General features: G+C 35.0%; 60 protein-coding genes, 1 riboswitch and 1 other annotated feature (2 of these 62 only partly in view). Of the genes, 14 read left to right on the forward strand and 46 right to left on the reverse strand.

Translation table 11 applies throughout. The features are described 5' to 3' along the window. From ACFVT8_RS06940 to ACFVT8_RS06955, 4 genes are all read left to right on the forward strand, one after another. Window positions 1-132: the final stretch of a TetR/AcrR family transcriptional regulator gene (locus tag ACFVT8_RS06940; protein ID WP_387082850.1), read on the forward strand. 462 nt of this gene lie to the left of the window's left edge; only the last 132 of its 594 coding nucleotides appear in the window; its start codon lies beyond the left edge, outside the window; the stop codon is at window positions 130-132. A 35-nt stretch (window positions 133-167) separates the two neighbouring features. Further along, window positions 168-398 carry a hypothetical protein gene (locus ACFVT8_RS06945; protein WP_387082851.1) on the forward strand — a complete coding sequence of 77 codons (231 nt, stop codon included), beginning with the start codon at window positions 168-170 and terminating at the stop codon, window positions 396-398. A 23-nt stretch (window positions 399-421) separates the two neighbouring features. Then, complete coding sequence (locus tag ACFVT8_RS06950) at window positions 422-673, forward strand: hypothetical protein (protein ID WP_387082853.1); 252 nt, start codon at window positions 422-424, stop codon at window positions 671-673. Window positions 674-1,017: 344 nt separating this feature from the next. Further along, complete coding sequence (locus ACFVT8_RS06955) at window positions 1,018-1,656, forward strand: class I SAM-dependent methyltransferase (protein ID WP_387082854.1); 639 nt, start codon at window positions 1,018-1,020, stop codon at window positions 1,654-1,656. A gap of 184 nt (window positions 1,657-1,840) precedes the next feature. On the opposite strand, the gene ACFVT8_RS06960 is transcribed toward ACFVT8_RS06955, so the two are convergent. Beyond that, window positions 1,841-2,422 carry a histidine phosphatase family protein gene (locus ACFVT8_RS06960; RefSeq protein WP_387082855.1) on the reverse strand — a complete coding sequence of 194 codons (582 nt, stop codon included), beginning with the start codon at window positions 2,420-2,422 and terminating at the stop codon, window positions 1,841-1,843. A 369-nt stretch (window positions 2,423-2,791) separates the two neighbouring features. Between ACFVT8_RS06960 and ACFVT8_RS06965 the strand changes: the two genes are divergently transcribed. Both ACFVT8_RS06965 and ACFVT8_RS06970 read left to right on the forward strand, forming a co-directional pair. Then, window positions 2,792-3,742 (forward strand): LysR family transcriptional regulator, encoded by a 951-nt coding sequence (locus tag ACFVT8_RS06965; protein ID WP_387082856.1) that lies wholly within the window; start codon window positions 2,792-2,794, stop codon window positions 3,740-3,742. A gap of 262 nt (window positions 3,743-4,004) precedes the next feature. Beyond that, entirely contained in the window at window positions 4,005-4,709 is a 705-nt protein-coding gene (locus tag ACFVT8_RS06970) for an alpha/beta hydrolase (protein WP_387082857.1), read from the forward strand. A 266-nt stretch (window positions 4,710-4,975) separates the two neighbouring features. Here ACFVT8_RS06970 and scpC read toward each other — a convergent pair whose 3' ends face one another. Then, on the reverse strand, window positions 4,976-6,481 hold the full coding sequence (scpC, locus tag ACFVT8_RS06975; RefSeq protein ID WP_387082858.1) for a succinyl-CoA:acetate CoA-transferase ScpC: 1,506 nt from the start codon (window positions 6,479-6,481) through the stop codon (window positions 4,976-4,978). A 32-nt stretch (window positions 6,482-6,513) separates the two neighbouring features. Then, on the reverse strand, window positions 6,514-7,149 hold the full coding sequence (locus tag ACFVT8_RS06980) for an HD domain-containing protein (protein ID WP_387082859.1): 636 nt from the start codon (window positions 7,147-7,149) through the stop codon (window positions 6,514-6,516). A gap of 682 nt (window positions 7,150-7,831) precedes the next feature. Here ACFVT8_RS06980 and ACFVT8_RS06985 point away from each other — a divergent pair. Beyond that, window positions 7,832-8,746 (forward strand): C40 family peptidase, encoded by a 915-nt coding sequence (locus ACFVT8_RS06985; RefSeq protein WP_387082860.1) that lies wholly within the window; start codon window positions 7,832-7,834, stop codon window positions 8,744-8,746. A 91-nt stretch (window positions 8,747-8,837) separates the two neighbouring features. Here the strand turns inward: ACFVT8_RS06985 and ACFVT8_RS06990 are convergent, their stop codons facing one another. After that, window positions 8,838-9,827 carry a hypothetical protein gene (locus ACFVT8_RS06990; RefSeq protein ID WP_387082861.1) on the reverse strand — a complete coding sequence of 330 codons (990 nt, stop codon included), beginning with the start codon at window positions 9,825-9,827 and terminating at the stop codon, window positions 8,838-8,840. A gap of 204 nt (window positions 9,828-10,031) precedes the next feature. Continuing rightward, complete coding sequence (locus tag ACFVT8_RS06995) at window positions 10,032-10,448, reverse strand: VOC family protein (RefSeq protein ID WP_387082862.1); 417 nt, start codon at window positions 10,446-10,448, stop codon at window positions 10,032-10,034. A gap of 185 nt (window positions 10,449-10,633) precedes the next feature. Between ACFVT8_RS06995 and ACFVT8_RS07000 the strand changes: the two genes are divergently transcribed. From ACFVT8_RS07000 to ACFVT8_RS07010, 3 genes are all read left to right on the forward strand, one after another. Continuing rightward, complete coding sequence (locus ACFVT8_RS07000; protein WP_387082863.1) at window positions 10,634-11,026, forward strand: hypothetical protein; 393 nt, start codon at window positions 10,634-10,636, stop codon at window positions 11,024-11,026. Then, entirely contained in the window at window positions 11,023-11,247 is a 225-nt protein-coding gene (locus ACFVT8_RS07005; protein WP_387082864.1) for a hypothetical protein, read from the forward strand. Before ACFVT8_RS07000 ends, ACFVT8_RS07005 begins: the two co-directional genes overlap by 4 nt. A 249-nt stretch (window positions 11,248-11,496) precedes the next feature. Further along, the gene (locus ACFVT8_RS07010) at window positions 11,497-11,613 is read left to right on the forward strand and encodes a YjcZ family sporulation protein (protein ID WP_370076291.1); all 117 of its coding nucleotides are present in this window, start codon (window positions 11,497-11,499) and stop codon (window positions 11,611-11,613) included. 328 nt (window positions 11,614-11,941) lie between these two features. Here ACFVT8_RS07010 and ACFVT8_RS07015 read toward each other — a convergent pair whose 3' ends face one another. From ACFVT8_RS07015 to ACFVT8_RS07125, 23 genes are all read right to left on the reverse strand, one after another. Beyond that, window positions 11,942-12,643, reverse strand: a complete 702-nt coding sequence (locus tag ACFVT8_RS07015) for a Dph6-related ATP pyrophosphatase (RefSeq protein ID WP_387082866.1) — start codon at window positions 12,641-12,643, stop codon at window positions 11,942-11,944. A gap of 125 nt (window positions 12,644-12,768) precedes the next feature. Further along, the gene (locus ACFVT8_RS07020; RefSeq protein WP_387082867.1) at window positions 12,769-15,939 is read right to left on the reverse strand and encodes an ATP-binding cassette domain-containing protein; all 3,171 of its coding nucleotides are present in this window, start codon (window positions 15,937-15,939) and stop codon (window positions 12,769-12,771) included. Between the two features lie 346 nt (window positions 15,940-16,285). Beyond that, the gene (locus ACFVT8_RS07025) at window positions 16,286-16,702 is read right to left on the reverse strand and encodes an SRPBCC family protein (protein WP_387082868.1); all 417 of its coding nucleotides are present in this window, start codon (window positions 16,700-16,702) and stop codon (window positions 16,286-16,288) included. After that, window positions 16,699-17,025, reverse strand: coding sequence for an ArsR/SmtB family transcription factor (locus ACFVT8_RS07030; RefSeq protein WP_387082869.1), 327 nt, complete (start codon window positions 17,023-17,025; stop codon window positions 16,699-16,701). Before ACFVT8_RS07030 ends, ACFVT8_RS07025 begins: the two co-directional genes overlap by 4 nt. 735 nt (window positions 17,026-17,760) lie before the next feature. Beyond that, a complete protein-coding gene (locus tag ACFVT8_RS07035) occupies window positions 17,761-18,252 on the reverse strand; it encodes a DinB family protein (RefSeq protein ID WP_387082870.1) in 492 nt (163 codons plus the stop codon). A gap of 121 nt (window positions 18,253-18,373) precedes the next feature. Further along, window positions 18,374-18,598 carry a hypothetical protein gene (locus tag ACFVT8_RS07040; RefSeq protein WP_387082871.1) on the reverse strand — a complete coding sequence of 75 codons (225 nt, stop codon included), beginning with the start codon at window positions 18,596-18,598 and terminating at the stop codon, window positions 18,374-18,376. A 15-nt stretch (window positions 18,599-18,613) separates the two neighbouring features. Then, a complete protein-coding gene (locus tag ACFVT8_RS07045; RefSeq protein WP_387082873.1) occupies window positions 18,614-19,399 on the reverse strand; it encodes a hypothetical protein in 786 nt (261 codons plus the stop codon). 19 nt (window positions 19,400-19,418) lie between these two features. Next, complete coding sequence (locus ACFVT8_RS07050; protein WP_387082874.1) at window positions 19,419-19,829, reverse strand: hypothetical protein; 411 nt, start codon at window positions 19,827-19,829, stop codon at window positions 19,419-19,421. Window positions 19,830-19,938: 109 nt separating this feature from the next. Next, the gene (locus ACFVT8_RS07055; protein WP_387082876.1) at window positions 19,939-20,253 is read right to left on the reverse strand and encodes a DUF5713 family protein; all 315 of its coding nucleotides are present in this window, start codon (window positions 20,251-20,253) and stop codon (window positions 19,939-19,941) included. Between the two features lie 70 nt (window positions 20,254-20,323). Beyond that, entirely contained in the window at window positions 20,324-21,988 is a 1,665-nt protein-coding gene (locus ACFVT8_RS07060) for an Imm51 family immunity protein (RefSeq protein ID WP_387082878.1), read from the reverse strand. A gap of 194 nt (window positions 21,989-22,182) precedes the next feature. Further along, window positions 22,183-23,424, reverse strand: a complete 1,242-nt coding sequence (locus ACFVT8_RS07065) for a DUF6138 family protein (protein ID WP_387082879.1) — start codon at window positions 23,422-23,424, stop codon at window positions 22,183-22,185. Window positions 23,425-23,486: 62 nt separating this feature from the next. Then, entirely contained in the window at window positions 23,487-24,323 is an 837-nt protein-coding gene (locus ACFVT8_RS07070) for a CbrC family protein (RefSeq protein WP_387082880.1), read from the reverse strand. A 34-nt stretch (window positions 24,324-24,357) separates the two neighbouring features. Further along, complete coding sequence (locus tag ACFVT8_RS07075) at window positions 24,358-24,720, reverse strand: hypothetical protein (RefSeq protein ID WP_387082881.1); 363 nt, start codon at window positions 24,718-24,720, stop codon at window positions 24,358-24,360. A gap of 334 nt (window positions 24,721-25,054) precedes the next feature. Further along, a complete protein-coding gene (gene proS / locus ACFVT8_RS07080) occupies window positions 25,055-26,491 on the reverse strand; it encodes a proline--tRNA ligase (protein WP_387082883.1) in 1,437 nt (478 codons plus the stop codon). 63 nt (window positions 26,492-26,554) lie between these two features. Further along, window positions 26,555-26,773, reverse strand: a binding site (T-box leader). Between the two features lie 190 nt (window positions 26,774-26,963). Then, the gene (locus tag ACFVT8_RS07085) at window positions 26,964-27,098 is read right to left on the reverse strand and encodes a hypothetical protein (protein WP_387082885.1); all 135 of its coding nucleotides are present in this window, start codon (window positions 27,096-27,098) and stop codon (window positions 26,964-26,966) included. Window positions 27,099-27,257: 159 nt separating this feature from the next. After that, window positions 27,258-28,961: a putative bifunctional diguanylate cyclase/phosphodiesterase gene (locus ACFVT8_RS07090; protein ID WP_387082887.1), complete on the reverse strand. Its 1,704-nt coding sequence runs from the start codon at window positions 28,959-28,961 to the stop codon at window positions 27,258-27,260. A 338-nt stretch (window positions 28,962-29,299) separates the two neighbouring features. Further along, window positions 29,300-29,470: a transcriptional regulator gene (locus ACFVT8_RS07095; protein WP_387082889.1), complete on the reverse strand. Its 171-nt coding sequence runs from the start codon at window positions 29,468-29,470 to the stop codon at window positions 29,300-29,302. A 260-nt stretch (window positions 29,471-29,730) separates the two neighbouring features. Further along, window positions 29,731-29,880, reverse strand: coding sequence for a transcriptional regulator (locus tag ACFVT8_RS07100; RefSeq protein WP_370044033.1), 150 nt, complete (start codon window positions 29,878-29,880; stop codon window positions 29,731-29,733). 213 nt (window positions 29,881-30,093) lie between these two features. Then, window positions 30,094-31,518 (reverse strand): DUF4367 domain-containing protein, encoded by a 1,425-nt coding sequence (locus ACFVT8_RS07105; RefSeq protein ID WP_387082890.1) that lies wholly within the window; start codon window positions 31,516-31,518, stop codon window positions 30,094-30,096. Then, a complete protein-coding gene (locus tag ACFVT8_RS07110; protein WP_387082891.1) occupies window positions 31,484-32,041 on the reverse strand; it encodes an RNA polymerase sigma factor in 558 nt (185 codons plus the stop codon). The genes ACFVT8_RS07105 and ACFVT8_RS07110 overlap by 35 nt, the downstream gene beginning before the upstream one ends. Before the next feature lie 216 nt (window positions 32,042-32,257). Beyond that, the gene (locus ACFVT8_RS07115; RefSeq protein ID WP_387082892.1) at window positions 32,258-32,740 is read right to left on the reverse strand and encodes a hypothetical protein; all 483 of its coding nucleotides are present in this window, start codon (window positions 32,738-32,740) and stop codon (window positions 32,258-32,260) included. Window positions 32,741-33,056: 316 nt separating this feature from the next. Continuing rightward, on the reverse strand, window positions 33,057-33,569 hold the full coding sequence (locus ACFVT8_RS07120; protein ID WP_387082893.1) for a DinB family protein: 513 nt from the start codon (window positions 33,567-33,569) through the stop codon (window positions 33,057-33,059). A 46-nt stretch (window positions 33,570-33,615) separates the two neighbouring features. Beyond that, complete coding sequence (locus ACFVT8_RS07125) at window positions 33,616-34,725, reverse strand: Gfo/Idh/MocA family protein (protein ID WP_387082895.1); 1,110 nt, start codon at window positions 34,723-34,725, stop codon at window positions 33,616-33,618. A gap of 122 nt (window positions 34,726-34,847) precedes the next feature. On the opposite strand from ACFVT8_RS07125, the gene ACFVT8_RS07130 reads away from it, so the two are divergent. Beyond that, a complete protein-coding gene (locus tag ACFVT8_RS07130) occupies window positions 34,848-35,717 on the forward strand; it encodes a LysR family transcriptional regulator (protein ID WP_387082896.1) in 870 nt (289 codons plus the stop codon). A gap of 57 nt (window positions 35,718-35,774) precedes the next feature. Here ACFVT8_RS07130 and ACFVT8_RS07135 read toward each other — a convergent pair whose 3' ends face one another. Together ACFVT8_RS07135 and ACFVT8_RS07140 are read right to left on the reverse strand one after the other, a co-directional pair. Beyond that, window positions 35,775-36,752, reverse strand: coding sequence for a tyrosine recombinase XerC (locus ACFVT8_RS07135; RefSeq protein WP_387082897.1), 978 nt, complete (start codon window positions 36,750-36,752; stop codon window positions 35,775-35,777). Between the two features lie 348 nt (window positions 36,753-37,100). Next, window positions 37,101-37,562: a hypothetical protein gene (locus ACFVT8_RS07140; RefSeq protein ID WP_387082899.1), complete on the reverse strand. Its 462-nt coding sequence runs from the start codon at window positions 37,560-37,562 to the stop codon at window positions 37,101-37,103. A 172-nt stretch (window positions 37,563-37,734) separates the two neighbouring features. On the opposite strand from ACFVT8_RS07140, the gene ACFVT8_RS07145 reads away from it, so the two are divergent. The 3 genes from ACFVT8_RS07145 to ACFVT8_RS07155 all read left to right on the forward strand — a co-directional run bounded on the left by ACFVT8_RS07145 (window position 37,735) and on the right by ACFVT8_RS07155 (window position 41,063). After that, complete coding sequence (locus tag ACFVT8_RS07145; RefSeq protein WP_387082900.1) at window positions 37,735-39,228, forward strand: circularly permuted type 2 ATP-grasp protein; 1,494 nt, start codon at window positions 37,735-37,737, stop codon at window positions 39,226-39,228. After that, window positions 39,182-40,147: an alpha-E domain-containing protein gene (locus ACFVT8_RS07150; protein ID WP_387082902.1), complete on the forward strand. Its 966-nt coding sequence runs from the start codon at window positions 39,182-39,184 to the stop codon at window positions 40,145-40,147. Before ACFVT8_RS07145 ends, ACFVT8_RS07150 begins: the two co-directional genes overlap by 47 nt. A 61-nt stretch (window positions 40,148-40,208) precedes the next feature. Next, window positions 40,209-41,063, forward strand: a complete 855-nt coding sequence (locus tag ACFVT8_RS07155; protein ID WP_387082904.1) for a transglutaminase family protein — start codon at window positions 40,209-40,211, stop codon at window positions 41,061-41,063. 83 nt (window positions 41,064-41,146) lie between these two features. On the opposite strand, the gene bioF is transcribed toward ACFVT8_RS07155, so the two are convergent. The 16 genes from bioF to fdhA all read right to left on the reverse strand — a co-directional run. Further along, window positions 41,147-42,337 (reverse strand): 8-amino-7-oxononanoate synthase, encoded by a 1,191-nt coding sequence (gene bioF, locus ACFVT8_RS07160; protein ID WP_387082905.1) that lies wholly within the window; start codon window positions 42,335-42,337, stop codon window positions 41,147-41,149. Between the two features lie 3 nt (window positions 42,338-42,340). Next, window positions 42,341-43,072, reverse strand: a complete 732-nt coding sequence (bioW, locus tag ACFVT8_RS07165; protein ID WP_387082906.1) for a 6-carboxyhexanoate--CoA ligase — start codon at window positions 43,070-43,072, stop codon at window positions 42,341-42,343. Next, entirely contained in the window at window positions 43,053-43,556 is a 504-nt protein-coding gene (locus ACFVT8_RS07170; RefSeq protein ID WP_387082907.1) for a hypothetical protein, read from the reverse strand. Before ACFVT8_RS07170 ends, bioW begins: the two co-directional genes overlap by 20 nt. Window positions 43,557-44,007: 451 nt before the next feature. Continuing rightward, window positions 44,008-44,736, reverse strand: a complete 729-nt coding sequence (gene queE, locus ACFVT8_RS07175; protein ID WP_387082908.1) for a 7-carboxy-7-deazaguanine synthase QueE — start codon at window positions 44,734-44,736, stop codon at window positions 44,008-44,010. After that, window positions 44,729-45,202, reverse strand: coding sequence for a 6-carboxytetrahydropterin synthase QueD (gene queD, locus ACFVT8_RS07180; protein WP_387082909.1), 474 nt, complete (start codon window positions 45,200-45,202; stop codon window positions 44,729-44,731). The genes queE and queD overlap by 8 nt, the downstream gene beginning before the upstream one ends. Before the next feature lie 3 nt (window positions 45,203-45,205). Further along, the gene (gene queC / locus ACFVT8_RS07185; protein WP_387082910.1) at window positions 45,206-45,865 is read right to left on the reverse strand and encodes a 7-cyano-7-deazaguanine synthase QueC; all 660 of its coding nucleotides are present in this window, start codon (window positions 45,863-45,865) and stop codon (window positions 45,206-45,208) included. A gap of 274 nt (window positions 45,866-46,139) precedes the next feature. Then, window positions 46,140-46,186, reverse strand: a riboswitch (PreQ1 riboswitch). Between the two features lie 185 nt (window positions 46,187-46,371). Next, window positions 46,372-48,246, reverse strand: a complete 1,875-nt coding sequence (locus tag ACFVT8_RS07190; protein WP_387082911.1) for a leucine-rich repeat domain-containing protein — start codon at window positions 48,244-48,246, stop codon at window positions 46,372-46,374. 290 nt (window positions 48,247-48,536) lie between these two features. Next, complete coding sequence (gene speE, locus ACFVT8_RS07195) at window positions 48,537-49,388, reverse strand: polyamine aminopropyltransferase (RefSeq protein WP_387082912.1); 852 nt, start codon at window positions 49,386-49,388, stop codon at window positions 48,537-48,539. Further along, window positions 49,388-49,822, reverse strand: a complete 435-nt coding sequence (gene speD, locus ACFVT8_RS07200; protein ID WP_387082914.1) for an adenosylmethionine decarboxylase — start codon at window positions 49,820-49,822, stop codon at window positions 49,388-49,390. Before speD ends, speE begins: the two co-directional genes overlap by 1 nt. Beyond that, entirely contained in the window at window positions 49,819-51,315 is a 1,497-nt protein-coding gene (locus tag ACFVT8_RS07205; RefSeq protein WP_387082915.1) for an aminotransferase class I/II-fold pyridoxal phosphate-dependent enzyme, read from the reverse strand. Before ACFVT8_RS07205 ends, speD begins: the two co-directional genes overlap by 4 nt. Next, on the reverse strand, window positions 51,315-52,490 hold the full coding sequence (metK, locus tag ACFVT8_RS07210; RefSeq protein WP_387082916.1) for a methionine adenosyltransferase: 1,176 nt from the start codon (window positions 52,488-52,490) through the stop codon (window positions 51,315-51,317). The genes ACFVT8_RS07205 and metK overlap by 1 nt, the downstream gene beginning before the upstream one ends. 753 nt (window positions 52,491-53,243) lie before the next feature. Then, a complete protein-coding gene (locus ACFVT8_RS07215) occupies window positions 53,244-53,597 on the reverse strand; it encodes a class I SAM-dependent methyltransferase (RefSeq protein ID WP_387082918.1) in 354 nt (117 codons plus the stop codon). A 69-nt stretch (window positions 53,598-53,666) separates the two neighbouring features. After that, window positions 53,667-54,758, reverse strand: a complete 1,092-nt coding sequence (locus tag ACFVT8_RS07220) for a DUF4179 domain-containing protein (RefSeq protein WP_387082919.1) — start codon at window positions 54,756-54,758, stop codon at window positions 53,667-53,669. After that, complete coding sequence (locus ACFVT8_RS07225) at window positions 54,755-55,309, reverse strand: sigma-70 family RNA polymerase sigma factor (protein WP_387082920.1); 555 nt, start codon at window positions 55,307-55,309, stop codon at window positions 54,755-54,757. Before ACFVT8_RS07225 ends, ACFVT8_RS07220 begins: the two co-directional genes overlap by 4 nt. Window positions 55,310-55,699: 390 nt before the next feature. Next, the gene (locus tag ACFVT8_RS07230; RefSeq protein WP_387082921.1) at window positions 55,700-56,197 is read right to left on the reverse strand and encodes an LURP-one-related/scramblase family protein; all 498 of its coding nucleotides are present in this window, start codon (window positions 56,195-56,197) and stop codon (window positions 55,700-55,702) included. 927 nt (window positions 56,198-57,124) lie between these two features. Continuing rightward, on the reverse strand, window positions 57,125-57,671 hold the end of the coding sequence (gene fdhA / locus ACFVT8_RS07235) for a formaldehyde dehydrogenase, glutathione-independent (RefSeq protein WP_387082922.1). The gene runs 668 nt beyond the window's last position; only the last 547 of its 1,215 coding nucleotides appear in the window; the start codon falls outside the window, past its right edge; it ends in the stop codon at window positions 57,125-57,127.

Genomic DNA, 57,671 nt, shown 5'->3' on the forward strand with positions numbered 1-57,671 from the left:
AAATTAGCATTTTCGACTTTCACTGTACTTCTTTCAAGTATTGCAAGTAAAGATGGAATTTCAAAGAACTGTGATCATTTTGCTGCATTTCAATTTATGACTAAGCAGTTGGTAGCAAGTATTTTTGAGTAGTGGCTCTATTTCAAATATAAAATTGGAGGATAGCGATGACTTTATTTTGGAGTATTATAGACTTTCTTAAAGGAACAGCACCTATCTTTATCGTGTTTGATATCATTGTAGCAATCGTTCTACTAGTCATAGGGTTAATATTAATATCCAAAAAGAATAGAGAACAGAAAACGAAAAAGATTGCTGGTATGGTTTGTTTATCAATTGGATTATTAACTTTTTTAGGTGCTCTGTCCAATGCTGTATTTTCTTTCTTAGTATTTTAAAATTAAAATGAAAGAGGGATAAAATGATGTTAGACAAGCTACATACTATCATGGACGCGGCTTGTAATTGGGGAAATAAAAATTGGGGAACCTCTATTCGATTCCCTATACCAAGACAAAGATCCATGGTATTTAGTGCATTTTCAAGTGGAATTATTGGTAGTGCAATTTTGATATATGGGCTCTTTTTTAATAAAAAATGGATTTTATTAGTTGGTGGACTTGGAATAATTAGTAGTGTTTTTATATTTCGACAAGGTGTAAAAAAGGATTAGATTAGTTAGAGGCTTGGATAAAATTAGTCAAAACTTTAAAAAGTGCGAGGGATCAACTTTAGAAACATTGAATCCTCGCACTTTTCTAATGCGGAATTTCAAAAATTTTACTTTAATGATACACCCTGCCTGAAGGTCCTATTACATTACCCTTTCATGTAACAACAGAAGGAGTTTCTGTGTAGCGACAATTAAGGACTTAATTCATAATAAAGTCTTTTAATAAAAAATAAAGATATTTTAAAAATCACTATTGAGCTAACGAAACAGTTTTGTTGAATTGTAATATACAGAATTGTATCCTAAATAAGGACAAGCTTTTTAGTGTTCAGGCTTGTTTATTAATGTTGATTGGAGAGATTATAATAGGAAATACTGATAAGTTTGAAATGATAGCTAATAAATATGACACTCCTGAAAGAATTCAAATTGCAAAGGTATCATCAGAGGCCATCCATAATTTTTTAGGTGACGCTAAAAGTAAAAATGCTATTGATTTTGGGTGTGGAACTGGTCTTGTAGGAATGAACTTGTTAAATGAGTTTAATTCTATGCTTTTTCTAGATACGTCCCAGAACATGATTAATGAAATAAACCAAAAAATAACTGATTTTAATATTCAAAATGTAGATACATTATGCTTTGATATAGAAAAGGAAAGTTTATCGGATTTTCATGTACAAGCTGACTATATTTTTATGGCTCAGGTTCTACTTCACATTCATGATGTTGAATTAGTATTATCAAGATTATTTGATGTTCTAAATGAAGGAGGACATTTACTAATCGTAGATTTTAATAAAAATGAAAAAATAGTATCAGATATTGTTCATAACGGGTTTAACCCCGAAGAGCTAACCGACATAATGACTAAAATAGGGTATAAGGATATACAATTCGAAACTTTTTATAAAGGAAGTAAAATATTCATGGGACACGATTCGTCTATGTTTATTCTTGATTCAAAAAGGAGCCTTCGGTAAAAGATTCCTTAAACTTTACAGTTACAAACAACATAAAGAAGAACCGTTCCATGACGATATTAAATAACATTATTATCTTTTTAAACAACAAAATCCTTTTAAAGTAATTTAGTTTTAAAAGCAACAATCTTTTGGAAAACAGCCTTCTGAAAAGTATTTTTAGACAGATATCAAAATGTAATAGTTATAAGTCAACTTTCATTTGAAACCACCCTGTTTCATCAGGAAAGTCTTTTCTGGATAAGCTTCGTCCAGAAATCAATTGGCGATAAGCAGTGATCGTACCATCGTGAGAAACTATATATATTTTGTTCTTTTTTAACAACGTCAAATTTGTAATAAATTCGTGTGCAATTTTATTGAATTCACTATCAGGAATCGTATTAATACTACCAGACCACAAATCAGGAGGCACATTCACAGCCATTTCCAGATTCGGATAATCTTTTTGAATTGTTTCTAAATTAATTATTATATCACAAGGCAATGTTTTTCCATTTGGGTGGTTAGGAAATATTCGTGGGGATACTAATGGACTTATAATCTTACGACAATCAATATTCTCAGTCCAAATTAGTGCAGTTTCCAGCGTTCTTCTTAGAGGGCTAATAAATATAATATCTTCATCCGTAATGAGAAACTTTTTCCTTAACAACTTAGCTTGATTTATTCCTTTTGCTGTTAATGTAGGATTTTTTATGTGTAAGCTATTGGGTATATCTAGTGTGTGCTCTCCTTGGCCATGACGAATAAATATCAACTCCAAATTATCACCACTCTTTGTAACATTTTTTTAACCCTTTACCATTAAGTTTTTATTGGGACGTTTAATATTTTTGTGTAAATGATATTTCAACCTTTTCTTATATAAAAAAAGTATGAACTAGTAAGATAGCATATTACTAAGCATATCAATTCAATAGTGAATTTACATGAATACACAACAAATCATGCAGTAGCAAACCCCTCCCCTCGTAGGTTAATCAATGCTTATTTAGAGGTAGGTCTCCTGACTAATGATTGGTATATGACTCCTTTCCTATTAAATTTGGTATCAATTCTCCGATGAATTAAAGGTTTTCTATAGAAATAATGATATAATATAAGAAATAATTTTATTAAAGAAGGTACGTATATGGAAATACGACAGCTTGAATATTTTTTAGTACTGTGCAATGAACTTCATTTTACAAAGGCTGCCGAAAAATTGAATATTTCTCAACCGACGCTTAGCCATCAAATTAAAGTATTGGAAAATGAGCTAGGCATTCCGCTATTCGATCGTCTAGGGAAAAAAATAGCTATTACAGATGCTGGAAAGATATTGCATGAACAATGCACTCATATTTTTCGAGCAATAGATAATACAAGCAACCAGATAATTGAACTTAAAGAATTAAAAGCAGGGAAATTAGTGATCGGTACTTTACCTGGTGAATTATCAAATTTGGTGTCGGACTATTTGTTAGATTATCATCTTGAGTATCCAGATTTAGAAATTTGTATCAATAGCTCAGATGATTTATTAAAACAGTTTAAAGACAATAAAATAGATTTTGCTATTACTTATAAACAAGAGTATTTTGATTATGAGGATGAGCAGCTTCAAATAATTCCATTGTTTATTGAAGAATTACTCTTCGTTGCTCATAGCGAGCATCCACTATTAGCATCTGAAAAAATAGCATTTCAAGATGTATTAGAGCTTCCACTAATATTATTTCCAACGATCCATCAATGTAGAAAAGTAATTGATAGTGCAGCTCGCAAAGAAAAGCTTCATGTGAAACCTAAAATTGAGACAGCTAGTATTCAAGCTATTTTTAAACTAGTTGAACAAAATGTCGGGGCAACAATTATTTCGAAAACACTTTGCAACCAATATAAAACAAATGCTATTTGTGAGCGACCAATTTATAATCCACCATTAACTCGAGAAATTGTCCTTCTTTATAGAAAAGATAAATTCATTAATTTTGCTGCGAAAGCTTTTATTCGTTTAATGGTTGAGGGGCTTGAAGAAGCTGGCTTTTCAATTTCAGAAAAGAGTCGCCAATTGATTCAAACATTAATGAAATCTCAATAAACAATTAGAAATCCGCTTATCAAAGTAATACTTTGGTGTAACTTTAAAAAAAGATTGAACATTTATTATTAAAAATCCTGTATTTATATGCAGGATTTTTTTCTTGTTCCACAAACGGGCCATTTAATTTACAGATATAGAGAGATATTACAATTAATTTGTGGTAAGTTATGAATAGTTTGATTTATTTAAACTAAGTAGAAGAATATAAAATGAATGTGATTTTTTGCAAATCCCATACATCTTATTCTATGGAGGAAATATGTTTAAAAACAATTTTAAAATAAGTAATATTCCCGCAGTTTTATGGGGAGAAAAGAGTGAAAAAATTTTTATTGCAGTACATGGAAATATGTCAAATAAAGAAGATGCAGTGATTCAAATATTAGCTGAAGAAGCCAATCAAAAAGGTTATCAAGTATTAAGCTTTGATTTACCTGAGCATGGAGAAAGAAAAAATGATAATACTCCTTGTAAAGTACAGTTTTGTGTTAGTGAATTATCTATAATTATGGATTACGCAAAAGAACATTGGAAAGAAGTAAGCCTGTTTGCATGTAGTATGGGGGCTTATTTTAGCCTTTTAGCTTATCAAAACGATGTGTTAAAAAAGGCATTATTTTTATCACCTGTAATTAATATGGAACGAATTATCCAAAATATGATGAAATGGTTTAATGTAACACCAGAGCTTTTACAAAAGGAAATGACTATAGAAACACCTATTGGTCAAAAGTTATATTGGGATTATTTATGCTATGTAAAAGAACATCCTATTAATACATGGAATACAGATACATATATTATGTATGGAGCCAAGGACGAACTGTGCGAATTTGAAACTATTACCTATTTTACAAAAAAACATAGTTGTGAATTAGAAGTCATGGAAACAGGTGAACATTTCTTTCATACTGAAGAACAGTTGAAAGTATTTGAGCAGTGGTTACACAAGCACATCGATTAACAAATTACGATTTATCTAAGAGATTTAGTGAAGAACCTGTTGAAGAAGATTTGTGAAGGGCGCGATTGTTGAACAAAATAGGTAGGAAATGATCAAATTTTTTTATAAAAGAATAAGACAATAAAAAATATTAAGAGCGTGTTTTGATCAATCTTTTTTTCAAAACACGCTTTTTTCTATGGTTGTTTTCAAGGTTATTAGTATCGGCCGTGATTAGTGGGTTTTATTTTTCTAATAACTAATCACTATGCCTAGTCATTATTTCTTTATTTTTTCATAGTCTTAGCTTTCTCTAGATGAACATGCCAAGACAGTGCCTCTTCTAATAAATGAGGTGTGTGATGATTTCCAGTCTTCTCTACCGCAGCATTATAATATGCCCACAATTGTTGACGGTAATCTGGATGTGCACAATTATTAATTAATAGAGGAACCCGTTCTTTTGGCGCTAAACCTCGTAAATCGGCTACCCCAAACTCTGTAACAATGACGTCCACATCATGTTCTGTATGGTCCACGTGAGATACCATAGGGACAATACTTGAGATATTACCACCCTTCGCATAGGATTTTGTGACGAATATTCCTAACCGTGCATTACGGGCGAAATCACCAGATCCTCCAATGCCATTCATCATTTTAGAACCTGAAACATGTGTTGAATTTACATTTCCATAAATATCAACCTCAAGAGCCGTATTAACAGAAATTAATCCTAAACGACGAATGATTTCAGGATGATTGGATATTTCTTGAGGTCGTAAAATTAAACAATCTCTATAATTTTCTAGCTGCCCATAAACTTGCTCACCACGTTCTTCTGATAGTGTAATGGACGTACCGGAAGCATATTTAACTTTACCTGCATCTATTAATTCAAATACGGCGTCTTGTAACACTTCTGAATATATTTCTAAATTCTCAAACTCTGATTCTAAAAAACCATTTAAAACCGCATTTGCTACTGATCCTACGCCTGATTGTATAGGTGCTAATGTATTTGTTAAACGGCCAGCCTTAACTTCATCACGTAAAAAATTGAGTAAATGCTCTGCCATTTTAGCTGTTTCTTCATCTGGCTGTACAATTGTTGATGGAGCATCTGTTTTTTCAGATAACACTATGCCACGTACTTTACTAGTATCGAACGGGATACCAACTGTTCCAATTCGCTCCCCTGCACTATTTAAAGGAATAGGACTTCTCTTCCCTTGTACATCAGGAATATAAATATCATGGATTCCCTCTAGAGAATCAGGATGTGAAACATTAAGTTCAATAATAATTTCATTAGCCATTTGCATAATAATTGGAGAGTTTCCTACAGAGGTTGTAGGGATCAGCAAGCCGTCCTCGGTAATTGCAGTAGCTTCAATTATGGCAAAATCTATAGGCCCTACAATTCCTTGTCGAATTAATTCTGCATTATGTGAAACATGCGCATCTGTATACAGTACTTCACCGTTATTTATCATTCGACGAATTGCGGGATCACCTTGATAGGGTGCTCGCTTACGAATAATACCAGCTTCAGCCATCTGTTGATCTACCTCAGGACCAAGTGATGCACCTGTATAAACATCAACTTGAAACTTTTCTTCTTTTGCTTTTTCTACAAGCGCTAGTGGTACTATTTTTGCATCGCCTGCCCTTGTAAACCCACTCATTCCTAATAACATTCCATCTTTTATCCAAGATGCCGCTTCTTGAGCTGATACAACTTTATTTTGTAAGGCAACATGTCGAATTTTCTTATGTGCTAGTTTTACCATAATATATGACTCCCCTTATTTACTATCAATTTTTATTCAGACCAAGGTGAGTGCAAGACGCAGTCACAAAAGTTCTTAGATTTATAATTTGGAATGAACAATGCACAAACATCAGATTTAATATTGCCAAATGTTGTTTCGGGTTTATGCTTGAACCCTTCAAAAAATGCTGGCAAAATATTTTGTTTAAAATGGTTACGTGGGAAAGCATTGATAATTTCATTCCGTTCTTCATTCGTCAAATCATGATAACCGTCTCCCATTACATCAAGGCCTACCCCCGCATACAGCAATGCGACTTCATTTTCTTTATGCTCCGCTACGCCGATCGTAGTATGTAGTGCGATTGCATCCCAAACAAGTTGTATTGAAGCATTATCAATATGATGGAGTGCTAAAAATTGACGTGCTGCATTTGCTCCATCCACCTCGAAGCGTTTATCTGTGCTACTAAACTGTTTTGTTAAACCTAAATCATGAAACAAAGCACTTACATATAGTAGCTCTTCATCATATTTTCTCTGAGCTTTTTTACCTTGTAGTGCCCCAAACAAATAAACGCGATTTGAATGATTCCATAGCAATTCAGAACCATATTCTTTTAAAATATCCTGAGCTTCTAGTGCCAAACGACTGTCAGGAATTGTAATACCAGCAATATTTGTCATCAGTATACCCTCCCTTATTTAAAATAACTATTGCTTATAAAGAATTATAAGAATCGAATTTCTATATAGCAATTCTATAATTTCTATGATAACCATAGAATTTTTCTATGATTTTCCCTATGGTTTATACTCACTTAGACATTTTAAGTAAGCTAAACCGAAATGTGATAGGGTAATACGGAAAAATGAAAAAAATTCTTTTGATGTACACTTTCGGAATACCGAACGCCATCAAAAGAATCCTTTTATTTTATAAGTAAATTTTTAAGCTAATTTTCTTAGTATTGTAAGTGAGAAAATAAAGTTTTATCTTCAAAATATCAGTCAGTTGGTCGGTGGAAAACTATATCAATAATAGCGATAATTTTAAAGAGTGACAGCCAAAATACCGTGTTCACCTCAATCCTCAGTGAAATAACAAGGGAATCACATAAAATAAATACTGTTTTTTGTTAGATAAAACATCTAAATTAACACTTTAGCCCCTCCATATCCAATTACTTCAATTATTTTTAGTAAAAATACCCATGATTATTGCAGAAGTTTTACACAGTTAAAATTAAGGTTTCAATTTTGCTGTTTAAGGGGAATCGGTAATATTAATGAAAAATAACTCATGCTTGTTTCATGCTATCCTTATTTTATTCAAAGACGAAAGCTTTTTGAAAGGAGTAAGGTTAAATTGAAGAAAAAATGGTTACTACCCGTTTTCGCATCGTTTATGTTCTTTACAGGCATGGGTAATCATGATGCGAAAGCAGCAACGATAGCAGATATTACAAATACAGCAAAATCATATATAGGTGTTCCATATCAATATGGAGGAACAGATATTAAGACAGGTGTAGATTGCTCAGCTTATACACAAATAGTATTTTCTAAGTTAGGAATTTCACTACAGCGCACATCTACAGCTCAATATCAACAAGGTACTGCTATTGCTAAAAATCAGTTGAAGACTGGTGATCTAGTATTTTTTAATACTTCGGGGAGCGGTGTTTCCCATGTTGGCATATACATAGGTGACAGCAATTTTATTTCAGCGACTACAAGTTCTGGGGTTAAAATCGATAAAATCAATGATCCCTATTACTGGGGATCTCGTTACGTAGGGGCAAAACGCATTGCAAACTTCACTGAAAATGATTTGGGAGAAGTAAAAGGCACTGAAGTTGACTTTAGTGTTTATGCATCGCGTGGAGAGGTAGCTCTTAAACTGGCTAATCAATTACATTTAGATACTAGTAATACCAATTCAAGTTTTCCTGATGTAAGCCCAACGTCTAAATATGCAGGTGCTACGGAAGCACTTAAAAAACTCGGCGTTTTTACGGGTGATGTAAATGGAAAATTCAATGCAGGTTCTCCTATTACACGAGGTCAATTAGCGAAAGTTTTAGTAGAAGCATTCCATCTAAAACAACAAGGAACGGCAGTACAATTTGATGATGTTCCTAGTACGCATTGGGCTTACAATTATGTAGCCATTCTCTCTTCCAATAAAATTACGGTTGGTAAAGGTAACAATACTTACGGGGTGAACGATAATGTCACACTAGTACAATTAGATACCTTCCTCCAACGATTAACTCAATAACTGCAAGAAAAGGTGTTGCATCTAGGGATGAGATGCCTTTTTTTCTTTCTTTTGCTTCTAGGCAATATCATTTCGCTTTCTCCCCTACCAATCACGCCTTCTTCAATGAAAACAAAGTATAGATCGTATCAATTTCATGGGATTCTTCCAAAACCCACGAAGTTTGAGATAAAATTCGCTGCAACCCCTCCAGCCCTAGATATCGAATTTGCACGTCAATAAACTCTGTAAATCCAAGGTATCCCGGATTTACATGCGCCCGATCGAAAATTAATGAACCCGTTACTCGAGCGTCCTCAGGTGAATTGGCAAAGAAATGATTTAAATTTTCAATGATATCTAAATCTGAACCGTATTCAAAAAGACCGCCCTCCGATGAACAAAGCTGAATCCAATCGGATCGTTCCGAACTCATCTTTTGTAATGCATCTGGTTGGCTCCAGTCATAATGAATAATATTGAGGGTGATATCCAGGCCATGAAAGCGTTCCCCAGGTTGCTTCAAGACATCGATGCACCGTTTTGCGAAATTGGGACCGTAAGTATCGATATCTAAAATGTTGATCTCAACCTTCCGTCCCTTGAGTAATTCCGGGACAGATTTCTGTATTAGAATCAAGGTGTTGATACTGTCTGTAGCGGCACCACCAGCGATATTGAAAAAACAAAGATTTCGTTCTGGGTATTGCTTGAGTTGAGGTAGCAAAATTTTTGACTGGAGCCGGCAAAGATCCCTCAACCTAATCCGTAGCCCCATGAAAGAGGTTTGCTTCACCGCCCATTTGTCCCGGAAACCTAATTTTATCCCCCTGCTTAAGTCGGGACCCAGTTTATACAGCAAAGTACGCATGCCGCTAAGATAGGAGTTGTCGACATTCGACATTTTCACAAAGATGTTCCGGATAAAGCCAGGCATCTTCTTTAATGATTCAATGCTCCGTGCTGACTTGCGACAGTTCAAATGATACGCCTGTTCATCAATACTTGCGTTAAAAAGTGGATGAGTTATATCTAGGATAGGTAATTGAATTTCATTTTCGAAAACCGCATAGAGAATTCGCTCATTTTGATTTGCATACATGATTTCAACTCCCCCTTACTTAAACGATGATTTTTGATCTAACTAAAACCATTTAACTTAAACATCCAATAAAATATCACCCCATGCTTATGAGGTGATTTTTATAAATTATATGCTCCATTACTTAATATTAGCTTCTGTTTTATAAATCAACATTAATTTTAAACGTCCCTGTTAAAAATAACGGTTTCTTTTTGTTTATACCTAGTCCCATATAGACCAAGCAGCCTCAATATGATTACCTGATGGATCGGTAAAGACAAAGTATTTAGCATTTTCCCCTCGCATAACAATTTCGCTAACTTCTACACCACTATTTTTTAATGATGTATGTGTATATTCAAGGTCTGGACAATTTAACGTAAATGTTTGATATTGGCGACCGTCACGTAAAAAATCTGCTGTTGTAAGATCCTTTGTTTCTACAAGGAGTATCACAACATATCCTTCTGGCGGTGTTAATACTGCTACATAACCAATATCATCTTGAAACTTCGGTGTTTTCAGATGAAATCCAAGCTTATTTTGGTACCATTCAATAGCTTCATCAATATTGTTTGCTGGTAAATAGAGATAGCCAATTTTACTGAATAACGACTTTTGTTCTTGAGTAACTTCCAATTTCATCACCCCTGATCAAAAATTTTATAGGTTTGTTAATAGTATTCTATAAAATCCAGCATATCCCTTTTAACCATTGGAATAATTGTTCGACAAATAATAGCTTATTGATTTTATTGTTTTAATATCCACGCAGAATAAATGAACAAAGTTTGTAAACAATATCCCTAAAAAGGGGCAAGAAAATGAAAAAAATATTGTTTGTCGTCTTACTTTTGTTAATTTCAGTTGGTGCTGTTGCGAAAGTATCTGCTCGTACACTACAATCAACTGATGATCTATTAGAAGTCGCTAATCAACCAGAATTATCCATAAAGCAAGCGATTGAATTAGCCTCTACGCCTGCATTGAAATGGAATAAAAATGCTCAATTAATAAATGCAATAAATATTGATATAGATAAGCCTGGGAAGTCAATTGGAAGTAACGGCAAAAGAAAGCATTGGAATATTTTATTTGGAGTGCCAGACACTAATAAGGCTTTTTTAGTAACCATTCATGACGGAAAAATAGATGATACAAATGATTTAACGAGGGATGGTACTTCTCTTTACCAAAAAAAGAATTTATACAAATGAAAGATATTATATATGATTCACCTGAATTGCTTCAAAAAGCTCTAAAAATCGGCGGTATTTATCCAGGTAAAGATTGGGCTAAAGGGTATAATTTTATGCTTAGAAAAGATATAGAGAGAAATGTACCCCTTTTATTAGTAATAGGTTGGAATAGTGAGCAAACAAAAATGGAAGCAGCGGGCTTTAATGCTGCAACAGGAGAATATATTAAACCTAGTTAAAATTCCTTCATTATTAGCTAAGATGGGCATTTGTGAAATAAAGTAGATCAACATAATCAATCTTTTTTATATTATTCGTTGACTTTTTATAATTAGCTTTTTATCACTATATTTCAGGGTCACTTTTACACGAGTGATCTTTTTTATTTATAAAAAATTTTTAAAAATTTTATTCTAATAAGTAGATAAATATCGCAATTCCTTTTAACAACAACTCATATTATAGATTGTAGAAAGGAGGTAATTACTATGTCAGAATACTGCGGTAACGGCGGCGGTTATGGTACTGGTTCAGCATTTGCGCTAATCGTTGTTCTATTCATTCTATTGATTATTGTCGGCACTAGCTTCATCGGATTCTATTAATACCCAATACCGCCTCCAATGCTCATAACTAATAGGATAACATAAACTTATCCTTTCCCTTCAAATATAAACTAAGGGTCACTATCCTCCGGTGACCCTTTCATAATTTCCTATTATAGTAATTAGTTCCTTGAACACGAATATTTGTAATGTTTTGCATTAAAAAGTTCGTTAAGGATAATGAAATTCCTTTATCGATACTCATACATATAGACCTACTTTGCTGCAGGAAAAAAATAACATGAAACACACCTCAGATAGAAAGGCAATGTCCCACGTTATTCTCTGTGTTTAAAGGATAATACAGCCGTATTACAACTATACATCTCTAATAAGGGTTAGTTTGGTCTAGTTCCAAAGGCAAAAAAGCATATTCTCCGTTTTTAATAACCGCACCTTTACGAACTGGAATTGGGTTTTTAAAAATCGGCCCATTTAATACTGTCGTATGGAACTCTCCACCTTCTCCACATGGGTCAATACCTCGAGCTTCAAGCTCTTTTACGTATTCATGGGTTAACGTACGCCCTAAATCGTCCTCCCGCATTCCTAATGATAAATTAACAGTTACAATGATTGTAACAAACCCCAGGTTTATAAACTCTTCAACAGCTTCACGATGATTCATTTCCCATAAAGGCATGCCTAGCTTTAACCCAGCATTTTGTGTAACCTTGTCATGCCAGCAGCCGTGTTCAGGCATATCTAAGTCTCCCGTTACTAACACTTCTGCACCTTGATTTTTAGCTTTTTCTAAAAGTTGCATAAATACATTTTCGTAATCAGTCCAACTTGCTGCTGCAGTATAAACAGGTAAACCTATAGAGTTAGCTTGAGCACGTATGAGTTCTGGGGGCATACCGTGGGATCTGGAACGGTGCCCTTCCTCCTCTAGCATGACGATTAGTCCGACCGCCTCTCCAATATTCATTGCTTTATATAGCGCTAAGACACTATCTTTTCCGCCGCTAAATGAAGCTATAAATTTTTGCCCTTGAGCATTACTTTTCCAATCCAATAATTTTGCCATTCACATCTTTCCCCTTTTATTCTAATAACTTTTTACTAAGCTCTATCACAGAATATCATAAAAACTCATTTGCAATTTTATTATTGCAAATGAGTCTGTCAGAAGTAGCTTACCTATGGCTCGATTTAATTATTTTGCTCAAGGCATTGATAAATCGCCATCATATCTCGTTTATTCAACTCACGAATACGATTGAAAATTGGAATATCAGCGACTTCTTCCGTTAGTAAGCTTTCTGTCACAACGTCGCTTACTTTGCCAGTTAGCCATGTTTGAACGTTTACACCCTCAACAATTTCCTTACGTCCTTCTTCATTGATACCACTTTCATAGCAACTAACACATGGTACTGATAATTTATAGACGCCATCATGGAGATTATCTTCTGAAATGACTTTCTTCCCATTACAGAATGGACATTTATGACTTGCTTTAATTTTATTAATTTGAGTGACGATTTTTTTGTAGCCAAATGCTTCATAGACGTACGTTAGTTTTTTGTATTTCCCATTTGTGAAGTACTTATCAATGATAGTTTCTCTCGTTTCGTCAATGTTGGAAAAATCACAAATTGTTATGAGATTTTTGCTACTTATTGCTTCGATATTATCTTTAATTTCGTTCCAGAATGGTAAAACATCATTTAGTACTATTTCATAACCGGCAAGGCTTGCTAGATCTAATTCAAGCATTTTCAACGATACTTTAGTTTCTCTAGGAAGTAAGGAGACATCTTCCGTAAGAGTCATATTACCGCCTACAATTGCTTTTAGTTTTTCAAGCTTTGGTAAGTGCCCTACCGTTTTTATGACCTCATCAATCGGTTGATGAATAATTTCACGAATATCAGTGTCTCCAAACGTTAGTTTTTTCTTATGGTTTAGCACCGCTCCATGACATATTGGACAGGCGATCATTTCTTTTGATTCTTTCATTTGCTCTTTAATAATTGATTTCGAAATTACTATATAACGTCCAAGGATAAAATTAAATCCTTCCCATTTTTTTGAGGATTTACTTGCTTTATCATAAAATGATTTTTCCCAATAACCATATAAGAATGTATGTTTTTCTTCTTCTGTCATGTCATTGTAGCTTTTGCTAATATCTTGACCCAGTTCATTTTTGATCTCATCAAACAGGAATTGTAACTTCGGATATTGATAATATTTTAATACTTCCATCACGTCTGGATGTAATAAGCCATCCCAAAATGGCACTGTTTTGTCTTGTATAACTATATCGAAATCAAATTTTTCAATTTGCAGTCGGCCAGAACAGCTTGGACAATGATTTTCTTGACTAAAGAAATCGAAGCTTCTCGTATCTTTATTGGTCGGATGTGCAGCCACAATATGGTTAATCAGGCCACCAATTTCATATAAAAAACTATACTGACTATACAGGTGTCTTTCTAGATCAATGGCGACGACTGGTGCAATTGTTGCGGATTCGTACTCACCATAAATTAAACGGGCCATGGATGATAAGCTTTTTAAAATACCGCCTTTATAAATGTTTTCAGCATTTTTAAAATAGCTAATATGATTTTCTTCTAAGTATTGAATGCCTTTTTTTGAATCTAGTGTCGAAGATATATGCAAAGAAGCATCACTACTTGTGCTGTTATGTTGACTAACATAATCATCGTGACTGACAACATCAAGATGTCGAACAGGTTCCGACTGTCTTTTCCCAAAATCAACGATAAAATCAGAGCTATCTATCATATAGGCATTATGTTCAATCATCATTATAGAGACGGAATCATCTTGCAAAATGTCCCTAACACTATCAATGAATTGGTTTAAAATATTTTGTGATAAACCTTTTGAAGGCTCGTCAAAAATAAACAGCGTATGGGGGTTTCTTGCGTTCGAAAACAGCTCAGAAACTAAATGAACACATTGAAATTCACCTGTCGATAAAGATTGTGTTTTTCTTTCCAACGTCAAATAACCAAGCCCAAGTTTAATCAGTAAACTTAAACGTTTATGAACAATATCTTCTTTTGGAAGTTCCTCAATAATATCTTCAATAGAGCGTTGGAAAATATCGTCAATATCGTCACTGTATTTCGTCATTTTTCGTTTGATATCAAGAAACGTTGCAACCGTTGATCGGCTAGTAATCGATTGGTTTCGGTCTTGACCTACCATCACCAGTTTATCTTTTGGATATCGTTTTAGAAAATCCTTGGAGATACACTCATTGACAAGGGTCGATTTCCCACAGCCAGACTCACCTGTAACGGTTACTAGTCTATTTTTAGGAATCTGAATGTCAGCCATTTCAATATTACGGCAGTATAGATCATGAAATTGATAATAGTCTGTAGGCATTGTATGATTTCGTTCCCAATACACTGGTTCTGGACGTGGTGATTCTTCGACGATTTTCCCGCCGTATTTCCCACTGCCAGGACCAAAGAACAGTTGTTCATCCGCTGTATCGAGTACCGAATCGGAATGATCAATAAGCCAAATTTGATTTTTAAAGCCCAATTGTTTAATCTGTTCTAGAATTTTCAAAAGGGTTTCGTGATCAAGACCAACAGAAATTTCATCAATAATAATCACTGTATTTTCACTAGCTGCCATAAATTCTGCTAAGTAAAGTCGTGTTAATTCCCCGCCAGATAAAGTACCCATGATCCGATTTATTGTTAAGTAACCAATATTCATATTGATAATATTTTCAAGAATATGTTGTCTCTCTTCGCTAATATTTAATTCCTCTGAAAGGGAATAAATCGCTTCAATACTTAAATTATTAATATCGGAAATACTATGTGGCTGATTCCATAACTCTAACTTATATTGCTCAACTTCTGGACTGTAACGCTTACCCTCACACTTTTTACATTCAACATTTTTGGTTGTCCCACGCCCTTTACATGCAGGACACCAGCCTAATGCATTATTAAAGGAAAAAACCTCTGGCGAAAGATCAAACTGATCTGCAAGCCTTTCACGTATTTCTTTAAAAACGCCTGTATGAGTACCAACCGTGGAACGTGGATTAGTAGAAATTGACGATTTCCCGAGAAAAAGGACTAAAGGCATTTCTTCCATCTTGATGGCGCTGAAATTCGTCTCCATAATATTAGGGAATAAATACTGATATTCAGCCTTTGGTAATAAGGAAACGAGTCGCTTCTTAGATTCTTCACCAATAGTTTGACAAAATGTAGTTTTACCAGATCCAGACAAACCAGCAATTCCTAATGATTGATCTTCCGGCAAGTCGACATCTAAGCGGTTTATATTGTTAGCAATTAATTGATTTATTTTCATCGGATAATCTCTCCATTCCATCTAGTACTGTCATGTTAGCATAACTTCAACTGTATTTGCTGTGATTATGATATGCCAATCAATTATGCCTCGGCATAATTGTAGCTGACGCTTTGCTTTCGCTACAGAAAACATTTGCCGCTGCCGCTACGCTTTCGCGCAGATAAACAATGCGTCCGGAATCGGCTATAACTTCTTGCAGCCTTTGCTGAAAGAAGTTAAAAAATGACGCTTTCCGTGTTCCGAAAGCGTCCAATTGTTGAAGAACAGTTTATTTTATTCATTTCCTATATGATACCTGCTTTTGATCTTGAAAAGCAGGTATTATGATGAAGGAATCATATTTTTACAGTTCTGCTAACACTTTTTCAAGCTGTTTACCATTGTTAATCCAAGCGTATTTAGCTCCTTCGATTGCTCCTTGGCGAGCTTTCGTTGCTTCACTGAATCCACTTTGATCAAAATGTAAATGTGTAGTTCCATCTGAACCTTCTGTCAACGTCCATGTCACAGTAGTAGTTTCTCCGGCACTTGCCCAAGTGTAAGATAATGTATGAGGTTCTTCTACTTTAAGTACCTCGCAATTGACAATCCCATCCCACCATTCATTTGGTTCAGCTCTGAATTGGAATTTATGTCCTACGATTGGTTTAAAGTCATTTTTCCATATCCATTTTTCAAGAGTGTCTGAATCCGTTAATGCTTTCCAAACTTTCTCAATTGAACTTGTAAATTGATAATCTAAAGATACATCTGCTGTCATTTTTCTTCCTCCAATAAAAGATTTAATATAGCCATTCTTTCTTTCCAGAATCCTTCGTAATACGATACCCAATCTTGAATTTCCTTCAAAGGACCGGCATTCAACCGATACCTCGTTTCTCTACCAACCCTTCGAGCAATTACGAGATTAGCATCTTTAAGGATAGCCAAATGCTTAGAAACTGCTGTGCGACCCATTTGAAATTGAGACGTTAATTCGTGAAGAGGTAATTCTTTCGCATCTGCCAACAAACGTATTAGTTGACGTCTTGTAGGGTCAGCAATCGCAGCATAAACATCACGCTCTAGATTTTTATCGCTCAAAATCTCCTCTCCCTTATAAATAGGACACTAAATGGTGTCTTAATTATATGACACCATTTAGTGTCCAGTCAATTTTTATTTTGACCTAATGGCAATAGTTTTATTCTCGTATCATGAATAAATGTAGATGGTTGTTTATTTTTATATTGATTCCAGTAAAGAATTCACGAAAGTTCGATTTTTTCAAAAGAGAATGTTTTTATGTATTTTTTCTTAGGGTTGGATATTATTTCGGGTATGGCGGTAGGGACTATCATAGGCTTATTTCACTTTTAGTAATATAAATATTAAAAAATATACTCTGAATAACGTTCACAAATAAAAGTTTGGGCGCACATTAAAAAGTCACGAATGCTGTTAAATTAGTGTTTTATGGCATTTTGTATGAACATTATCTATACAAATTTTTATGCAAAGGTATATGAACATAGATCATTATTCAACTAACGCCTCTATAAGTTGAGTTTGAGGAGCCGGTTGTAAAATGCAGATTTCCAGCGTTAATAAATTGTCTATTTATACACGTATTTATTCAGATAGCACCCCTGCAGCGTTTCTGCAAAATCTTGAAAAGTCTTATTGTAACTTAAACACTCGGGCTCTATTATGAGTTAATAAAAAATCCCGATTTCTCAATGTGAATACTAGGAAATCGGGATTTTATTTGATGTAACAGTTAGATCTGCTTTTAAATTGCTTTGTTGTGTGCAATAATCAAGCAATTTTAATCATCGTTTATAAATATGAGCGCTTAGCTGGCCATGAGCCTTGTAGTTTACGAAGTTGTACAATTTGTCCTGTATGATAAGCGTCATGCAAAAGGATATTTAGATATTGTTGCCAAACTGGAAGAGAAGGACTAGGTTGATCCAATACGGCTTCTTGAAGGGATGCTAATGAGGATTGTAAGGCATCATGTACGTGAAGCGTTCGCTTCACTGTTTCTTGCCAAGCATCCTCATCATTAGCTTCACCTTGGACAAACGTTTCATCATTATTTTGTGGAGCAACAAATGTGTCATCTTTATGTAAGCGAGAAAGTAAGCGCTCTTTAAAGGTTAGTAAATGGTTTGCATTTTCCCAAATCGTATTAGCGGCCATTCCTTCTGGTTGCCAGCAGGCTTGTGCAGCAGTGAGATTCTTTAATGCTTCTGATAACGGTGGGTACCATTCTTCTTCGTAAAAAACTTGATTGATTCCATTTTGCAAGAGTTCTTTTTTACTCATTTGGATAGCCTCCTTTTTTGTAACTCTCTAAACATTACTTACTATTAATTTATCAAATTTTCCGAAAATAGTACATAGGAGTGAAAATATACATAGTCTTTATATTTGTGGAGCCTGTACTTTAATTATTTTGATAATCTTTATCATCAATTACTTCCGTCACATATTGAATAAAATAAGTAATCTCTGTATCTGTATGACAATTAGCTAGAAGTGTAGACTTTGCTTTTTGATTCATTTCAGGAATATGCTCAAGAAATTTCTGTACAATTTTATTGACGGAGCAATGCCACTGTTGAGACTGTATTGAGATAAAAATAGAGTTCATTTCTTCTTGCCATTTCAATTTTCGATATATCTATTACTGCTCAAGTAGCGCAGACCAAATTTGTATATTTACACTACATGAAGGACAGTTTACCTCACCAGCTAAATATGGTAAATCATGTACAAGTTCGTGTTCACCAATCACTGCCGCTTGTTCCGCTAACACCATTTGCTCCATATCTGAAAATTTCGAGGCAGGTACAACTTTGTGAGCCTCTTGTTCCTTGTCGAAAACAGGGTCTTGTACAAATGCCTTTGTGGCTCCCTCCCACAAATATACATCTTCCTTGCAATGTGGACATATAGCAATATACTCTTCCCCTGTCACAAACATCATTAGCATATTCGCCAGTCTGTAGGCTCCTCGATAAGTTGCATCGGCGGCTAGAATATAACGCTTTTCCACATTATCATCCAAAGTAGTTGCGTAAGTACGCACATCTTTTCCTAATAACGCCATCTTACGTATTGCCTTAATATAGCAATTGTAAATATCTGCTCCGATATGTTCATCAAGCATCTTTAAATCTGTCGGAATGCCGCTATCACCGCGACTCGCCTCAATAATACCGCAGATAATAAACAAATGATGTTGCACTTCGGGAAAGTTCGTTGACCATGCTATCTGCATCAAATAAGGAACAGCAGCATAGGTAACTGTATAGATGGTATTTTGATGAAACAAATAGTTTTCAAAAAGCGCATCAACTGTTTCTTTGTCGTATGCTTGCTTCAATCGCTGTAACAACGCTGGTACATTCTCTCCAGAGCCATATGGTCCTGTCAGATTTGCCCATACCGCACTCGTCAATTCAAGCAAAACGAACACCTCCCTCTAATTACCACTCACGCCAATCATCTGTTAATTCATAACGTCCAAGATTCTGACTTTTAGTAAGATCGTCAATATCAATTCCACATTGAATCAGCACTTGGTCAAAATACTCACAAAGCTCCTCTCGTTCGTCAGTTTCAATTAATCCGCCTCCACCTACCTCATTAATCTCATTTAGGGCAAGTACCGCCGTTTCAATAGATTTCATAATTGCAGGATAGCTATCTGGCTGATTTGGCAGTTTCGCAATGGATGCTGCATACTGCTCTAGCACCATTTCCGTCTGATGAATAAAACTATCTGGAAACAATTCCGCGTAAATACAGTCATCTTTATCAATCAATCCAGCAGTAAATTCTTCCTCTTCTTCTCTTTTAGCATTGCGCCAGCGTGACGTTGGTCGAATATCTTGCATAGGCCATTCCCCTTTATCTTTAATTTCTAATTAGTAAAAAATCCCTCTATAAAAGCTTTATAATGTAGAGTATTGGGTAGCATCGTAACAGTTATTTAAACATAACTCACTACCATTCACGTTCTCTTAATGCGTCTTCAATATCAAGCTTTACGTTGTATACATCCAATATATCCATAACAGTTAATGCAATACTATCTCGTGCAACCGTTTCAATTTCACTGTCTTGTTCTAAGAACTCGTCTTCTAAATCATTAATCGCACGTGTAATTTCATCAAATTTTACTTGTATATCTTCTAATGGATGCGGACCTTGCTCTAAATAGCGGACAATTTGCTCCAACAAATCTTTAATTTTATCAACTAAAAATTTAGGATAATAACTATCTTGATACATTCCCTTTAAAAAAATGATTTCTTTCATCTTATATTCCTCCAATAAATCTATTATTCTTCTATATCCAAATAATAAAACCGGTTACTTTTCCCCTGTATTAATCCAATATCGCCCTAGAAAATAAATCATATATCAGTTCATCATTTTCACATGCTTGTTTAAATCCAACAGCGAATCGCAACAATGCGTCTTTTTTGTCGGCATAAGCACAGAACATGTCTGCTTCTGGGTCGAAACGCACAATGCCTTCTAGCTCTGGCAACTTCTCTTGCAAATACACTTCCGCAAGCGAGCACCAATCGTAGCCATTACCTTGAAATCCTTTGTCTGCGCGTGTTTCAAACAACTCCTGTTTATAAATGCCTACTTCTAATAAGAGCGAAATATTTCCACTATCATGTTCTAGCCATCTAAATGGTTTTAGTTCTTCATTCAACAATTGAGTTTGTAGATTAGCTACCTTATCCGCTGTAAAACTTAATATCCCCTCTTGACTTACAATTTCCCCCTGCTCTATGCGTTCATTTAACCAACTTGAAACAAAGTCTGGGGCATATCCTCCTGTACTAAAACCTTGTGCAAGTGCAATAATATTCTCGTAATCCGCTAAATATTGCACTTGTGTAACTTTCGAATTAGCACCAGTGTACAACCAAAACTGGATATCATACATCAGCATGGATAGCTCATCTGCATGTAAAGCAAAATAGCCTTTGTCCTCTACAATTTGCGTACAAATACTTCGAATAACAGCTTCCATCCGATTTTCCTCTCCAACTTTTTCACATAACGACTGTAACAAAGAAGAGAATGGAACATGTTTCACCATATCCAAATCGTCAAGTTTATCTTGTTCTGTTGTATCGAATACTTCCTCATTCACCAATCCGACAATAAAAGTCGCAAAGTTCGGCGCAAGGAAAGTAATATAGTAATCAGCCTCTTGGTCTACATGTACAACAGCAGGCTCACCATCTACACCACATGCACGATAATCAAGCATAATGACATCATGGCCTGCTGACGGGCAATCGGCTATGACAACGCCAATATTTGGGTAGCCCCATTCCTCCAACATAAAACTGCTTCCCAAACTGCCACACAAGCTATAAGCCTTTTCGCGACCAATGCCCATAATCCCTGTAATCGCCACATGATCATCTGCCCATGAAGTCGGCATAGCCGTTGGAAAACAAGTGTTTATTGGTATACCTCCATTTTGTTGTTGCATAAACCAAATATAATCTGCTGGCAATTTATAGCCAAGTTCCTCTTCTATAGAAGCAATCATTTCAGTAGTGGGGGACACTTCTACATAATTTTTATCCGCATAATCGCTTTTCTCCCAAAATTGACTGAAATTACGCTCATGAAAAGGTACAAGCTTGATATCATCTAGCGCTTCCGCTGACTTTTTCATAATATTCCGACAGGCTGCTATATACTCTTCAGTTCTAGTATCAAACTGTAATTCTTTCGCTTTTTCAAATGCAGCCAGTGCTTCTTGCCATTCCTGGATATAGAAATAAGCATAGCCAGCACGCCAATGCCAATCCGTATCTTGTTGACCCTGTTTTTTAACTGTGAGTAACTGGGACAACGCTTCATGATAACGCCCTAAATTATTAAGCGCACGACCATAATGACCTACTATTTCGTAATCTCGCTCTGCCATAGACAATTGTTCAATTGCTTCTACAATTTTGTCATGTTGATTTTCCTCATACCATTTTTCTAACATATTCAATAATTTTTTTGGCATAATCTCACTCCCTCTCAATCAACTTTTTTTCAGCTAAACAAGTATCTTGTATCTCATGTTTGGTTAATAAGACCTTCCTATACAAATGCCGACGTTCCATCATCAAATATATTCTTTTCCTTCAATTACTCTTGACGTTGATGGACTAAATCAACGAGTGTTTCTTTCGTTCGATGTATGATTTTTTTCTATTGTCATGACATGAGCTCTTTCAATATTTCCTCAAAACGTTCACGATAAGGCGATAAAATCCGCATAAATTTTGGGTTGGTGAAGTCATTCAAATGGACAATTGCAAAGCATGTATACAGTAATGAAGCTACATCCATATCTTTATATTCTTCCATACGTTCATTTTGTTCAGGTGAAATCACTGGACAAAGCTCGATAAAGGGCGTTGTCATATATTTTTCAAGCCATTGTAAATTTTCATCCGTATTCATTGCCCGTTCAAAGAAAGGTTCGTATGGAACAGTTGGCACGGTTGCAACAATGTAAGTAAAGATTGGCAACGTTTCAGGTGTTAGCCCCCACCTTTCCACATAGGCTTTCGCAAAATATTCAGTCGGTGGTGAATGATCAGCATCGCATATTTCCATATAGTCGATAATGAGTTTGCCATAACTTTTATCGTATAAACCAAGGCCAAAAACGGCAAACGTGCTTGGCATTGCTGCTTCCTCATCCGCAACATCCCCGTAAAAATGATACTCTGCCATCGCTTTGTAGCTATATTCCACTAGCGCGGCATGTAGGCTTGGATAGCTCAATACTTTTGCAAAAAAATGATGGGAAGGTGTGACAGGTAAACGCTCAATTGGTAGCACTAAATCACTTTCACCTTCATAGAAAATACTATAGCTTTTCGGGAAATCCTCTTCCAATAAAGCATTTAAATAGAGCATAGCTTCACGATACGCTTCCTCTGTTTCTTCTTTAATATGAATCAAGATGGTAGCTAGCACATCATTTGCATAGCAATAAATAAGATCAGTTTCAGCTCGTTGCTTATTGAATGGCAAATCGCCAGAGCCAATTTTGAGTAAATTGTTATACGTTTCCGCATCTAATTCCTTAATCGTTCGCAACAATTCCTCAACCGTTAACGATTCAAAGTTTGCACCATATTTTCTTAAATTGATGGCATAATAGCGTAGCAATGGCAAATAAGCTAAAGATTTTTGTTTTTGCGTGAAACGAGAAAGACAGTAGCGCTGTGTTTCAAAGTCAAGCTCCTGACGGAATACGTCTAATAATGAAAGCTGTTGGTAATGGCAAAGTACCTCTGTTAAGACGAAGGTATCAAGCGCAAAAGAGGTCGTGCGAATGCAAGCAGGATAATGGCCCTCTTTATCAATTGTATATTGCTTTTCAAGTAGCTCTTGTGCGAGCTGTTGCCATAATGCTTCGTTTTCTATAAATTGTTCTGCTTTCATTCGCTTGTCCTCCTATAATTGTATGGTCAACTTCCCACATATTTCACCAATGTAACCTAGATTTAATCAAAGTCGGAATACAGAATGTATTGCTGACATTCTAAGCACTGAAATAGATAACCTTGATGCGAGCCATTATTACGCAGAGTAGCGGCTAGCTCTTCTTTGGTATGACCATTAAAATGTTCAAACTCCTCCGTAATGCCCATCTCCACTAGTTCTTGCCAACCAACATAACCAATAAATGCGCAATAATCCGTGCAGTGGGCGACCCAATCATTTCCTTGCCAACTAATATAGCCGGGTGTTCGATGCAACACTTCATCTGTATAGTCATCATTCTTTACAAGCTCGGAATTTAATAAATCTTGCTGAAATTGACCATCAAATTTTTGCGCAGCTAGCCCACTATGAATACAGCTTGGACAAAGATATTCCACCTCTTCAATCGCGTAAATGCCTTTGGTACAATAAATGTCCACCTCTTGATCACAGCAATCACAAACAACCAATTCACCCGTTTTAAAAATATTCGCTTGTATTGGATTCGGCATATATTTAAATGTTGGCAATGGTATTTTCAACTCTGCTTCCTCCTGAATGACACGTGGCAATAATGGCTTTACATTTTGTGGATTGTCAATCCAATATTTAATCGCCCCGTATTTTTTCTGATCTTTTTTATTGCGTAAATCCATGACGGATGTAAAAATTTTGTATGCCTCGTCATACATTTGCAACATGCAGAAAATTTCGACGAGCATGCGCAAATTTACCTCTGTTGGCTCTGCTTTTTGAACTTGCTCTCTTAGCTTATGCATGTCGTTAATTGCTTTGGTATTCTTTGCGTCAAACGTCTTTCTTTTCTCTTGCCATTGTTCAATAAGATTTTCTGTCATTTCTTATCCACCTCTCGATATACGATATAATGATTTAGAAAATCTCCCCCTCACCACTCACATCAAAAAAACCGACTCCATGCTTTTTTGCAAGTTCTTTCATCGTACTATATGCTTCATCAGCTACAGACCAGGCAAAAGCTGTGTAAATCATGGCATAACCAATACTATATTCAGTCAAACGACTCTCTAACTCGTCATCCTCATCCACTAGATTCATATTTGGGAAATGTTCCACCATATCCTGATACCATTTTTGTAATGCTGGTGTTGTAACTGATATTGTTGCGTAATCATGTGGTTCAGCCCATTTTGTTTGTTCATCATACCATTGTAAAAATGTTTCTTTATTGTTTGGAGTTTGCTCTTTATCAAAGACCATTAAATCATAACTCATTGTTTTCACCCTTCAAAAAAGAATATATGTTCTGTTTTTATTCTAGCATACAAACATTTTTTTGAAAACATAGAAAAAACATGGCTCAATTAAGATAAAAACCCTGCATTTTCAGCTAGAAATGCAGGGGAAAACGAGCCGTAAATAAAGAAAAACAGGATTGAAAGTATATACCTACTACGTTTGTTCTACTCATGTAGTTCAAATATAGCTGTAAATGCACAAGACATAATAAGAGTATAGAGGACATCACAGGAAATTAATAAACAGACTATCTACCTGACGAAATCAAAACAAGCAGAACAATTATACAAAACTAAACAACAAGAATTTTTTAGTATGCTTGAGCAAACCAAACTGTCTGTTTCGCTTCATTTCCACAGCAAATACAAGTAGTTTTCGTAGTTGGTGGGTTAAATGGAATGTTACGAGAAGTATATTTTGTCTCTTCTTTTACTTTTTCCTCACATGCATCATCTCCACACCATCCAGCAAGAATCCAGCCTGGAATAGATCCCTTTTCCTTGGAAATGTTAATATGCTGCTGTAAATCTTTAAGTGTATCTATAGTTGTATGTGCGTTTTCATCACGGAATTTTCGTGCTTTTTCAAATAACCGACTTTGCATTGTTGCCAGTTCTTCTTCAATTGCTGAAACAATGTCATTTAGGTCAATGGATTGCTTCTCATCTTCATCTCGTGCTTTTAACAATGCCTGATTTTTCTCTAAGTCACGAGGTCCTAATTCAATTCGAGCTGGTACACCTTTTAATTCCCATTCGTTAAATTTGAAGCCTGGTGATTGGTCGGAGTCATCAAGACGTACTCGAATTCCCTTGTTCTTAAGGGCCACATAAATATCATCTAATTTCTCCATAATTTCAGGATTCTTTTTCCATGGACCTACAGGTATTAAAACAACTTGGGTTGGTGCAATGCGTGGCGGTAAAATAAGCCCTTGTTCATCACCATGAACCATAATTACTGAACCAATTAAACGTGTTGAAGTCCCCCAAGATGTTGTGTGCACATGCTCATGCTGATTGGCTTTATTTAAATATTTAATATCAAAGGCTTCAGCGAACTTTGTCCCTAAATAGTGAGAGGTACCAGCTTGAACGGCCTTCCCATTTTTCATCATGGCTTCGATAGAAAATGTATCAACTGCGCCTGCAAAACGTTCTGAAGGTGTTTTTTGTCCATCATAGACAGGAATTGCAAGTAAACCTTCTACTACCTCCTTATAGATAGCTAACATTTGCATTGTTTCTTTTCGTGCATCCTCTTCATCAATATGTGCAGTATGGCCCTCCTGCCACAAAAATTCAGATGTTCGAATGAACGGAAGTGTTTTCTTTTCCCAACGAAAAACATTTGCCCATTGATTAATTAAGACTGGCAAATCACGGTAACTTTTAATCCAATTTGAGTAGAGATGGCCAATCATCGTTTCAGAAGTTGGTCGAAGCGCTAGACGTTCTTCTAATTTCTCACCTGCTGCTTCTGTCACCCAAGGAAGCTCAGGTGAGAAACCTTCGATATGATCTTTTTCTTTTTGGAAGAAGGATTCAGGGATTAGCATAGGGAAATAAGCGTTGCGATGGCCAGTCTCTTTAAAACGACGGTCCATTTCCTCCTGAATATGTTCCCAAATTTCATAGCCGTCAGGTTTAAATGCAATACAGCCACGAACTGGTGTATAATCCATTAAATCTGCCTTTTGGATTGTCTCGATGTACCATTTTGAAAAATCATTTTGTTGTGTTGTCATATTCTCTCCTCCATTTCTAAAACTTTACCAATGAAAAAATAAAAAGCACAAAGCTGTCCTCAAAATAAGGACGTCTTTGTGCCGATTAAACGTGGTACCACCTTTAATTTAGTTTTAAGAAATCTTAAAACCCTCTAACGTTTTGTAACGGAAACGACTCGGTTATGTTTGCATAACATCTCCGTGGTAGGTTTCAGATAAGAAGCGGTGATATAGCTCTCAGCAATTGCTATATTCTCTGTTTCACGATTCTTACTTACTTAGCCACATCAACGATTCATATTTTATATAACTTTAGCAAAACAGTTATATAATTTCAAATATTTAATTAAACAGGATTATTTTTCGGGAAATATCAGAAAATTAGCTTTACTTTCTGGTAACCAAATTACTTCTAACTAGCAATAAATCATTTTTATGAGCAATGATTCTGAATACACTCCTTTTACAAACCTTTATTTTTTCCGGTTCATTACGGTTTGAGCTTTGAATCGGCTTTTGGATAACCCCAAAAAAATACATGTGTTCTTAATGCCATCCTTGGTGTTGAATGCAACAGTATAATTACAGCCAACATAGAAACAATGATTATTACTTTTTTCTTCAAGTCACCGCTCCTCCCAATTGACGTTTATAATCAATAAAATATCCTTGAAGGATTGAACACCTAAAGGAGATTGGACTGGCTATGTTTACTGGATTTAAAGTAAACCGTAAACATTTAGAGGATCTCGTCCTAGACTATAGACAAGACCCTCTACTTTAACTACATGTTACTATCAATTATTAGTTTCGTAAAATCCTCTACCGATAACGGCTTACTGAAATAATAGCCCTGTACGTACTCGCAGCCATGTTCACGTAGCACGTTTAATTCTGCTTCTTCTTCCACACCTTCAGCTACTACTTGTAGATTTAAAGCATGTGCTAAAGAGATAATAGCTGAAATCATGGCAATGCCTGATTTTTCAGGAACTATATCACGAACGAATGCCCGATCTATTTTTAAAACATCTACTGGGAATGTTTTTAAATAATTTAGCGACGAATAACCCGTTCCGAAATCATCTAATGAAATCGTAATTCCAAGAGCTCTTAATTGCTTAATTGTATTAAGTAAGTCTTCCGTATAATCCAACATACTCATTTCTGTAATTTCGATTTCTAAAAAGTGTGGATCAATTTTTGTTTCTGTAATAACTTCATGTACCATTTCAACAAAGCCTGTTGTACTAATATGAATTGGAGAAATGTTCACGGCAACACGTAAGTTTAAATTATGTACTTTATTCCATGTGCGTGCTTGGGCAGACGCTTTTCTTAACACCCATACCCCAATATCATTAATAAGCCCACATTCCTCAGCAAATGGAATAAAGCGATCTGGAGGCATATGACCTAGTTCAGGATCATACCAACGAAGTAATGCCTCCATGCCAATTATTTTGTTCGTTTTTAAATTAATTTTTGGTTGATAATGTAATTCTAAAATATCATTTTTTAACGCTTGATGTAATTTTGTTTCAAGTAATAGCCACTTATCATTCACTTCCTCCATATTTGGACGATACAAGCGATATTGATTGCCACGTGTAGATTTCGCAGCATACATGGCGATATCTGCATTTTTCAATAATTCCTCAACAGAGTTTGCATGGTCTGGGAAAATACTAATGCCAATACTAATACTTGCGTAAAATTCAAACGTATCCACAATAAAACTCTCATTAAAGACGCTGATTATTTCTTCGGCTTTTTCCTCAATACGGTCAACATCGTTTAGTATAATTACAAACTCATCACTGTTGTGACGGTAAATAGAATTGGATGTATAATCAACGTTGCGTAGACGATTCGCCATTTCCACTAAGAACATATCACCGATGATATGACCAAGTCCATCGTTAATGTTTTTAAAACGATTTACATCAATGAATAATAACGCAAACTTTTCTCCTGTACGTCGAGATTGATGGAATTCATTTTCTAAACGTTGTTCTAACTTACGACGATTTGGTAGCCCTGTTAATTCATCGTGATAAGCAATATGGGTTATCTTTTTTATATCCTTTTGGGCGGTAATATCAACTCGTATAGCAATATATTGATACGGTTTGCCATTGTCATCAAGAAAAGGAATAATCGTTGTCTTCACCCAGTAAAGACTACCATCCTTCGCGCGATTGCAGACCTCGCCATTCCACATGTCACCCTTGCCTATAGTTTTCCACATCTCTCTGAAGAAAGATTTTGGATGGAACCCTGAATTGAGTAGACGGTGATCTTGCCCTAATAATTCTTCACGAGTATATTTAGAAATTTTGCAAAAATGATCATTAACAAACGTAATTTTCCCAGTCCGGTCTGTGATTGCTACAATGATTGAACTATTCATTGCTGAAAAAATATCTTGTAATTCTTTCAGACTGTAGTTAATTTGATTGATACTACTAGGCATGATATTCGTCATTTTCATTCTCCGTTCATTAGAAGGGTTTGGTACTTTTGCTTTATATTTAAGCAGGGTATAAAGTTATGGGATATCGCCCTTTATTATGTAATTATATTATAGTCTTAGAAAAGCAGTTAATTCAACCCAAATATCAAAACATTAAGGTCTTTTAACATACTTTAAATGTTTGTTTTTGAATATTTTAATTACCTTAGTTCTATTTATATGTTATGTTTAGCCTATTTATCTTTAGAACATATGAACTGTAATTACACGATGCTTGAATAATTTCTTCATTTATGTTATATCTCAAAAATGCCTTACTGTCACATATAGGCAGTAAGGCATTTTAAAAGCTAAGAGACTTCATATTCTATTTGACCTCCCAATGTTTTGGCACGTTCATTGTAGGCATCTAGTTGCTCCTGAGATAAGTTTAAAATATAATAGTGAAAATTTATTGGCTCTAAACCGTGTTTTTCACACACTTGGCGATAAAAATCATAGCCTTCTCGATAATCTGTCATCCTAATAACTTCCTTTCATTTGTGTAGCTTCGTTATAATATTCTAATTGCTCTTACGATAATTGATTGACTTATCTTGTTATATAACAGTATTTTGTTTTTATCAATAATATATAACAGTTGTTTTGCTATGTCAATAAATTTTCTGATATTTCTTTCAAATATACAAAAGCCCAGTCCATCTAAATTAGTATGGCTGGGCTTTTCATAAAATATTCACATCGGCGTCCGTCATAATCACATCCTTTAACTACCAACCTGTTAAATTCCTAATTGCTTTGCTTGCATATTATAAGCTGAAAGTTGCTGCTGCGATAACTGTAGCACAAAATAGCGGAATGAAATTGGCTCTAAACCATAACGCTCACACATCTCACAATAAAATTCATAACCATCACGATACTTTGACATTAGAATTCCTCCTCAACCAAACTGTTTTATAACAGTTGTTTATATTTTTATTTAATATATAACAGATGATTTACTTCGTCAAGCTTTACAAAAAATTTAATTAGGGTACCGTCAAAGGACGCGATTATGCCGAGGACATAATTGATAAGTTCTTCCAATAAAAAAAGCTGCTAGATATAAGCAACTTTTTTATCTATGTCCCTATCTTCTTATCTATCTACGAATATCAATCCACGAACGATCCTTCGCATTCATGTCGTCAGTAGTACCAGATCCACTGTAACGGAAAGCATCAAGGAAGATTGAATCCAGTTTATCCTCGTCTACAAAATAACCTAAGTTAATTTTCATCGTTTGTCCGGGTAGGATATTGTCAATATAGTAAAAGGCTTTTCCCTTTCCGTGAGGTGCTAGATAATCAACCTCGCCCGTCATAAGACTTTTTTCGTCAATTCCATTTTCTCTAGCATAGTTCCATCCATTATTTTCAAATTTAAGCACTTGTATGGTTGGATTCATACAAATTTCTTCTATTGCCTGTTTACCAATATTTTTAACTGTTGTTGTCAGGTAGACAAATTTAGGATTAACTAATTTTGACTCTACTAGTTCGTAAACTGAATCACTACCGTTTCCAACTTTATATACATCTCGTCTATACGGTATCAACTTCTTTTTCTGGTCTAAAGCCTTATACTCGCTTAAACTTCCTAGGCCAAATTCATTAAAGTTTTCTTGTTTAAAATCTTTGATAGAATCAAAGACTTCAACTTTTTCTATAACAAATTCAAGGTTGTCCAATCTGCTTATTTGATCTACGGTTACTGGAACCTTTTCGCCTACACTAAATAGTTGTTTGCTGTCTTTTTTCAAAGGAATAACGCTAAATTCTGTTGGTTCAGTCTCTTCACTATAGAGAGAATCATCTGCTATAAATGACGACATTTCTTTTGATGTGGGTTCAAGCGAAATGTTCTCCATGACCTTCATCATCAGTTCTTCACTTACATCGATTCCAATAGTACCTTCGACCATAATTCCCTCTTCTTCAAATAAAAGATAGACCTGTCTGTCAAATGCTAAACTTTTGTTTCCAGTGTCTTTATTGACAATCACTGCTTTCTTACCATTTATCTCTATTTCTTCATAACTTTTTGAGTACAGAGTTTGAAAATTGGAATCTTTGCCTACTCTCCAGAGATAGAATGAAAACCCACTCTTTGCGTAGTTATCTTTAAATGAATATTTCAGAGGAGAGTTTTCGATTTCTACCATATTTTCTGGTAAATAATTTACTTTTAATTTATACCAATTATTATTCTTTTTTGAGGCATTATTTGACACTGAGACATTTACTTCATAATTTTGTTTTTGGACAATCATATCATAGACCTTCACTGCGCCAAAAGCTGTTGTTGGTATGCCAATCATTAAGCATGCAGCGGCGATTAAAATGCGATTCTTTTTACGTTTTTGCTGTGGCTGTTTACTTTTCATCTTAATTTCCTCCATAAACAATTTCTTTTTGTGCGTGTAAGTATCTGAAAATTTGTGTTGTTCATCTAGTTTATCAAAATCGTCTAAAGCGATTTTTTCAGCAAGGTCATACATATTTTTGGAGTTCTTTGAATTCGTCATTTTCTATACCTCCTATAATATTCTGTACTCGTTTTCGAGCGCGTTCAAATTGCTTACGGACATTGACTTCAGTGATCCCCATTACCTCTGAAATTTCCTGATAAGATAAGTTATAGAAGACTTTGTACTTAAAAACCTGTCTGTAAGAGTCATTTAACTCTGTTAGCAATGTATCAATTTGAAGCTCAGACATTAAACGTTGTTCCCACTCTTCAATATTTTCATCTACTACTTCCGGTGACTCTCTTTGATATTCTTCCAAAAATAATTTATGTCGTTTATTTTTCCGGTAACTATCAATCGTTTTGTTTTTCGCAATTCTCAATATGTAGCCTTTAAGCTCATGAGTGTTCAAACTGCAGATTTTTTCCAGATTCTGATAGAGAGTAATAAACGTCTCTTGAACTATATCTTCAGCCTGTTGAATATTATGTAAAATAGAATAGGCAATATAATATACTTTTTGTTCATACAACTCGTATAGTTCTTCCATCTTTTCATAATCCTTATTTGTAACTTTCATGTAATTCCCTCCTCTCACTCTATATAACGAATGGGCACTAAACTTTGTGACACTTTTCCCAACTATTAGAAAACCAATCGTTCAAAGGATTGTAGATAAGAAATTTATCTGCAAAATGACACTGATTTTAGTTAGGTCTTGATATTACGACACAACAAAAGCCATTGTTTTGAAAAAAAGATTGATCAAAACAATGGCTTTTGTCATTATAGAATATTAAAGTTTTTCGGGAAGTAACTCTACCTTTACCTTTAGTTTTATATTTACTGGAGACTCTTCGTTTTCTGTAACGTAAGATATGACATAAGCTCCTTCAGGAAATCCGTCAAAAACCTTATTAAAACTTTCGTTACTTTTTAAAACACCATTTACTACTTTTGTTTCTTTATCTACATTTCGAATTTTGTATACAAAGCTTTTTGTACCAGTATTTGATACGGATATTTTGAATGGTACATCTCCATCATAAGTAAAATATGATTTACTTTCACCTATTGGAGCCTCTATCTGATCATCAATTTCAATAGGGTAATACGTTCGTACTGATTCTTCGTCAGTGATATCCTCAACAACAGGTTCACTTTTTACAACCTCTGATGTAACTTTTGGGGCTTGTACTTCTGTTTTAGTCGAAAATGTATAGCACCCTGATAAGAGTACAATAAACGTACAAATACATGCTAATTTATAAATCTTCATAACTTCTCCTATCTAAAAATAGTAAATAATGATAATTATACCATAAAACACAAAAAAAGAAGGGAAGGCTCTTTGTCCTTTCCTTCTTACTATTTCTATATGCTGATCTCAGGAAATTGGATTCACCATATATTTTTTAATAATCGGATTATCATTCTAGGGATAAATATTAAAATGTTCCAGATTATTTCTAATGCGATTGAATTTTTAATTTCTATTATAATTTTTTTAACATAATATCGTATTTTTCTTTTTTTAATATAATGTCGTATTTTTCTTTTTTTCATTCATTGTATTCCGTTTCTAGCTTAGTTTATTAGAGCTCCACTTTGATGAGTGTTTTGATTTCTTTTATTTGTTCAATATGTCGTTGTTCATGAAAATATATTTGTTCTACCCATTGATCAAGGGGTAATTCCCCAATTGCAGGATGTTTAAAGGATTTTTCTGCTAATATTGATGGATCTTCAATTGTATTAAGGAAAGCTGTTAATTTTTCTCTCGAATTGTCAAGTAAGTCAATGATTTGCTGAACTGTAAAAAAGTCTTCAGCTGGTTCAACAATTTTGGGTGCTGTAATTTTCTTTGTTCTATCTACAATAAGTTGAACATTTTTACGTTCCGTTTGCTTATTATCATCTTGTTTTAATCCCCATGCAATCGCTTTTACTGATGATTCCTCCACTAAAACTAAGTGATGGCAAACTTGGGCAATACTCCAACTGTTTGCATCAGGTTTAGCATTCAATTGAGTATCGCTCAATAATTTAATTTCCTCTAATAAGTTATTTCTTGTTTCATATAAATTATCATTTATTAACTGATTCATGTGATCTCTCCTCCACCATTTTTTTTATTTCCTTTTTGTATATGTTTTATACGATGTGAATTATTCTTTTACCCGTTTTTGCAGATTGTTGAACTGCATCTAACAAGCGATGCAGTTTGACAGCATCATTAAAATCCGGAATTTGCTTTGTACACTTAAATATATCTTTTGCCAATATCGTATAAGCTTGATTCACATAGCCAATAGAGTCATTATTTATTTCTGATGGAATATTTACTTCTTCATATAAAACATCTTTAAAGTTTTGCAAATTATTAGGATATATCATTTTTTCAATGATAAGATTACCGAATTGAACATGACCATAGGAATTTTTTTGTGTTAAGCGAAATGCTCCCTTTTCTCCCCTAATTTCTAATTGAAAAGCAGGATGAACTCCACCTTGGATATGTACAGATGCTGAAGTACCATCTACTAGCGTCCCGTGTATTAATATTTGGTCAGCTGTGTTTTTTTCTGTTGTCTTGCCTGTTTCTTGTACTAGCGCTTCAGTAAAATGGACATTCATTGTAGCTGACAATTCTTTAAAATCACCTAAAATATAGCAGAGGACATCTAAAGAGTGCCCTCCGTTAATGGTAAGAAGGGTTGCACCATTATTTTCGTGTAATAGATAACGACTTTTTCCATCTGTTATTCCACCTTTACCTTGTGTAGCAACCTGCATAGTACAGGAAATGACTTTGCCGATATCCCCTTGTTGAATTGCTTGTTTTAAATAATTTACTTCTGGAGATTGTCTTCCCTGTAGTCCAATTGCATGATGAATTTTTCTGTCTTCTGCAAATTTAGCCATTTTTTCTGCTTGCTTCGTATCGATAGCTAGTGGCCATTCACAATAAATATGTTTAGTTTCATCTAATACTGCCATCACAGCATCATAATGATGAGGGACCTTGATACTTACAACTACTAAGTCAACATCTTCCGATTGCGCTAATTCCTTATAGTTTGTAAAAGCATAAGAAGCATTAAGGATTTTAGCACTTTCTTCGGCAGTATCCATATTCGAAGTTCCGATTGCTGTTATTTTGTAATAGGGATTGTTCTTTAGTGCTGGAATATGTGTTTGACTTGCCCATTGATTATTCAAAGATCCACCTATAATCCCTACATTTATAATTCTATTTTCCATTAACTTTTCCTCCAAAACTTTTAAAATTCTATTAACTTTATACAGTATAATGAAAACGAGACATCATATTAAATGTTAATTTTTGATGGCGCTATCACTTTTTTTGATGGATGTGAATGGAAATGGATATTGAAAACATGAAGGCTTTTGTATCAGTTGCAGAACTAAAAAGTATATCTGCTGCTGCCACTAAATTGAATCACCTACAATCGAATATGACGGCAAAAATTAAAAAAATTGAAAACCATTATAACCAAGAATTATTTATCAGAAATTCTAAAGGTGTAACACTAACGAAAGAGGGAGAAAAATTATATCATCAATTTAAGAAATTGTTGTTTGTTTGGGAAGAAACAGAAAATATGATGAAAAAACATGAGGAAAAACTTCGAGTAGGTACGATGATTTCAATGGGAGGAACTCAAATATCCTCAGCTTTAAATAAGCTTTATCAAACATACCCTGATTTATCGGTAACATTAAAAACAGGGTCAACAGAGTTTATAGAAAATCAAATCCTCCTAGGAAAAATTGATGTAGCCTATACGATTGGATCATTAAAAAATAATACTATAAAGTATAAAAAAGTAGCTATTGAAGAAATGGTCGTCATAGGTTCAGGTATTGATCGGAGTACAGTATTCGAGGACTTTATAAGTGAACAAAACTTACTTGTGCTTTCTGATAACTGTTTGTATCTTTCAATATTACAAAATATGTATAGGAGTCTAAATATTACGTATAGAGAAATTATTGAAGTGGGAGATTCAGAAACGTTAATCCAATTTGCCATGATGGGCATGGGAATTACTTTAGTTTCTAAACGTTTAGCAAATCGATATAACATTCAACAATACTTAGATATACCATCATCTTTTAGATACGTTGATTTATATTTAATCACTCGTTTAAACCATAAATTCACACCTATTGAAAGACAGTTTATTGAGCTAACAAACTCTATTGATGAAATGGAAGCTAACAACAGATAATAGTACTAAAAGCCGATTTCTACAAGTAAGGGTAATCGGCTTTTTTAGTTGCCTATTTTATTCAATGAAATGCTCTCTACTACGAACAATATTGAACGGATTATTTTCGAGTACATGTTGTAGCTCTTCATCTTCAATATGTGTATAGATTTGCGTCGTTGCAACACTTGAATGGCCGAGTATATGCTGAAGACTTCGAATATCCGCCCCCGATTTATACATCATTGTTGCAGATGTATGTCGTAATTTATGTGGCGTCAGTCGATCTTTTTGAAGTCCGGATTGCTGATTAATTTGTTTAACGATTTTTGCAACGGTTTGACGAGTAAAGCGTGTTCCCTTTTGCGAGACGAAAAGAGGTTCTTCTCCTTCACCTTTAAATACTGTCTTCCCGCTATTTTCATAGTCTGCAAGTGCCTGGATGCAGCTATCATTCAAATAAACGGTACGTTCTTTATTCCCTTTACCAACAACCGTTAAGTAGCGACCTTGTATAGACGACTTATTTAGCTGACAAAGCTCCGTAACACGAATCCCCAAATTTAAGAAAAACATCATCATACAATAATTTCTTGGTGAAGCACGATTTGGCTGGATGCCATCGATAAATTGCGTAGCTTCCTCGATGTTCATATAGATAGGTCTTTTCCGTCCTATTTTTGGTGTTTCTAATTCATCTGCCGGGTTTTCTTCTATAAGTCGACGTTTGCCTTTTAGGTATTTAAAAAACGATTTCAACGTTGCTACTTTACGTGCTCTCGCAGATGCAGAATTCCCGCGCTGCACTTCGCAATATTCCATAAATAAATAAAGATCCTCTAGTGTCATTTCGCGAACTTCTTCTATTGAAATAGTAGAAATATCTATTTTCGTTAAATCTGCTATATCATGATCATTCTGAATTGCTATGTAGAAACGGAAGAATAATGTCAAATCATATTCATATTCTTTTCTTGTACGATGAGACTTCCCTTTAATCGTCGTTAAATAGACAAGGAAATCTCTCATTATTTTAGGAAGCTTTGTCTTTTCCATAAAATCACCTCTATTTTCTCTATTTTACCACGAAAAAACGTTCCCAAATATAAATTTGGGAACTTTATAGTGAAAAAATGCCCTTTTTTTATAGGTTGGAACATACGTTCTTTTTATGGGCGATAAAAAAGATGATTCTCTTTTAGAAAGAAAATCACCTTTTTTAAAAGTTTTTAGAAAGTTTCACTATTTAGGTATAAAACACGAAAAAAATGAATATTTAAATCTAGTGAGACAAATGCTATGAGACGAATCGAAAAACGAGAAGATGGGTAACTGTACATGTCGATTCTTCTCATAACACGCATGGGATTATTTGGTTTTTGTCGATTTCAGAAGCATTATTTATCAGTACAAAAGGATGCGACAGCAATAAATGTTTCTGTGCGAAAACCGGTACTTAACAAAAATACTATATGTCCCATCTACTTGTTTTGCTACAGACCAGTTCGTTGATAGCATAAGTTGAAGCTTCTCGATAGATTCCTCATTACAAGTTAGATGCTGGATTCCTGTTTCTAATAATTGATAATCCTTACCTTCTTCTAATTGGAAACGAAGATACAATAAACGTTGAATGCCTGGCAAAGTTACATATTTGATACGGTAGTTTCCATGCAGAGCGTCTAAAAATAATTGTTCCCCTTCTTGATAAAGTGCCATTGTTTCGGAAAATTCATAGTTTGGAACTTTTTCCTGCCAAACTGATAGATCCCCTGTTTGCAATGTGTGCACAATCTCCTCATCAGTAAAATCTAATTTTGAAAGCTTGTCTAGCTCATAAGCTTGCATTAAATTAATGATTGTCATTTTTACTAGCTCCTTTTATGTATTTGTCTACATTCCTCTAAAAATGATGAGATGAATGCAGATGTGGTCCTTTTCAATTAGTACCCAATTACTACAATTACGCCAAGGCGAAATTGATTCTTACTAAGTGTAACACGTTTTCTCTACTACTTAAATTCGGAGGGCGGTCCATATGATGAAGTTCTATGAATCTGGTATGTTTTTTGATGAGATGTTCGAAGGCAATCTACCGAAGCCTCATTATCGGTCTTTTCACCATAAGCTCAATGCTTTTACTAAGGAACAATTAGATGAAAAATATCAGCAAGCACAGTCAAGATTCCTTAAACAAGGCATTACATTTACCGTATATGGAGCACAAGGTGGAACCGAACGGACAATGCCCTTTGATTTTATACCTATTATTATTCCGCATGAACAATGGGAAGTAATTGAAGCTGGTATGAAGCAACGTGTGAAAGCTTTAAATTGCTTTTTACACGATGTCTACCATGAACAATCTATTGTTAATGATGGGATTATTCCGAAACAACTCATTGAAAACAATCCGTATTATTATAAAGAAATGCTTGGTGTAAAAGTACCTATCGATAACCACATTTTTTTAGCGGGTATTGATTTGATTCGTGATGAAAATGGCGTTTACTACGTGTTAGAAGATAATTTACGCAATCCTTCAGGAATATCTTATGTTTTTCAAAATAGATCTGCTATGAAGGAAGTATATCCTGAATTTTTCTCTAAACATACGATCCAATCTCTGGATAAACAAATGGCCTTTATGAAGAAGGCCCTCCTTGCCCATAGACCACCTTGTATGGAGCAAAATAGAGAACCTAAAGCTGTCCTCTTAACAGCAGGTATGTATAATTCAGCATATTACGATCATGTTTTCTTAGCACAGCAGCTGAATATTCAGCTAGTCGAAGGGCGAGATTTAGTTGTCCGAGACAATAAGGTGTACATGAAGACAATTTACGGTCTAGAGCAAATTGATATTATTTATCGTCGAATTGATGATGATTTCTTAGATCCTGTTGTTTTTCGTGAGGATTCTTTACTTGGAGTTCCTCATATTATGGATGCTTATAAAGCTGGAAATATTGCTATTTTAAATGCTGTTGGTAACGGTGTTGCGGATGATAAAGCGATGTATGACTATGTACCAGATATGATTCGCTACTATTTGAAAGAGGAACCTATTTTACGTAATGTGAAAACCTATCATCTAGCTGATGATAGACATCGAGTTTGGGTTCTTGAGCATATGAAAGAGCTTGTCATAAAAAACGTTAGTGCCTCTGGTGGTTATGATATGTTAATTGGTCCACATGCGAGTGATGAAGAAATGGCTATTTTCAAAGAAAAGATTATAGAAAACCCATCACAATACATTGCACAACCAACGATTAGTCTATCTAGAGCACCAGCTTTCCAGGATGGGAGATTCTATCCTTGTCATGTCGATTTACGTGTTTATGTGATGAAGGGCGGCGATGATATTTATGTGCTTCCAGGCGGTTTATCGCGTGTGGCATTAAAGGAAGGATCTTTAGTCGTGAATTCTTCTCAGGGCGGAGGAGCAAAAGATACATGGATATTAAAGGAGGAATTGCAGTATGCTAAGTCGAGTAGCCGATGCACTATACTGGATGGCACGATATAGTGAACGATCACAAACGAATGCACATATATTACAAGTACAGCTGTTGAATATGTTGGAGCAATCTGGCAAAGAAAATGAATACATTGATCATTGGGAAGCAGTGTTGGATATTTGTGCCTCGAAGGAAGAGTACTTGACCTTTTATGAGTCAATTCGTGTCAATCCACTTATCGAATATCTACTCTTTTCTAATAATAATAGTAATGCCCTTCACGCTACTTTGCGTGCTGTTAGAGAAAACGCGCGTGTAACTCGAGATAGCATCCCCATTGAACTTTGGGAATTGCAAAATGCCTTTTATTTATCCTTACAGCAAGAGATGTTGGGACGTGAAAGACCAATTCCACTAATCGTACTTAACTCTTTTTTACAAAATGTTCGAGAGACTTCTTTGACGGTTACAGGTCTTATCGAAGGTTCAATGGATCGAGATTTACCCTTTTATTTCATACAAGTTGGGAAATGGTTAGAACGTGCAGAAAAGATGATTCGTATGGCTTTAATTATACTGGAGCAACATAAGGAAATAGCCATCTCTTTAATAGAAGCGGACGGATCATTTTTACTCGATTTATCGGGGGCGACGGAGTCTTATTTGCGAAAGCATCGCCAAACCAATTTACTTTGTGTTATTCAATATTTATTACAGGATAAGCATTTCCCTCGTTCAGTGATGTTTTGCTTACAAAAATTAGAAGAAGCATTTATTTGTTTAGAAAACGATCCTCATTCAGCAAAATTTTTAGAGCTTCATACCCCATTAAAAAGTTTATTATTTTCCATGCTGAATGTAGATTTATGGAATATTACAGTAGAGGAAACGATTTTATTAATGGAGGAAAGATTGTGTCAATGTATTGATTTTGGCAATACATTTGCAACAATTTATCATTTATATGAACCCAGCGTACAACCTTGAAAGGAATCAACCACAGCTCCCTTTCAACAAGCAAGTCAGTAATCTAAAGGAAGCGGACACAATGAAATTTGAAATTCAACATACTAATATTTTTCAATATGAGTCTGAAGTCGATCAAAGCCTAAATACAATCCGCTTAAAGCCAAGGGGCGATGAGCGTCAGCGCTTATTATCCTATCGAATTGCCATTACACCATCATCTTTAACGCGTGAACATACAGATATTTGGGGCAATACGGTTGGCACTTTTTATATACCTGAGCAGCATCAAGAGCTAGAAATCCAAACGACTTCTATCGTCAGCATTCAACGTGCACCATTTATTCATCGTATTCAATATTCACCTGAGATGCAGACCATTTTTCACTCGCAACTGTTTTATGAGCATTATTTGCCCTATTTAAAGTCTACACACTTTACGTATATGACAGAAAATCAGTTAGAGGAAGTTTATCATGCAATTGGTCATGCTGAAAATCCTGTACTCTTTTCATTAAATTTAATGCAATATTTATACTCGACTTTTGAATACGTACCTGGAGCAACGAATGTTACGACAACGGCAAGTGAAGCATTCGCTCTAAAGCGAGGTGTTTGTCAGGATTTCACACATGTCATGCTTGCAGTGCTAAGAGCTAAAGGAATTCCGGCTCGTTATGTTAGCGGTTATTTATATGTCGATGAAAACTCTGCCTTGATCGGTGATATTGCAACCCACGCTTGGGTAGAAGTCATGATACCAGGAATCGGCTGGATTGGTCTCGATCCAACTAATAATGTAGAAGTATTAGAAAATCACATTATTTTATGCATTGGCCGTGATTATTCTGATATAAGTCCAGTTGAAGGCGTTTATTCAGGTGGAAAACATGATTTAACAGTTAAAGTGAGCGTCAAAGCATTGAATCATTTATAACAATACAAATAAAACCCCTGATTTTTCTACGCTAAGCAGAAGAATCAGGGGTTTTATTAATGTCAAAAGAATTAATCTCGGTATCATTCTTGATCATATAAGGATGATACAATACCCATTTCTTGTCCTATTTTCTTAATTTTATTTATAACTGTATTGAGTTGCTCCATTGTATGTGTAGCCATCACTGTAATCCGTAACCGACTTGACCCTTTTGGCACAGTTGGTGGTCGTATCGCTGGAATAAAGACACCTTCATCCATAAGTTTCTCAGAAAATTGCATAGCTTCATGGGAATCACCAATAAGAAGAGATATAATTGGTGTTTCTCCTTCCCTAACTACAAAACCCGATTCCTCCAATTTCAAACGTAAATACTTAGCATTATTCAGCAATTGCTCCCTTCGTTCGGGCTCATTTTGAATAATGGAAATTCCTTCTCGCGCTGCTTCAATCGCACTGGGAGATAAACCTGTTTGGAAAATAAATGATCTAGCACTATTGAGTAAATAGTTCTTTGCAATTGCCGACGTCGCCACAAAGCCACCCTCTGCACCAATCGCTTTACTCAACGTACCCACTGTAAAATCAATTTCATCTTTTAATCCAAAATAATCAGCAGTACCACGACTATCACTTCCTAAGACACCGGTCGCATGCGCATCATCAATCATTATGTAAGCATTGTATTTCTTTGCTAGCGCAACAATTTCGGGGAGTGGAGCAATATCACCATCCATACTAAAGACGCCATCCGTCACAATAAGCTTCTTTCCATCCCCACGTGATTGCCTCAATTTTTGCTCTAAATCCACCATATCTGCATGTTCATAAACAATTGTTTTTGCTTTACTAAGTCGACAACCATCTATAATACTCGCATGATTCCATGCATCAGAAAATATAATATCCCCAGCCTTCATCACACTCGAAATTACGCCAATGTTCGCTAAATAACCACTGCTGAAAACAATGGCAGCTTCAGTTTTTTTCAAATCTGCAATTTCAGATTCAAGTTGGTCATGAATGACGAAATTTCCGGTTGTTAATCTCGAACCACCAGCTCCTGTACCGTATATACTAATACCTTCAGATGCTTTCTTTCTTAACCGAAAATCTGTTGCAAGACCTAAATAGTTATTAGATGAAAAAAGCAAGAATTTCTTACCATTCATCATGATCTCGCTCTCATTTCCATTTGAAAACGACCGTAACTTCCTTGTCAATCCTTTCTCTTCTATTAATTGTAGTTCCCGTTGAAACCAATGATCCATATTTTATTCCCTCCTAATAAGAACCGGTACTCTTTCTAAATAATCTATAAAAGATTCTAGTTCAACTTCATCTGACACAAAATAAATACGACCTCCGCTCTCACAGCCTTCCCTTTTTAACGGTGTAATTCTGACATAACCAATAGCACGATTACTTACATATCCAGTCACGTAATCTGGATCATCAGACCAACATAATTCTGCAATTGTAAACGGAGAATTTGCCACTTTCGTCGCCAGAGCTAACGCTTCACGGACTCGCTCATTAAGCTCCTCATTAGCGTCTTGCCAATCGATTCGTGATACACGAACACCCTTTTCCCCCCGATTGTCAAGCCGTAAGCCGGTTTTACTATTTAAAATGATTGCTCCACGGAGATTTTGAGTACTACCAAGTTGATGAAAAGCAACATTCAATGCATGTTCCGAAACACCTAAGGAATTTAGTATCTTTCTTGCTTCACTATGGGCCTTTTCGATTGAAGCGGCCTCAACTGTCGCAATTTCTAAAGGTGGCAAATACTGAATCTGATCATGCGCAATTTTTTCAACGGTAATTTGTATAAAGTCAGCATCTCCACGTGAATGATTACATGCTTTGTTCAATAACTGTTTTACAATTGACTCTATCTGAGATTTACTACCTATCCGTTCACCACCAGATATATGCTTTCCCACTAGTTCAGGGCTTCTTTCTGCTGCACGCATACGAATGCTATAACACGTTTTTAACATGATTTTTACCAGCTACTTTCCTATTAATTGTATGTAACATTTTCGTTATGGGATAAACACTAACTGCTGTAATTACCATGCCAGGAATAGCCAAAACTATTAACGGTAAAAATGGAGTCCCTAACGTAAAAGCTAAACCAAATCTAGCAATTATTGTTCCGATTGGGCCTGCCAAAACAAGTACCAGAATTGAATTCCCAAATAAAACGATGAGTAGTCCTACAGTCAATCGAAAAATTAATGAGATCTCTACATTTAAGATCGAGTGTATACCTAGTAAAAATAAGATTAAACTTGCAATGATCCCCGCTAGAAAATATCGCTTAAATCCAAATACCGCTGCAATCGCAACTGCAATAGGTGCTGATAATTGAAATTCAGACCCAGGAAAACCTGTTGGAATTTTAAACATGCCAGTAATGATAATAAGACAAGCTAGCAATGAAATCTGGGCAAGATCATATGTAGAAAACTTTCGGATCATTCTATTCCTCCATCTTTCTTTTTAAATACTTAATGTCATTTCCTCCTATTATTCTTGAAGATTTGTGTTAACTTTTATTTATATTAAGTTAACACAAATTTGGGTTAGAAAGTAGATAAAATTAGAAGATTTTTTTATTTGTGAAAATACGGTTTTGTAAATATCGCTAAGTAGGTACAAAATGAAGTTCGTGTTCCTCACTTCCGCATCGCCAGACACGCTTGCACTAAGCTAGTCACTACTTATATCTTTCCGGTTCAGAATATATATTCTATAGATTACATACACGCTTGGTGCACAAAAAAAGTATAGGCCAAATTAGCCTATACTTTCACACAAAGTCCAAAGTTATAATCTTTTCCCTTTCGAATTGGAGGTATTACAGCACGTATCTGATGGAAGCGTAATGAATAATGATTAAACCATACAATTTCTAGAAACGGAACACTAACTAAACACCTCTTTTATTCCCCCAAACAAGGGCATGCAACTGTGGCAGAACTTTGATATCTCTGAATTCCTCATCCTTAATCACTCTATCAATCAGCGCATGATATTTATCTAATAAACGGTTAATTAAGCGTGAATTATCAGTCGTTGTGAGATCATCATTACCGACTTGGAGATAAAAAGGAATCATTGGATATCGATGGTGAATTTGTTTAGCATAATCGTAATCTTCTTGATTAAAAACGACTATTTTAAGGGATATATGGTTACTATTGTTTTGATTTTTAAGTTTTTCGAAAATATCAGAGAGCACCGAATAGTCAGTAGTCATTCCAGAACTAGGCGGCTTTGGTGAGATTGTCAGTTCATCAATCTCATACATCCATTTTTGCCACCTACTTCCCTGTGTTTCTACCGCGACCTTTATGCCGTTTTCTTTTAAAATCACAATAAGCTCTTCCAAATTTTGATAGAGTGCAGGATTGCCACCTGAAATCGTGACAAAGGAAAAGCCACTACCTCCAATACGTTTCAACTCAGACCAAATCTCTTCCGCTGTCATTTGGACAATAAGATGCTTTCCGCTACCATCCCACGTAAACGATGAATCACACCACGAACAGGAATAATCACAGCCGGCAGTTCTCACAAACATTGTCTTCTGACCAACTACCATTCCCTCACCTTGAATCGTCGGTCCAAAAATCTCGATAACAGGTATCTTACTCAATTTCCATCCACTCCCGTCTCGCTTCTGCATAGCTTGTCGGAGTTTCATACAGCCTGATAAACTCTACACGCGCCCCGTTATATCCTTGTTCATCAAGCAAGGCCTCAGCCAACTTTTCGTAAATCCAAACAACAATATTCTCTGCCGTCGTATTCATGGGTGGGAGCGTTTCATTTAAATAACGGTGATCCAAATGAATCTCTATTTTTTGTTTCCATATTGCTTTTATATCGCCAAAATCAATCATCAAACCGCGTTCATCTGTGTATCCACTTAGTCCTAATACTACTCGATACGTATGACCGTGCAGGTTTTTGCATTTCCCCTCGTAATTATGTAAATGATGAGCAGCATCGAAGGTAAATTCTTTACTTACAAGAACACGCTTTGCATGATAGTTCAATTGATTTCTTTGAATATCTTTATCTATCTTTTGAAGCTTATCGACGATTTTAAAATCTGACATGCCTTAAGACTCCTTCCTGTAACTCAAATACTTATCAAGCCCTTTTTTTCGCAGTTTACATGCTGGGCATTCACCACAGCCATCTGCTATTACACCGTTGTAACAAGTCAACGTTCTTTCCCGAATAAATTCAAGTGCCCCAAACTGATCAGCAAGCTCCCATGTTTGTGCCTTATTCAACCACATTAACGGTGTTTCAATCACAAAGGAATCATCCATCGATAAATTTAACGTAACATTCAAGGATTTAATAAAAACATCTCGGCAATCTGGATATCCACTAAAATCCGTTTCACAAACACCAGTTACAATGTGCTTAGCTCCTACTTGGCTCACTAAAATGCCCGCAAATGAAAGAAAGAGAAGATTTCGTCCAGGTACAAAAGTCGATGGAAGCTCACCATTTTCTCCGTCTTCTACCTTAATGTCTTGTCGTGTCAATGCATTCGGAGCAAGCTGATTCAAGAGTGACATATCAAGAATGTGATGCTTAACACCGAGCTCACCTGCTATCTCTTTCGCACATTCAATTTCAAGACGATGCCTTTGACCATAATCAAAAGTTACTGCCTCTACCTCTTCAAAACGATCTTTTGCCCAGAACAAACAGGTTGTACTGTCCTGACCTCCACTAAATACAACAATTGCCTTTCCCTGCTTCATCTATAAAAACTCCCTTTTATCGATAGAACAGCATTCTCAGAAAAGTGCTGCTATCTTCTTAGATTTTTAACGTATATTGTGTTCCTTGGTTACCCAATAAGTTCAACCCTTTAATACTTCTATCCTTCTCTACAGCTTCGTTCAGACATAAAAAAACCTCCTTGAAAAATGTTTCCCAACACATTTCAAGAGAGGCATCACCAATCATTCTATTAAAACATAAGTAAAAACATAAAAAAAAGCCACGTCCTATATGGACATGGCATATTGTCATGTTTCCATAGTTTTTTATAGAGGGTATTAGCTATGAACCTCTCCCGTTCTTGTCCGGGCATTCTTTTCTTCAATATAATACAAAAAATTGTATAAAACGTCAAATATATTTTTTTATTAGATCTTCCCATAAATGCTTCTCTGGAAAAAATACTGTTATATTGCCCTATATTTTAACAATATACTAAACACTTTGCTGAGATTAGATTCATTAATATTTTGAGAACATTACCTCAATAAATTACAATTCCATTGTCTAGAACAGATTTATTTTGCACTTGATTCCCTAAAATATAGAGCTTTTTCAAATTGGGCAAATTCACTAAAGGCTCTATATTTGAAATAGCATTATTCTCCAAATGAAGCACCTCAATTTGTTGCCAATTTTCCATAAAACTTAACGATTGTAGTGAACTATCTTGTATAGTGAATGAACGTAGAGCTGAAAAGCCCGCAAAGTAAGGCATAACCTTATCAACTTCATGTATCCAGTCACCATTACCTATTCGATAGGATACATCATTCAAAGTTAAATGTTCCAGTATATTGTTGTTAAACGAATTTTGACTATTAATTTGAAACCTACACTCATTACAATTTAACGTTTTTACATGCTGTAAATTGAATAATTCACTCGTCTCTTCATAAAAAGATGTTTCATTTAAATTTATTGTTTGTAGATTTGGCAGACGATTTAAAGAACGAATACCCGTAAAATCACCAGACTCAACCGCTGTAAGTTGTTCTAGCTGTGGGTATTTCAGTAATTCAGCTCCATTCAAATTCGACTGTCCCCCACTTATATCCACAGTCAAATCTTTTAAAGCAGGTGCCTCTAACTTAGGTATGAAAGAACTTACTATTTCCGCTTTTTTTAAATGGGGTGCGACAATTGATGATACTTTTCCACTATAACCAGTTATCGATATATCAGTCAATGAAGTCAGGCTGTTCACAATATCAAGCAATTCTAATTTATAAAGAGAAGCTAAACGCAGCTTGGTCAAAGAAGACTTATCTCTAAGGCGTTCTATATTCGTAATATCCATATTTTCAAGATCAAGCGATTGCAGGTTGGGCATGTTTTGTATAAAATCAAGCGTTTTTAAATTTTTTACCGATGTAAGCTTCATTTCTTGTAATTGATTCAGTGAATAGAACGAACTAAAATCTGTCGCTTCACTATAATCTAATGTTAACGACTCTAGATCAGTTAATGAAGACAACCACTTCAAATCATTGGCATATCTTAAAGACAATGATTTTAATGGTAGTTTATTCAGAAGTGGAAAGTCTGTAACCGTCTCGGTGTGATACGAAATTTCAAGTGATTGAAGATTTTGAAACTCTAATAATAAAGCAAGTTCATCATTACTTCGAATTTGAACAGATAGCTCTACAACATTAGACTTATCGCTGAAATATTCAGCAATTTTACTAAATGATTCATTAAAGCTACCTGTATAGCTTTTTAAACCTTCTAGATGTCGGAAGCTTACTTTTTCACTTTGTGATATTTCATAATCGCCCATCAAATTCAATACCGTCAGACCAGTAAAGGCTTCAAAATCTTTTTGTTCGATTTTTTGTGTATTTAATAACTTATCCATAATAATATAGTTAGAAATTTCGGCTACCTTATTTGTAAACGGATCGTCAAGACTGTAATCAAAATGCCATTGATCTTCAGAATAGTATGCCTTCAAATAACGGATACTTGCGATTTCTTCTTTAGTCGGCATTGCTTCACCTTTATCAAAAATATCTTTTAAAAAGAATAAAAGAACTTCGCTTTCAGGTATTTTCCGAACAGGTATTTCCTCACGGTTACCGAATTCTGTTTGATTACCATTCAATAGAAAATAACCAAGGAATGCACAAAGGATGACAATCGGTATTACTAAAAGCGCTTTTAAATTCTTTTTTTGATGTGTATTTGTATTAGGAGGAGTTGTTCCATAATAATTATTAATCGTCTGATCAACATAATAAACTTTATTCTCTTTCAACATTATTTCAGTTTCACAAAAAGGACATTTGAATGATTGTCCCTCTTTATATTCAATTTTCCCATTACAATTCGGACAATTTAATTTAATGATTTCCACTGGCAATCCCCTCTCCAGCTCTATTTTAATTAAGCTTAGTTGTCCGAAAAATAATTGTCAATATTTCTATTAAATACTAACTATCTCCCGACTTTAGACCTACAACAAAAAAAGTCGCCCATGAGGCGACTTTTTTGTGTTTTTTTCTTTATATACAATAAGTTTAAACTTCTGGTTTTCAATTCCTTGTGTAATTACGTAGGTTACCAAGCATCAACTACCTTCATAACAAGCTCCACAAAACCCTATAATCCTCTGTCGTAAAAGTAAGTTTCTACGTTAAAAGGTTATTAATCTCGATCAAGTTCCTCTTTCACAAATGTAGGAAGTGCGAATGACCCAACGTGTAAATCTGTATTGTAATATTTCGTTTTTAGACCAAATTTGTCCCAAGCATCGACTTGAATATTTTTAACTGGATGTAATGCTTTTGAAGCAAATCCGAATAGCCAGTGTCCAGATGGATATGTTGGCATATGGAATTGATAGACGCTTGCGATTGGGAATATACCTTTAATTTTTTTATGTGCTTTACGCATGTTTTCTGCATACTCTGCGAAGTATGGTGATTCGTGTTGGTTAATTAGAATTCCTTTTTCATTTAATACACGGAAACATTCTTTATAGAACGCTGTTGTAAATAAACCTTCACCGACTGAAATTGGATCAGTAGAATCTACTAATATTAAATCGAATGATTGATCAGCTGCGTTTTGAACGTAAGCTAAGCCATCATCGAAAATCATTTCCATACGTGGATCTTCTTCGACACCAGCAGCTGTAATTGGAAGGTATTTTTGGCTTAAACGGAATACTAACTCATCGATTTCAACCATTACTACTTTTTCTACTGATTCGTAACGTAGTACTTCACGAGCAGTACCACCATCACCACCACCGATAATTAAAACTTTTTTTATATCTGGATTGGTAGCGAAAGCTGGGTGCGTAATCATATCATGATAAACGAACTCATCTTTTTCGTTGACCATCATTAATCCGTCTAAAGTGAAGAAAGTACCAAACTCATCACCTTTATAAAAATCGATTTTTTGGAACGGAGATTGTTCACTATGAATTACTTCGTTGTATCCGATTGAAAATTTACAGTGATTGCTCCATTGTTCTGTATACCATTTCATTAAATCACGCCCTCTAATACTTCTTGTTTCACTAGAATTGTATCAATTTCTTGTTCTGCAAATTGGCGAATTTTATCTGCCATTCCACGAGGTACTTCAAATGATTCTGTCTTTTTCGCTTGCAGTTTTTGTTCTAAATATTCTGCTGCCTTCCAAGGACTTACAGAGTCACCACAAGTGTAAACATCTACAGAAGCAAATCCGTATTCTGGCCAAGTATGAATCGTTAAATGTGATTCAGCAATAATTACTGCACCCGAAACACCATATGGGTTGAAATGATGGAAGCAAGATTCTACAATTGTTGCGCCAGAATAGTCAGCAGCTTCATTCATAAACTGCTCGATTAATGCATTTTGCTCAATAATTTCACTTGGGCAACCATAAAATTCAATTAATACGTGTCTTCCTAATGTTGATAATTCAATGCTCATTTATCTATCTCCCTTACGACTGTAATATAATTTTCTTCTTTCGTTTCGAACAGAACATTCCCAAAATTAAGAAAATAGAAGTTATATAATTCTACTACTTCCTCTGAAATAACTTCACCAGGGATAATTAGTGGTATTCCCGGTGGATAAATCATTAATGAATCTGCACTAATTCGACCTACCGCATCATAAATTAAAATTGTTTCTGTTTCAGCATTACACGCCTGTTGTGGTGTCATTGCTAATTTATTAATTTGATTCGCGGTCACATAAGCTGACTGAATCGCATCTTTTTTTGCGTGATTAAGTTCAATATCTTTTAAAGCATGTACTAATTTACCGATTGTTTCATTCGTATCAACATAACTAATGACTGCCATTATGACATATCCTTCAGCAAGTTCTAATTGAATGCCATATTGTTGTTTCAATATTGTGTAAACTTCGAAACCAGTTAAACCGAGATCGTTCACACGAATAACAAGTTTCGTCCAATCATAGGATTGAATGAAATTTTGTTGTACATATTCAGCTTTTAGCACTTCATAGCGTGAATTATTTTCAATTTCGTCAATTGCTGCATCAACAATTGACTTTAATTGTCTATAACGTTGTTGTCCATACACCGCTAATTCCCTTCGTGTTACATCTAAAGAACTCATTAATAAATAATTTGCACTCGTCGTTTGAAGCATATTTAATACTTTTTGCAAATGCTTCGAATCGATTCGTTTTTCTTGGAGTAATAGAAGTGAACTTTGTGTTAGTGAACCCCCAGTTTTATGCATACTGACTGTTACTGCATCTGCACCAGCACTAATCGCATCGTTAGCATCAGGTAAAAATGTTAAATGCGCTCCGTGTGCACTATCAACAATAACTGTTACATTTTGTTCATGTGCGAGCTTACAAATTTCTTGCAGCTGATTCATCGACCCAAAATATGTTGGATACGTTACAAGTAAAGCTTTCGCTTGTGGATTTTCTGCAAGTGCCAATTTTACATTTTCAACTGAAATTCCGTGTGCAATACCAAAATGTTGATCAACTTCAGGTTGAATAAATACTGGTTTTGCTCCACTTAATATAATGCCGTTCATAACTGATTTATGGCAGTTACGAGGTACGATCAATGTATCTCCTTGTTTACATGTCGCTAAAATCATCGCCAAAATACCTACAGTAGTTCCATTTACTAAAAAGTAAGCGTAGTCTACATTAAATGCTTGTGCAGCTAATTGTTGAGCTTCTTTAATAACCGATTCCGGGTGACTTAATAAATCAAGCTCCTTCATCGAGTTTACGTCCATTCTTAATGTCATTTCTCCAAGCGTCCATTTTAATGGGTTTTCATGTAGCCCCATTTTATGTCCAGGTACATCAAACGGCGTAACTTCTTGTTTAGCATAATTGACTAAAGCTTCAAATAATGGCATGCGGTCTTGAGTGACTAAAAACTCCTCTGTAGTCACTCGATCTTGCACGCACTGCATTATTGTCCTATAGCAACTGTTAAGAGTTGCTCTAATTCCGAAACTTTGTCTGTTTTTTCCCAAGTTACGTTTACATCACTACGTCCAAAGTGACCATAAGCGGCAACTTGTTGATATTGTGGTTTACGTAGATTTAGCATGTTAATAATGCCATTTGGTGTTAAGTCGAACAATTGACGAATCGCTTTTAAAATTTCTTCTTTCGCTACTTTTTCTGTACCAAATGTTTCTAAAGCGATACTAATTGGTTCACTTACACCAATTGCATATGATAATTGGATTTCACATTTATCTGCCAAGCCTGCTGCAACAATATTTTTTGCAACGTATCGCGCTGCGTAAGCCGCTGAACGATCAACTTTTGTACAGTCTTTACCAGAGAATGCGCCACCACCATGACGAGCTGCGCCGCCATAAGTATCAACAATAATCTTACGTCCTGTTAAACCTGCATCTCCGTGTGGTCCGCCTACTACGAAACGGCCAGTAGGATTAATTAAAATGCGGAAGTCTTCATTCATACCAAATTGCTTCGCAACAGCTTTAATTACATTTTCTGTAACGTAATTAATGAATTCTACTTGGTCAAAATCATCATCGTGTTGTATTGACATTAAAACAGTATCAATTTTAGGTTGCATACTATCCGTATAATCAATTGTTACTTGTGATTTCATATCTGGGCGAGCCCATTTGAAGTGACCATTTTTACGCTGCTCAGTTGCACGTTTTACAAGCATATGCGCCATTTCAATCGCTAAAGGCATATAGTTCTCAGTTTCATTAGTTGCAAAACCGAACATAATACCTTGGTCACCTGCACCAACTTCTTTTGTATCGCTTGAAGAATCAACCCCCATTGCGATATCAGGAGATTGTGTGTGTACTAAAACTTGTACATTGCAGTTATGACCATCAATGCCGAACTTATCATCTGTGTAACCAATGCCGATTAGGGTATTACGGGCAATTTTTTCGATATCTAGTTCTGCTTTTGTAGTGATCTCTCCACCAACAATTACTGTGTTTGTAGTTGTGAATACTTCACATGCAACACGTGATAGAGGATCTTGTAATAATGCTGCGTCTAATACTGCATCTGAGATTTGATCTGCAATTTTATCTGGATGTCCTTCCGATACAGACTCCGATGTGAATAATACTTTTTCTGACAATTTTCACTGCTCCTAACAAAATTATAGATTTTAGGGCATAAAAAAAAGCTCACCCAATTTTAAGGAAAGCTTCGAATACTATCAGCTGCTGTTCCTCTTATTGTTCACAAAAGTTAATTTTGTGCTCAGGTTCGGCCCACTGGATTTAATTCATGATGAACTAAATTGTTTGGCCACCGTATCTTCGACCCCTCGTCTCAACGGTTATTAATAAGAGCTATATTATTATGCTGAGACTCATATTAAGTCATAAACATTTGAGTGTCAATTAATTTTTTATAAATAATCGCTAGGAAAATTAATTCATTTACCCTTTCACACACAAAAATAGTAAGTGTAACATTTTGTTGAGTTCTATATTTATTATAAAAAATGAATAATAATGCATTCGCGATCTTTTTATAATTAAAATAGAATGAACGCCTATTAAATTTGTTAATAGATGCGTCAAAATAACATATTGTAAGCATAAAAAATTTTAGAATAGCAAAGAAGATATAGGAATTTTTAGAGTCTTTTATCTATAGAAATTATTTAAAGTTCTATAATTCAGAATATTATTTTCGGTCAATTATAGAGTTCTTCTGAAGTAATATGGATAAGTGTTATTGGATAAAGGTAATCATATTTATAAATTCAATTTTCTTTTCCCTTATTTGCTGTTACAATCGGGTGCTCTAAAGAAAATAGTAAAATTCCTCCTTCGCATAATGCTTTACTTATCTTCTTTATGAGTAACTGAAAATCTGCAAATTAGTGAAAAGCTAATGAACTACTAACAAAATCAATTGTTCCATTCTGTAATGTCATATCTTCAAATGCAGCCTGCTCAAAGGTTAGACACTCATGAATACGACGCTTTTTTGCATTAGCAACCATGTTTGAAGAAATATCAATTCCAGTAACATGTTTTGCACCTAGGCTAATACAATATGCTGCAAAATCTCCCATTCCGCAGCCAATATCTAATACTACTTTATTTTTAAGGGGAGGAATTATTGTGAAAAAGTTTGGTTGTTCAAGTAAATTGTTATAATTATATTCTCGTGCTCGTATTTCTTGGTATTTCTCAAAAAACGTATTGTTATCATATATATTCTGTTTCATTTTACCCTTTATTTACAATATATTAAAAGGCAGAAATCCCACTCGATTTCTACCTTTATTTTTATGGTATTACTTTATAGGAACTATGATGGGTTCAATTGCATAGGGTTCTTTAATGAGTTCTAGTGCACCATCACTGTCCTTCATTTTGTAAATACCTACTACAGGAGTAATCATTATCGATGTTGCTTTTTCATCAAAACGATTTGTAGTAATGCGTGCTTGATTCCCGCTTAGGTCATTGAAATCTGTACTATGTCCTGTACCTCTGTGATGAACAATATTATACACATTTCCTAAATCATCGGACACCTTGTACTCAATTGATACGCCACGCCACTCTTCTTCCTCTTTAGCTATTGACGCCATATCTACTAATTCTGAAATTTTCAGTGTTGTAGAAACAGGTGTTTCAGTTATTTCTCTAACGATTACTTCTGTACCTTCAGCTTCCGTTATTATACTACCTTTTTCAAATATTTTAGTTTCACTTGCGAGCTTTGCTAAAGTGAATTCAAATGACCAGTCTCCTGCTATTGCATTATTTCCATTATTTAGATCAACAATTTTATTTCCTTGGAAAGTAATTTGTACTTTCTCTGGCTTTGGTCCTTTAATGAGTTCGTAAATATATAATACAGCATACTCTTTGTCATTTATTTTTTTGACAATATAATGATTATCGAATCCACTATGTTCATATCTATTTTCAAATTCATCAGCAGTTATTTCACCCTCTAAGATCGGTCTTTCCCCTAACTTTTTTTCACTCTTTATTGTATAAGCTATCGTAATATTTTCTCCATCGTAAACAGCATCTGTTACAGTTACTTCAACATCATTACTTTCTTGAGTCGTTCCAATACTTGTAGAATATTCATCATGCTTTTCGAATACATACTTCTCGTCATCAACGAATAACCCAAATATATTCCCGACAACCGGTATGTTTGCCGCAAAAGTAGGGAATGCGTAGCCAATTGAAATACTTGAAGCAACTAAAAATACAGCTGCAGCGACAAAACTTCTTGTTAAATGCTTTTTCTTATTTACTTTCATTACATTTCTTTTAATTCTCTTTTTTTCAAGAGTACTCACTTCCATCGGGTCCATATTCATGTCGATTTTTAAGTGATTAAATTGTTTATATAACTTTTTCATGTCACACTTCCCCCTAATCGAATCTGTTGTAACCGTTTCTTCCCACGATACAATCGGTTATCAATAGCAGCCTTTGTCAAACCGTGATGCTCAGCAATTTCTTCATTTCTCATATTTAAAAAGTATTTCATCGTAAAAATATCACGGTCTAATTGGTCTAATTGGCTCATCATTTTTAATAATTCTTCTGTAGAAGTCCTTATCAAAAATTCTTCTTCAGCTGATTTTACCGCCTCACTTTTTTCATCTATCTCATAAAACAATGGCGTTTTAGATAACTTTCTTTGTTTATTGATTGCTTTATATTTTGCTATTGTGCAAATCCATTTTCTAAAATCCTCTTTATCTCCTTCAAATTGCTTAGCATTTTCGAAAGCTCCCAAAAATGTATCACTTATACATTCTTCTATCATTTGTGGATCATTGTAAGATTTTAAAGCATTGTATATAACTGCTTTTACGATTCCGACATACTCGTCGATTACATATTGAAGTGCTTCTTCTCGCTTTTTCTTAAGATACTTTATAAAGTTTTCATTAGTTATCCTCATACAAACACCCTTTCTTAAAACATAAGAGCCCCTACACTTAAAACATCGCTCAAAATTAAATTAATTCTCATAATCATTAGAAAATTCTCGAAATATTTTCAATAAAAATAAATAGTACGCCATCAAACATACTACATTCTATTTTTTTATAAGTTTCTTTCCCTAAATTCAATTTTATTACAAAAGTAGTAAGTATAAACAAAAAACAGACCAAATCTTAATCGATTTAGCCTGTTATAGTTTATCTTTTTATACTTTAAGGTCTTCACATAAAAATTCCATAATAAAAAGCAAGGAATTCTTTCGAGAATTCCCCACTTTTTTAATATTATTCTAAAATTTGAATTTCTAAAGAAAACCTCTAAGCATTTTATATAGTACGTCCCTAAGTTAAGTCGCCGCTGCTGAGGAAGCAGCAGCGTGGTCAGCCTTTACACAATCAATTGCGACAACGAGCGCGATAATGATAGCTTCCATCTCTTCATTCAATATTTGTACCTTGTAGCTATCGCCCCAAGTGAACCACTCCTTGTTCACTTTACCGACGACTTCACCATGCTGTATGATTTGAAAATCCATATCCCACCAGTTACCTTCTACCTCAATGCCTGCAGCATCAATTGTATAGCGTGCTTTAAAGAAAGAAAACTCCTTCTTAATCGTTATCACCTCTTGACCGTTTACTTCAACAAAAAACTTCGGTAAAAAGCTGAACACCTTTTTCGTAATAAACGCGACCTCATCTCTTGCTGCATTCATAATGGAGAACGATTTTGGAATTTGCATAAAACTGCCCTCTATGTAATAAACATCCTTCTCCTGCTGATCCTTTACCGTAAATTTTCCACTTAAACTGAATACCTTCTGCTTTATAAAAAGTTGCTTCATACTACGCCTCCTTTTTAATAGCATATTACTAAAACCGTTTTTATCATAGACAATAATTACAGAAGTGGGTTTTATACGTATAATATTTAATGAAATTTGCCTAGGAGAAAAATATTTTCTTTATACATATTCACCATATAAATAACTCTCTTACTTGTAACATAGAAATAAAGCCTATTCAAGACAGCTATATCTTAAATAGGCTTATTGTTTTTTTACAAAGAAAACGCACTTACTTATGATACGGTTCCCCGTAATGTATCTAAATGAGGTTCGGTACATTTTCTTTTAAAACCAATTCGCTGATTAACTCGCTGGGATGTAAAAACTAAAGGCTCTGTTAAACACAATAGTTGATTTTATTAGAATCCATTGAAAAGCTAGTTTCGTCTCTTCTTTTAAAATCAACACAAGCTCCAAGATAATGATAAACAATCAAATACACAGAGTATTATTATATTAAAAAAGCATAAGTTAAATAGAAAGTAAAGATTTTATTGAATTTAATCCATCAAGTACTTGTTTAACTTCAATATTTTTTGACCAAACTTCATCTTCGATTTCTACTCGTTATTAACTACAAGACATAGGTTAAGCTATGGCTGTGCATCCGCTCTACTAAAACCTATTAACTCTTATTCCTCAAGGTGAATCATATTTACCATTCCTACAAATTGAACCTTCTTTGGCTTTTTAATATGGGCTTCCTTTACTGCTGGTTAAACAAAAGTGGTTTCTTTATTCAGACACAACCTGAATACCTGAATACAAATATACTTGTGGTAAATAAGCAACGAAAAAAGGGAGACTTTGAGAAATGAAGTTCAAAGTCTCCTTAGAATATCAGCATACTATCTAGTTCTTATTGAAAAGTAGCCAAAGGTTTGTCCTCTATGCTTATTTCAATTTAACCCCTGTAGAAATCTCTTACTTTACTAGACCGTGTGGGTCGATGACGAATTTTCTGGCAGCCCCTTTATCAAAATCTTGATATGCCTTTGGAGCTTCGTCTAATGATATTAATGTAGCATTAACAGCTTTCGCAATTTGAGCTCTTCCACTCAAAATTGCCGCCATTAAATCGCGATGATATTTCATAACAGGTGTTTGACCAGTTACAAAAGTATGTGCTTTAGCCCATCCTAAGCCAAGACGAATTTTTAACGTACCAATTTTCGCATCTTCATCAATTCCACCAGGGTCCCCGGTTACGTAAAGACCCGGTATACCTAAACGTCCTCCAGCACGTGTTATTTGCATAATAGAATTTAAAACAGTAGCAGGTGCTTCAACTGCATTAGCTCCATGTGCAGATGCTTCAAATCCTACACAATCTACAGCACAATCTACTTCAGGTGCTCCAAGTATTTGGTCAATTTGCTCTCCTAGGTTTGAATGATTTCGTAAATTAACTGTTTCGCAACCAAAGCTTCTAGCTTGAGCTAACCTTTCTTCATTTAAATCTCCTACAATT

The organism is Lysinibacillus sp. NPDC058147 (genome assembly GCF_042884205.1).
GTDB lineage: Bacteria > Bacillota > Bacilli > Bacillales_A > Planococcaceae > Lysinibacillus.

Coding starts and splice junctions, on each gene's coding strand:
- ACFVT8_RS06945 (WP_387082851.1), top strand. CDS start 168: ATGACTTTATTTTGGAGTATTATAGACTTTCTTAAAGGAACAGCACCT.
- ACFVT8_RS06950 (WP_387082853.1), top strand. CDS start 422: ATGATGTTAGACAAGCTACATACTATCATGGACGCGGCTTGTAATTGG.
- ACFVT8_RS06955 (WP_387082854.1), top strand. CDS start 1,018: ATGTTGATTGGAGAGATTATAATAGGAAATACTGATAAGTTTGAAATG.
- ACFVT8_RS06965 (WP_387082856.1), top strand. CDS start 2,792: ATGGAAATACGACAGCTTGAATATTTTTTAGTACTGTGCAATGAACTT.
- ACFVT8_RS06970 (WP_387082857.1), top strand. CDS start 4,005: ATGTTTAAAAACAATTTTAAAATAAGTAATATTCCCGCAGTTTTATGG.
- scpC (WP_387082858.1), bottom strand. CDS start 6,481: ATGGTAAAACTAGCACATAAGAAAATTCGACATGTTGCCTTACAAAAT.
- ACFVT8_RS06980 (WP_387082859.1), bottom strand. CDS start 7,149: ATGACAAATATTGCTGGTATTACAATTCCTGACAGTCGTTTGGCACTA.
- ACFVT8_RS06990 (WP_387082861.1), bottom strand. CDS start 9,827: ATGTATGCAAATCAAAATGAGCGAATTCTCTATGCGGTTTTCGAAAAT.
- ACFVT8_RS07000 (WP_387082863.1), top strand. CDS start 10,634: ATGAAAAAAATATTGTTTGTCGTCTTACTTTTGTTAATTTCAGTTGGT.
- ACFVT8_RS07005 (WP_387082864.1), top strand. CDS start 11,023: ATGAAAGATATTATATATGATTCACCTGAATTGCTTCAAAAAGCTCTA.
- ACFVT8_RS07010 (WP_370076291.1), top strand. CDS start 11,497: ATGTCAGAATACTGCGGTAACGGCGGCGGTTATGGTACTGGTTCAGCA.
- ACFVT8_RS07015 (WP_387082866.1), bottom strand. CDS start 12,643: ATGGCAAAATTATTGGATTGGAAAAGTAATGCTCAAGGGCAAAAATTT.
- ACFVT8_RS07020 (WP_387082867.1), bottom strand. CDS start 15,939: ATGAAAATAAATCAATTAATTGCTAACAATATAAACCGCTTAGATGTC.
- ACFVT8_RS07025 (WP_387082868.1), bottom strand. CDS start 16,702: ATGACAGCAGATGTATCTTTAGATTATCAATTTACAAGTTCAATTGAG.
- ACFVT8_RS07035 (WP_387082870.1), bottom strand. CDS start 18,252: ATGAGTAAAAAAGAACTCTTGCAAAATGGAATCAATCAAGTTTTTTAC.
- ACFVT8_RS07050 (WP_387082874.1), bottom strand. CDS start 19,829: ATGCAAGATATTCGACCAACGTCACGCTGGCGCAATGCTAAAAGAGAA.
- ACFVT8_RS07055 (WP_387082876.1), bottom strand. CDS start 20,253: ATGAAAGAAATCATTTTTTTAAAGGGAATGTATCAAGATAGTTATTAT.
- ACFVT8_RS07060 (WP_387082878.1), bottom strand. CDS start 21,988: ATGCCAAAAAAATTATTGAATATGTTAGAAAAATGGTATGAGGAAAAT.
- ACFVT8_RS07065 (WP_387082879.1), bottom strand. CDS start 23,424: ATGAAAGCAGAACAATTTATAGAAAACGAAGCATTATGGCAACAGCTC.
- ACFVT8_RS07070 (WP_387082880.1), bottom strand. CDS start 24,323: ATGACAGAAAATCTTATTGAACAATGGCAAGAGAAAAGAAAGACGTTT.
- ACFVT8_RS07075 (WP_387082881.1), bottom strand. CDS start 24,720: ATGAGTTATGATTTAATGGTCTTTGATAAAGAGCAAACTCCAAACAAT.
- proS (WP_387082883.1), bottom strand. CDS start 26,491: ATGACAACACAACAAAATGATTTTTCAAAATGGTACATCGAGACAATC.
- ACFVT8_RS07090 (WP_387082887.1), bottom strand. CDS start 28,961: ATGACGAATATCATGCCTAGTAGTATCAATCAAATTAACTACAGTCTG.
- ACFVT8_RS07095 (WP_387082889.1), bottom strand. CDS start 29,470: ATGACAGATTATCGAGAAGGCTATGATTTTTATCGCCAAGTGTGTGAA.
- ACFVT8_RS07100 (WP_370044033.1), bottom strand. CDS start 29,880: ATGTCAAAGTATCGTGATGGTTATGAATTTTATTGTGAGATGTGTGAG.
- ACFVT8_RS07105 (WP_387082890.1), bottom strand. CDS start 31,518: ATGACGAATTCAAAGAACTCCAAAAATATGTATGACCTTGCTGAAAAA.
- ACFVT8_RS07110 (WP_387082891.1), bottom strand. CDS start 32,041: ATGAAAGTTACAAATAAGGATTATGAAAAGATGGAAGAACTATACGAG.
- ACFVT8_RS07115 (WP_387082892.1), bottom strand. CDS start 32,740: ATGAAGATTTATAAATTAGCATGTATTTGTACGTTTATTGTACTCTTA.
- ACFVT8_RS07120 (WP_387082893.1), bottom strand. CDS start 33,569: ATGAATCAGTTAATAAATGATAATTTATATGAAACAAGAAATAACTTA.
- ACFVT8_RS07125 (WP_387082895.1), bottom strand. CDS start 34,725: ATGGAAAATAGAATTATAAATGTAGGGATTATAGGTGGATCTTTGAAT.
- ACFVT8_RS07130 (WP_387082896.1), top strand. CDS start 34,848: ATGGATATTGAAAACATGAAGGCTTTTGTATCAGTTGCAGAACTAAAA.
- ACFVT8_RS07135 (WP_387082897.1), bottom strand. CDS start 36,752: ATGGAAAAGACAAAGCTTCCTAAAATAATGAGAGATTTCCTTGTCTAT.
- ACFVT8_RS07140 (WP_387082899.1), bottom strand. CDS start 37,562: ATGACAATCATTAATTTAATGCAAGCTTATGAGCTAGACAAGCTTTCA.
- ACFVT8_RS07145 (WP_387082900.1), top strand. CDS start 37,735: ATGATGAAGTTCTATGAATCTGGTATGTTTTTTGATGAGATGTTCGAA.
- ACFVT8_RS07150 (WP_387082902.1), top strand. CDS start 39,182: ATGCTAAGTCGAGTAGCCGATGCACTATACTGGATGGCACGATATAGT.
- ACFVT8_RS07155 (WP_387082904.1), top strand. CDS start 40,209: ATGAAATTTGAAATTCAACATACTAATATTTTTCAATATGAGTCTGAA.
- bioF (WP_387082905.1), bottom strand. CDS start 42,337: ATGGATCATTGGTTTCAACGGGAACTACAATTAATAGAAGAGAAAGGA.
- bioW (WP_387082906.1), bottom strand. CDS start 43,072: ATGTTAAAAACGTGTTATAGCATTCGTATGCGTGCAGCAGAAAGAAGC.
- ACFVT8_RS07170 (WP_387082907.1), bottom strand. CDS start 43,556: ATGATCCGAAAGTTTTCTACATATGATCTTGCCCAGATTTCATTGCTA.
- queD (WP_387082909.1), bottom strand. CDS start 45,202: ATGTCAGATTTTAAAATCGTCGATAAGCTTCAAAAGATAGATAAAGAT.
- queC (WP_387082910.1), bottom strand. CDS start 45,865: ATGAAGCAGGGAAAGGCAATTGTTGTATTTAGTGGAGGTCAGGACAGT.
- speE (WP_387082912.1), bottom strand. CDS start 49,388: ATGAAATGGTATACAGAACAATGGAGCAATCACTGTAAATTTTCAATC.
- speD (WP_387082914.1), bottom strand. CDS start 49,822: ATGAGCATTGAATTATCAACATTAGGAAGACACGTATTAATTGAATTT.
- ACFVT8_RS07205 (WP_387082915.1), bottom strand. CDS start 51,315: ATGCAGTGCGTGCAAGATCGAGTGACTACAGAGGAGTTTTTAGTCACT.
- ACFVT8_RS07215 (WP_387082918.1), bottom strand. CDS start 53,597: ATGAAACAGAATATATATGATAACAATACGTTTTTTGAGAAATACCAA.
- ACFVT8_RS07220 (WP_387082919.1), bottom strand. CDS start 54,758: ATGAAAAAGTTATATAAACAATTTAATCACTTAAAAATCGACATGAAT.
- ACFVT8_RS07225 (WP_387082920.1), bottom strand. CDS start 55,309: ATGAGGATAACTAATGAAAACTTTATAAAGTATCTTAAGAAAAAGCGA.
- ACFVT8_RS07230 (WP_387082921.1), bottom strand. CDS start 56,197: ATGAAGCAACTTTTTATAAAGCAGAAGGTATTCAGTTTAAGTGGAAAA.